The organism is Janthinobacterium sp. 344, assembly GCF_900112025.1.
Lineage (GTDB): Bacteria > Pseudomonadota > Gammaproteobacteria > Burkholderiales > Burkholderiaceae_D > Janthinobacterium.
On record NZ_FOKL01000001.1, the window covers coordinates 1,135,568 to 1,193,238 of the forward strand.

At 65.3% G+C, this 57,671-nt stretch carries 48 protein-coding genes, 1 other RNA gene and 1 pseudogene (2 of these 50 running past the window's edge); 25 read left to right on the top strand and 25 right to left on the bottom strand.

The features are described 5' to 3' along the window. The 3 genes from lpdA to aceE all read right to left on the bottom strand — a co-directional run. A protein-coding gene (gene lpdA, locus BM193_RS05105) for a dihydrolipoyl dehydrogenase (RefSeq protein ID WP_092795888.1) crosses the window boundary here: on the bottom strand, positions 1 to 1,047 show its 5' portion. It extends 741 nt beyond the left edge of the window; 1,047 of the gene's 1,788 nt are visible here — the first part of the coding sequence; it begins with the start codon at positions 1,045 to 1,047; its stop codon lies off the left edge, out of view. A gap of 10 nt (positions 1,048 to 1,057) precedes the next feature. Then, entirely contained in the window at positions 1,058 to 2,737 is a 1,680-nt protein-coding gene (aceF, locus tag BM193_RS05110) for a dihydrolipoyllysine-residue acetyltransferase (protein ID WP_092795890.1), read from the bottom strand. 93 nt (positions 2,738 to 2,830) lie between these two features. After that, positions 2,831 to 5,527: a pyruvate dehydrogenase (acetyl-transferring), homodimeric type gene (gene aceE / locus BM193_RS05115; protein WP_092795891.1), complete on the bottom strand. Its 2,697-nt coding sequence runs from the start codon at positions 5,525 to 5,527 to the stop codon at positions 2,831 to 2,833. A 591-nt stretch (positions 5,528 to 6,118) separates the two neighbouring features. Here aceE and folD point away from each other — a divergent pair. The 5 genes from folD to BM193_RS05140 all read left to right on the top strand — a co-directional run bounded on the left by folD (position 6,119) and on the right by BM193_RS05140 (position 11,513). Further along, positions 6,119 to 6,964 carry a bifunctional methylenetetrahydrofolate dehydrogenase/methenyltetrahydrofolate cyclohydrolase FolD gene (gene folD / locus BM193_RS05120; protein ID WP_092795893.1) on the top strand — a complete coding sequence of 282 codons (846 nt, stop codon included), beginning with the start codon at positions 6,119 to 6,121 and terminating at the stop codon, positions 6,962 to 6,964. A gap of 135 nt (positions 6,965 to 7,099) precedes the next feature. Next, the gene (locus BM193_RS05125) at positions 7,100 to 9,169 is read left to right on the top strand and encodes a M3 family metallopeptidase (RefSeq protein ID WP_092797075.1); all 2,070 of its coding nucleotides are present in this window, start codon (positions 7,100 to 7,102) and stop codon (positions 9,167 to 9,169) included. A gap of 8 nt (positions 9,170 to 9,177) precedes the next feature. Next, positions 9,178 to 9,603 (top strand): DNA polymerase III subunit chi, encoded by a 426-nt coding sequence (locus BM193_RS05130; RefSeq protein ID WP_092795895.1) that lies wholly within the window; start codon positions 9,178 to 9,180, stop codon positions 9,601 to 9,603. Beyond that, positions 9,600 to 9,980: a hypothetical protein gene (locus BM193_RS05135; RefSeq protein WP_092795897.1), complete on the top strand. Its 381-nt coding sequence runs from the start codon at positions 9,600 to 9,602 to the stop codon at positions 9,978 to 9,980. Before BM193_RS05130 ends, BM193_RS05135 begins: the two co-directional genes overlap by 4 nt. A gap of 390 nt (positions 9,981 to 10,370) precedes the next feature. Beyond that, positions 10,371 to 11,513 (top strand): branched-chain amino acid ABC transporter substrate-binding protein, encoded by a 1,143-nt coding sequence (locus tag BM193_RS05140; RefSeq protein WP_092795899.1) that lies wholly within the window; start codon positions 10,371 to 10,373, stop codon positions 11,511 to 11,513. Between the two features lie 91 nt (positions 11,514 to 11,604). Here BM193_RS05140 and BM193_RS05145 read toward each other — a convergent pair whose 3' ends face one another. Beyond that, on the bottom strand, positions 11,605 to 12,507 hold the full coding sequence (locus BM193_RS05145) for a LysR family transcriptional regulator (protein WP_092795901.1): 903 nt from the start codon (positions 12,505 to 12,507) through the stop codon (positions 11,605 to 11,607). Positions 12,508 to 12,598: 91 nt separating this feature from the next. On the opposite strand from BM193_RS05145, the gene BM193_RS05150 reads away from it, so the two are divergent. Next, the gene (locus BM193_RS05150; RefSeq protein WP_092795903.1) at positions 12,599 to 13,615 is read left to right on the top strand and encodes an NAD-dependent epimerase/dehydratase family protein; all 1,017 of its coding nucleotides are present in this window, start codon (positions 12,599 to 12,601) and stop codon (positions 13,613 to 13,615) included. Positions 13,616 to 13,636: 21 nt separating this feature from the next. Here BM193_RS05150 and BM193_RS05155 read toward each other — a convergent pair whose 3' ends face one another. After that, entirely contained in the window at positions 13,637 to 13,936 is a 300-nt protein-coding gene (locus BM193_RS05155) for a c-type cytochrome (protein ID WP_254785890.1), read from the bottom strand. Between the two features lie 227 nt (positions 13,937 to 14,163). Then, entirely contained in the window at positions 14,164 to 16,029 is a 1,866-nt protein-coding gene (gene ilvD, locus BM193_RS05160; protein WP_092795908.1) for a dihydroxy-acid dehydratase, read from the bottom strand. A 174-nt stretch (positions 16,030 to 16,203) separates the two neighbouring features. On the opposite strand from ilvD, the gene BM193_RS05165 reads away from it, so the two are divergent. Both BM193_RS05165 and lgt read left to right on the top strand, forming a co-directional pair. After that, positions 16,204 to 17,115: a LysR family transcriptional regulator gene (locus BM193_RS05165; RefSeq protein WP_092797077.1), complete on the top strand. Its 912-nt coding sequence runs from the start codon at positions 16,204 to 16,206 to the stop codon at positions 17,113 to 17,115. Positions 17,116 to 17,193: 78 nt separating this feature from the next. Next, complete coding sequence (lgt, locus tag BM193_RS05170) at positions 17,194 to 18,018, top strand: prolipoprotein diacylglyceryl transferase (RefSeq protein WP_092795910.1); 825 nt, start codon at positions 17,194 to 17,196, stop codon at positions 18,016 to 18,018. Between the two features lie 8 nt (positions 18,019 to 18,026). On the opposite strand, the gene BM193_RS05175 is transcribed toward lgt, so the two are convergent. From BM193_RS05175 to BM193_RS05195, 5 genes are all read right to left on the bottom strand, one after another. Further along, positions 18,027 to 18,491 (bottom strand): EVE domain-containing protein, encoded by a 465-nt coding sequence (locus BM193_RS05175; RefSeq protein WP_092795913.1) that lies wholly within the window; start codon positions 18,489 to 18,491, stop codon positions 18,027 to 18,029. A gap of 86 nt (positions 18,492 to 18,577) precedes the next feature. Then, positions 18,578 to 18,755: non-coding RNA, 6S RNA (gene ssrS / locus BM193_RS05180), on the bottom strand. Positions 18,756 to 18,956: 201 nt separating this feature from the next. Then, entirely contained in the window at positions 18,957 to 19,268 is a 312-nt protein-coding gene (locus BM193_RS05185; RefSeq protein WP_034747344.1) for a cell division protein ZapA, read from the bottom strand. Beyond that, positions 19,268 to 19,531, bottom strand: a complete 264-nt coding sequence (locus tag BM193_RS05190; RefSeq protein WP_092795915.1) for a DUF904 domain-containing protein — start codon at positions 19,529 to 19,531, stop codon at positions 19,268 to 19,270. The genes BM193_RS05185 and BM193_RS05190 overlap by 1 nt, the downstream gene beginning before the upstream one ends. 156 nt (positions 19,532 to 19,687) lie before the next feature. Next, complete coding sequence (locus tag BM193_RS05195) at positions 19,688 to 20,434, bottom strand: hypothetical protein (RefSeq protein ID WP_092795916.1); 747 nt, start codon at positions 20,432 to 20,434, stop codon at positions 19,688 to 19,690. Between the two features lie 525 nt (positions 20,435 to 20,959). Here BM193_RS05195 and groES point away from each other — a divergent pair. The 3 genes from groES to BM193_RS05210 all read left to right on the top strand — a co-directional run bounded on the left by groES (position 20,960) and on the right by BM193_RS05210 (position 23,652). Next, positions 20,960 to 21,250: a co-chaperone GroES gene (gene groES, locus BM193_RS05200; protein WP_010400979.1), complete on the top strand. Its 291-nt coding sequence runs from the start codon at positions 20,960 to 20,962 to the stop codon at positions 21,248 to 21,250. Between the two features lie 50 nt (positions 21,251 to 21,300). Next, a complete protein-coding gene (groL, locus tag BM193_RS05205; RefSeq protein WP_092795918.1) occupies positions 21,301 to 22,950 on the top strand; it encodes a chaperonin GroEL in 1,650 nt (549 codons plus the stop codon). Between the two features lie 225 nt (positions 22,951 to 23,175). Further along, positions 23,176 to 23,652 (top strand): hypothetical protein, encoded by a 477-nt coding sequence (locus tag BM193_RS05210; protein WP_254785841.1) that lies wholly within the window; start codon positions 23,176 to 23,178, stop codon positions 23,650 to 23,652. A gap of 6 nt (positions 23,653 to 23,658) precedes the next feature. On the opposite strand, the gene BM193_RS05215 is transcribed toward BM193_RS05210, so the two are convergent. Beyond that, entirely contained in the window at positions 23,659 to 24,918 is a 1,260-nt protein-coding gene (locus BM193_RS05215; protein ID WP_092795920.1) for an MFS transporter, read from the bottom strand. A gap of 74 nt (positions 24,919 to 24,992) precedes the next feature. On the opposite strand from BM193_RS05215, the gene BM193_RS05220 reads away from it, so the two are divergent. Next, a complete protein-coding gene (locus BM193_RS05220) occupies positions 24,993 to 25,550 on the top strand; it encodes a GNAT family N-acetyltransferase (protein WP_092795921.1) in 558 nt (185 codons plus the stop codon). 117 nt (positions 25,551 to 25,667) lie between these two features. Beyond that, complete coding sequence (locus BM193_RS05225; protein ID WP_217638410.1) at positions 25,668 to 27,206, top strand: POT-type proton-dependent oligopeptide transporter; 1,539 nt, start codon at positions 25,668 to 25,670, stop codon at positions 27,204 to 27,206. 53 nt (positions 27,207 to 27,259) lie between these two features. On the opposite strand, the gene BM193_RS05230 is transcribed toward BM193_RS05225, so the two are convergent. Beyond that, complete coding sequence (locus BM193_RS05230) at positions 27,260 to 28,891, bottom strand: alpha-D-glucose phosphate-specific phosphoglucomutase (protein ID WP_092795924.1); 1,632 nt, start codon at positions 28,889 to 28,891, stop codon at positions 27,260 to 27,262. A 182-nt stretch (positions 28,892 to 29,073) separates the two neighbouring features. Here BM193_RS05230 and BM193_RS05235 point away from each other — a divergent pair, with 182 nt between their 5' ends. The 11 genes from BM193_RS05235 to BM193_RS05285 all read left to right on the top strand — a co-directional run bounded on the left by BM193_RS05235 (position 29,074) and on the right by BM193_RS05285 (position 43,047). Further along, entirely contained in the window at positions 29,074 to 29,592 is a 519-nt protein-coding gene (locus tag BM193_RS05235; protein ID WP_175533147.1) for an RNA polymerase sigma factor, read from the top strand. A gap of 8 nt (positions 29,593 to 29,600) precedes the next feature. Then, entirely contained in the window at positions 29,601 to 30,686 is a 1,086-nt protein-coding gene (locus tag BM193_RS05240; RefSeq protein ID WP_217638411.1) for a FecR family protein, read from the top strand. 91 nt (positions 30,687 to 30,777) lie between these two features. Next, positions 30,778 to 33,201 carry a TonB-dependent siderophore receptor gene (locus BM193_RS05245; RefSeq protein WP_092795930.1) on the top strand — a complete coding sequence of 808 codons (2,424 nt, stop codon included), beginning with the start codon at positions 30,778 to 30,780 and terminating at the stop codon, positions 33,199 to 33,201. A 280-nt stretch (positions 33,202 to 33,481) separates the two neighbouring features. Next, a complete protein-coding gene (locus tag BM193_RS05250; RefSeq protein WP_139176022.1) occupies positions 33,482 to 35,743 on the top strand; it encodes a TonB-dependent siderophore receptor in 2,262 nt (753 codons plus the stop codon). Positions 35,744 to 35,824: 81 nt separating this feature from the next. Beyond that, the gene (locus BM193_RS05255; RefSeq protein WP_092795934.1) at positions 35,825 to 36,571 is read left to right on the top strand and encodes a DUF4198 domain-containing protein; all 747 of its coding nucleotides are present in this window, start codon (positions 35,825 to 35,827) and stop codon (positions 36,569 to 36,571) included. Positions 36,572 to 36,573: 2 nt separating this feature from the next. After that, positions 36,574 to 36,930 (top strand): DUF3649 domain-containing protein, encoded by a 357-nt coding sequence (locus BM193_RS05260; RefSeq protein ID WP_092795936.1) that lies wholly within the window; start codon positions 36,574 to 36,576, stop codon positions 36,928 to 36,930. Next, positions 36,927 to 38,549 carry a PepSY-associated TM helix domain-containing protein gene (locus BM193_RS05265; protein WP_092795938.1) on the top strand — a complete coding sequence of 541 codons (1,623 nt, stop codon included), beginning with the start codon at positions 36,927 to 36,929 and terminating at the stop codon, positions 38,547 to 38,549. The genes BM193_RS05260 and BM193_RS05265 overlap by 4 nt, the downstream gene beginning before the upstream one ends. Further along, positions 38,549 to 38,902, top strand: a complete 354-nt coding sequence (locus BM193_RS05270; RefSeq protein WP_092795940.1) for a DUF3325 domain-containing protein — start codon at positions 38,549 to 38,551, stop codon at positions 38,900 to 38,902. The genes BM193_RS05265 and BM193_RS05270 overlap by 1 nt, the downstream gene beginning before the upstream one ends. Positions 38,903 to 39,024: 122 nt before the next feature. After that, positions 39,025 to 39,567 carry a sigma-70 family RNA polymerase sigma factor gene (locus BM193_RS05275; protein ID WP_092795942.1) on the top strand — a complete coding sequence of 181 codons (543 nt, stop codon included), beginning with the start codon at positions 39,025 to 39,027 and terminating at the stop codon, positions 39,565 to 39,567. Next, complete coding sequence (locus BM193_RS05280; RefSeq protein ID WP_092795944.1) at positions 39,564 to 40,517, top strand: FecR domain-containing protein; 954 nt, start codon at positions 39,564 to 39,566, stop codon at positions 40,515 to 40,517. Before BM193_RS05275 ends, BM193_RS05280 begins: the two co-directional genes overlap by 4 nt. Positions 40,518 to 40,596: 79 nt before the next feature. Then, the gene (locus BM193_RS05285) at positions 40,597 to 43,047 is read left to right on the top strand and encodes a TonB-dependent siderophore receptor (protein ID WP_092795946.1); all 2,451 of its coding nucleotides are present in this window, start codon (positions 40,597 to 40,599) and stop codon (positions 43,045 to 43,047) included. 12 nt (positions 43,048 to 43,059) lie between these two features. Here BM193_RS05285 and BM193_RS05290 read toward each other — a convergent pair whose 3' ends face one another. The 12 genes and pseudogenes from BM193_RS05290 to BM193_RS05345 form a co-directional block, all read right to left on the bottom strand. Continuing rightward, positions 43,060 to 44,871: a putative bifunctional diguanylate cyclase/phosphodiesterase gene (locus BM193_RS05290; RefSeq protein WP_092795947.1), complete on the bottom strand. Its 1,812-nt coding sequence runs from the start codon at positions 44,869 to 44,871 to the stop codon at positions 43,060 to 43,062. A 166-nt stretch (positions 44,872 to 45,037) separates the two neighbouring features. Next, positions 45,038 to 46,675 carry a methyl-accepting chemotaxis protein gene (locus BM193_RS05295; protein ID WP_092795949.1) on the bottom strand — a complete coding sequence of 546 codons (1,638 nt, stop codon included), beginning with the start codon at positions 46,673 to 46,675 and terminating at the stop codon, positions 45,038 to 45,040. A gap of 226 nt (positions 46,676 to 46,901) precedes the next feature. Next, positions 46,902 to 48,377, bottom strand: coding sequence for a xylulokinase (gene xylB, locus BM193_RS05300; RefSeq protein WP_092795951.1), 1,476 nt, complete (start codon positions 48,375 to 48,377; stop codon positions 46,902 to 46,904). A 34-nt stretch (positions 48,378 to 48,411) separates the two neighbouring features. Then, positions 48,412 to 49,290, bottom strand: coding sequence for an AraC family transcriptional regulator (locus BM193_RS05305; protein WP_092832233.1), 879 nt, complete (start codon positions 49,288 to 49,290; stop codon positions 48,412 to 48,414). 63 nt (positions 49,291 to 49,353) lie between these two features. Then, positions 49,354 to 50,454 (bottom strand): annotated as a pseudogene (locus tag BM193_RS05310) (ABC transporter ATP-binding protein); the annotation flags it as partial. A 2-nt stretch (positions 50,455 to 50,456) separates the two neighbouring features. Beyond that, positions 50,457 to 51,497, bottom strand: a complete 1,041-nt coding sequence (locus tag BM193_RS05315; protein ID WP_092795955.1) for an NAD(P)-dependent alcohol dehydrogenase — start codon at positions 51,495 to 51,497, stop codon at positions 50,457 to 50,459. 12 nt (positions 51,498 to 51,509) lie between these two features. Further along, a complete protein-coding gene (locus BM193_RS05320; protein WP_092795957.1) occupies positions 51,510 to 52,337 on the bottom strand; it encodes a carbohydrate ABC transporter permease in 828 nt (275 codons plus the stop codon). Further along, positions 52,325 to 53,221, bottom strand: coding sequence for a carbohydrate ABC transporter permease (locus BM193_RS05325; protein ID WP_217638412.1), 897 nt, complete (start codon positions 53,219 to 53,221; stop codon positions 52,325 to 52,327). Before BM193_RS05325 ends, BM193_RS05320 begins: the two co-directional genes overlap by 13 nt. A 114-nt stretch (positions 53,222 to 53,335) precedes the next feature. Beyond that, complete coding sequence (locus BM193_RS05330; RefSeq protein ID WP_254785843.1) at positions 53,336 to 54,571, bottom strand: ABC transporter substrate-binding protein; 1,236 nt, start codon at positions 54,569 to 54,571, stop codon at positions 53,336 to 53,338. 172 nt (positions 54,572 to 54,743) lie between these two features. Then, positions 54,744 to 55,274, bottom strand: coding sequence for a GNAT family N-acetyltransferase (locus BM193_RS05335; RefSeq protein WP_254785844.1), 531 nt, complete (start codon positions 55,272 to 55,274; stop codon positions 54,744 to 54,746). Next, positions 55,271 to 55,789: a GNAT family N-acetyltransferase gene (locus BM193_RS05340; RefSeq protein WP_092795960.1), complete on the bottom strand. Its 519-nt coding sequence runs from the start codon at positions 55,787 to 55,789 to the stop codon at positions 55,271 to 55,273. Before BM193_RS05340 ends, BM193_RS05335 begins: the two co-directional genes overlap by 4 nt. Before the next feature lie 86 nt (positions 55,790 to 55,875). Further along, a complete protein-coding gene (locus BM193_RS05345) occupies positions 55,876 to 57,150 on the bottom strand; it encodes an amidohydrolase family protein (protein WP_092795962.1) in 1,275 nt (424 codons plus the stop codon). A 382-nt stretch (positions 57,151 to 57,532) separates the two neighbouring features. Here BM193_RS05345 and phaP point away from each other — a divergent pair, with 382 nt between their 5' ends. Beyond that, positions 57,533 to 57,671: the start of a TIGR01841 family phasin gene (gene phaP, locus BM193_RS29265; protein WP_092795963.1), read on the top strand. Its footprint extends 764 nt past the window's final position; only the first 139 of its 903 coding nucleotides appear in the window; its start codon is at positions 57,533 to 57,535; its stop codon lies off the right edge, out of view.

Consider the following 57,671-nt stretch of genomic DNA (forward strand, 5'->3'; position numbering starts at 1 on the left):
GAAGCGCTTTTCATTGAACTTCTGCCACACCTTGACGGCGTCGCGGTCCGCGCCCTGCATCAGGCCATCCATCATTTCGACCACGTCGATGCGCGCGCCGAAGGTGGAGTAGACCGTCGCCATTTCCAGGCCGATGATGCCGCCGCCGATGACCAGCATGCGCTTCGGGATCTGGCGCAATTCCAGCGCGCCCGTCGAATCGACGATGCGCGGGTCTTCCGGCACGAAGGGCAGCTTCACCACGGACGAACCGGCGGCGATGATGGCCTGCTTGAACTGCACGACCTTTTTCGAGCCGTCGCCTGCCGTCACTTCGATGTGGTTCGCGGAGAGGAACTGGCCCACGCCCGTCACCACTTGCGTCTTGCGCGCCTTGGCCATGCCGGCCAGACCGCCCGTCATGTTCGAGATGACGCCTTCCTTGTACTTGCGTACCTGGTCGATGTCGATGCTCGGCTTGGCGAACGTCACGCCCGTATTCGACATGTGCGCCGTTTCGTCGATGACGGATGCCACGTGCAGCAGCGCCTTCGACGGGATGCAGCCCACGTTCAGGCACACGCCGCCCAGGGTGGCGTAGCGCTCGACGATGACGGTGCTCAGCCCCAGGTCGGCCGCGCGGAACGCCGCCGAGTAGCCGCCAGGACCGCCGCCCAGCACCATCATGTCGACATCGATGTCGACCTGGCCGCTGTAACTGCCGGCCGGAATGGCGGCAACGGCCGCAGGGGCCGGTGCTGCTGCGGCCGGAGCGGCTGCCGCTGGCGCAGGCGCGGCCGCTGGCGCAGCTGCGGGAGCGGCGGCACCTTCCGACGCTTCCACCACCAGCAGCGCGCTGCCTTCGGCGATCTTGTCGCCGACCTTGACCTTGACTTCCTTGACGACGCCGGCGTGGGTCGAAGGGATCTCCATGCTGGCCTTGTCCGATTCGACCGTGATCAGCGACTGGTCCACCTTGATGGTGTCGCCCACCTTGACCATCAGTTCGATGACTTCGACTTCCTTGAAGTCGCCGATATTCGGTACTTTTACCTCTACTGTGCTCATCAATCGCTCCTTACAGCAGAATTTTGCGCATGTCGGCCAGGACTTCGCCGAGGTACACGGAGAATCGCGCGCCCATCGCGCCATCGACCACGCGGTGGTCGTAGGACAGCGAGGTGCCCATCATCAAACGCGGCTGGAAGGCCTTGCCATCCCATACCGGCTTGATCGAGGCTTTCGACAGACCCAGGATCGCCACTTCCGGCGCATTCACGATCGGCGTGAAGTGCGTGCCGCCGATGCCGCCCAGGGACGAAATCGTGAAGCTGGCGCCCTGCATGTCGGCCGGTTTCAGCTTGCCTTCGCGCGCCTGCAGCGACAGTTCCGTCATTTCGCGGGCGATCTGCGAGACCGACTTCTGGTCCGCGCCCTTGATCACGGGCACCACCAGGCCGTTCGGCGTGTCGGCCGCGAAGCCGATGTTGTAGTACTGCTTGAGGATCAGGTTTTCGCCCTTGGCATCCAGGGACGCGTTAAACGCGGGGAATTTCTTCAGCGCGGCGACGGAGGCCTTGATGACGAATGCCAGCATGGTCAGCTTGGCCGCATCCTTGTTCTTCGCATTGGCCGCGTTGGTATCGACGCGGAATGCTTCCAGGTCAGTCACGTCCGCTTCGTCGAACTGCGTGACGTGCGGGATCATGACCCAGTTGCGGTGCAAATTCGGACCCGAGATTTTCTTGATGCGCGACAGCGGCAGCAATTCGGTCGCGCCGAACTTGGCAAAGTCCAGCGACGGCCATGGCAGCAGGTCCAGGCCCACGCCCGAACCGCCTTTGGCGACCGGGGCACTGGCAGCGCCTGGCGAGGCGACGGCGCCCGACATCACGCCCTTGACGAAATTCTGCACGTCTTCCTGGGTGATGCGGCCCTTCGGACCGGAACCGCCGACCAGCGCCAGTTCCACGCCCAGTTCGCGCGCGAACTTGCGGATCGACGGCGACGCGTGCGCCAGCTTGCCGTTAACGGCAGGCGCGGCGGCAGTTGCCGGGGCAGCAGCAGGCGCGGCGACCGGTGCCGCAGCGACGGCGGCCGCTGGTGCGGCGGCAGCTTGCGCGGCCGGCGCAGGCGCGGCGGCAGGGGCTACGGCAGGGGCGGCGCCACCCGTCGTTTCCACCACCAACACCAGGCTACCCTTGGCGACCTTGTCGCCGACCTTGACCTTCAATTCCTTGACGACACCGGCGTGGCTCGATGGGATTTCCATGCTGGCCTTGTCCGATTCGACCGTCAGCAGCGACTGGTCGACCTTGATCGTGTCGCCCACCTTGACCATCAGTTCGATGACTTCGACTTCCTTGAAGTCGCCGATATCGGGCACGGTCACGTCCACCAGGGCCGGCGCGCCGGCAGGGGCGGCAGGCGCTGGCGCGGCCGCAGGAGCGGCGGCGGGGGCGGCTTCGGCGGCAGGTGCCGGGGCGGCAGCGGCGGCTGGCGCAGGGGCCGAGGCGTCGTCCGCCACTTCCAGCAGCAGGACCAGCGAACCTTCGGCGATCTTGTCGCCCACGTTGACTTTCAATTCCTTGACGACACCGGCGTGGCTCGATGGGATTTCCATGCTGGCCTTGTCCGATTCGACGGTGATGAGGGACTGGTCGACCTTGACCGTATCGCCTGGCTTGACCATCAGTTCAATGATCTCGACTTCCTTGAAATCGCCGATATCCGGGACTTTGACTTCCACAATGCTCATAGCTTGCTCCGTTATTTTATTTGTCAGATGGACCCGCGCACACGCCAGGGCGGCGCTTGCGCACTGCCCTGGCGTGATCGGATCACTTAACGATTACTGGGTCACCGGATTCGGTTTGTTCGCGTCGATGCCGTACTTGGCGATCGCCTGCTCCACCACCGACACGTCGATCTTGCCTTCGTCGGCCAGCGATTTGAGCGCGGCCACGGTGACATAATAACGGTTCACTTCGAAGAACTCGCGCAGTTTGGCGCGGCTGTCCGAGCGGCCAAAGCCATCGGTGCCCAGCACTTTGTAGGTGCGGCCCTTCGGCATGAAGGCGCGGATCTGTTCTGCAAACGCGCGCATGTAGTCGGTCGTGGCGACGATCGGGCCGTCCGTGTCCTGCATCAGCGACGTCACGTATGGCACGCGCTGCTCTTTCGACGGGTTGACCATGTTCCAGCGTTCCGCATCCTGGCCATCGCGGGCCACCAGGGTCAGCGACGGTGCCGACCACACGTCGGCGGCCACGCCCCAGTCGTTTTCCAGCAATTCGGCGGCGAAGATCGATTCGCGCAGGATGGTGCCGCAACCGATCAGCTGTACGCGCAGCTTGGCGTCAGCCTTGCCTTCCTGCAGCTTGTACATGCCTTTCAGGATGCCTTCTTCCTGGCCCGGCTTGATGCCTGGCTGGGCGTAGTTCTCGTTCATGATCGTGATGTAGTAGAACACATCTTCCTGGTTGGCGATCATGCGGCGCAGGCCGTCCTGGATGATGACGGCGACTTCATGGCTGAAGGTCGGATCGTACGGCATGCAGGTCGGGATGGTGGCGGCGAAGATATGGCTGTGGCCATCTTCGTGCTGCAAGCCTTCGCCGTTCAGCGTCGTGCGGCCAGCCGTGCCGCCCATCAGGAAGCCACGGGCGCGCATGTCGGCCGACGCCCACACCTGGTCGCCGATGCGCTGGAAGCCGAACATCGAGTAGAAGGTGTAGAACGGGATCATGATGCGGTCGTTGGTCGAGTACGACGTCGCCGCGGCGATCCACGAGCTCATGCCGCCCGCTTCGTTGATGCCCTCCTGCAGGATCTGGCCAGCCTTGTCCTCGCGGTAGTACATGACCTGGTCCTTGTCGACCGGCTCGTACAACTGGCCTTTCGGATTGTAGATGCCGATCTGGCGGAACAGGCCTTCCATGCCGAAGGTACGCGATTCGTCGACCAGGATAGGCACCACGCGCTGGCCCAGGTTCGGGTCTTTCAGCAGGGTCGAAATGACGCGCACGAACGCTTGCGTGGTGGAGATTTCACGGCCTTCTGGCGTGGCGTCCAGCACGTTTTTAAAGGCATCCAGGCCAGGCACGGGCAGCGTTTCTTCCGCTTTCTGGCGGCGCTGCGGCAGGTAGCCGCCCAGGGCCTTGCGGCGCTCGTGCAGGTAGACCATTTCCGGCGCGTCGTCGGCAGGCTTGAAGAACGGGATGTCGGCCAGCTTGTCGTCCGGGATCGGCAGCGAGAAGCGGTCGCGCATTTCGCGGATGGCTTCGTCGTCGAGTTTTTTCGTCTGGTGCGCCGTGTTGCGCGCTTCGCCCGACTTGCCCATGCCGTAGCCCTTGATGGTTTTCACCAGCAGGACGGTCGGCTGGCCCTTGTGTTCCTGGGCGATCTTGAAGGCCGCGTAGATCTTGTGCGGATCGTGGCCGCCACGGGTCAGGCGCCAGATGTCGTCGTCCGTCATGTTGGCAACCATTTCCAGCAGCTTCGGGTGCTTGCCGAAGAAGTGCTTGCGCACGTAGGCGCCATCTTTCGCCTTGTAGTTCTGGTATTCCCCGTCGACGGTTTCCATCATCACGCGCTGCAGGATGCCTTCCTTGTCCTGCGCCAGCAGGGCGTCCCAGCCCGGACCCCAGATGACCTTGACGACGTTCCAGCCGGCGCCACGGAATTCGCCTTCCAGTTCCTGGATGATCTTGGTATTGCCGCGCACCGGGCCGTCCAGGCGCTGCAGGTTGCAGTTGACCACGATGACCAGGTTGTCGAGCATGTCGCGCGCGGCCAGGCCGATCGCGCCCAGCGATTCCGGCTCGTCCATCTCGCCATCGCCGCAGAAGGCCCAGACCTTGCGGTTGTCGGTCTTGGCGATGCCGCGTGCGTGCAGGTATTTCAGGAAGCGCGCCTGGTAGATCGCCATGTGCGGGCCCAGGCCCATCGACACGGTCGGGAACTGCCAGAAATCAGGCATCAGTTTCGGATGCGGGTACGAGGACAGGCCCTTGCCGTCGACTTCCTTGCGGAAGTTCAGCATTTGCTCTTCCGTCAAACGGCCTTCGAGGAAGGCGCGCGCGTAGACGCCGGGCGAGGAGTGGCCCTGGATGTACAGCAGGTCGCCGCCATGGTCGGCCGTCGGCGCATGCCAGAAGTGGTTGAAGCCGATGCCCAGCATGTTCGCCAGCGAGGCGAACGAGGACAGGTGGCCGCCCAGGTCGCCGTCGGCGCGGTTGGCCTTGACCACCATGGCCATGGCGTTCCAGCGCATCCACGAGCGCAGGCGCTCTTCGTATTCCAGGTTGCCGGGGCAGTGTGCTTCTTGTTTGGTGGGGATGGTATTGACGTAGGCGGTGGTGCTGGAGAACGGGATCTGGGCGCCACGGCGGCGGGCCAGGTCCACCAGGCGCTCCATCAGGTAGTGGGCGCGTTCCGGACCTTCGTTTTCCAGTACGGCTTCGAGCGCGTCCAGCCACTCCTTGGTTTCCTGCATATCCGGGTCGGTGCCGATCTGTGTCGTTACCTGGTTCAGTTGAGCTGACATCTGTTGAGTCTCCTTTGTGAACGCCCCACCCCGATTTTCCGGATCGCTGTCGGACGGTATTTCGCTGATTATTTACTATTAAGTCGGTTTAGTGTGGGGATTCTAACAGCGTATTTAGTATTTTTCAAATTACGATATAGCATTTCATATCATGAAATCACCCTATGAAATTTATGCTGCACTGCCGCAAATTCTGTCTGGAAATTAGGGTGAGCAGAGTGGCAAATAGCGGCGCCAACACCAGCATGCCGTGAAGCTGGCGCGCGCCTCTCCTTGAAAGGCAATCTCGGGACGGGTACGGTCCACGAGCACACCAGCAAAAGGATTGAACACCCCAGTCGTCCGCACAGGCTCCCCGGGCCAAGCGGGCCTGAAAAATGTCGAGGGCAAGGCGCGGCGACGCAGACAGTACGCCAGTACGGCAAGGAGCTGCAACGCCGCCATCGGCATTTTCTCAGGCCCGCGTCTCCGGCCCGCCGTTGTTACGCCTTGCGCTTATAAATGCATAGCACTGCTTAACGCCAAAACCGCCCCTTTGCGCCGCCCGGCTTTATAATCTGTCTTTTCCCTCCACAGCCCCCAGCCCCTACCATGCCAGCACAACTGATCGACGGAATCGCCCTCTCCCAAAAACTGCGCAGCGAGATCGCCTCGCGCGCCGCCGCCCTCACCGCCAAGGGCACCCAGCCCGGCCTGGCCGTGATCCTCGTCGGCGAAGACCCGGCCAGCCAGGTCTACGTCCGCAACAAAGTCAAGGCCTGCGGCGACGTCGGTTTCCACTCCGTGCTGGAAAAATATGAAGCGGACCTGTCCGAAGCGGACCTGCTGGCACGCATCGCCAGCCTGAACGCCGATCCCGCCATCCACGGCATCCTCGTGCAAATGCCCTTGCCCAAGCACATCAATCCGCACAAGGTCATCGAAGCGATCGCCACGACGAAAGACGTGGACGGCTATTCCGTCCTGAGCGCCGGCGAACTGATGACGGGCTTGCCCGGCTTCCGCCCCTGCACGCCGTACGGCTGCATGAAACTGATCGAAAGCACGGGCGTGGACCTGCGCGGCAAGCACGCCGTCGTCATCGGCCGCAGCAACACCGTCGGCAAGCCGATGGCCCTGCTGCTCTTGCAAGCGAACGCTACCGTCACCATCTGCCATAGTGCGACCCCGGACCTGGGACTGTACACGCGCCAGGCGGACGTGGTCGTGGCCGCCGTCGGCCGCCGCAACACCCTGACGGCCGACATGGTCAAACCGGGCGCCATCGTCATCGACGTGGGCATGAACCGCGACGATGACGGCAAGCTGTGCGGTGACGTGGATTTTGCCGGCGTGAAAGAAGTCGCGTCGCACATCACCCCGGTACCGGGTGGCGTGGGTCCGATGACGATCACCATGTTGCTGATGAATACCGTCGAGGCCGCCGAGCGCATCTAAGAGGAGCACCTGAGAAAACGTCCATGGCTGCGTTGCAGTGCCTTGCCGTACTATTCGTACTGCCTTCGGCACCGCGCCTTGCCCTGAACGTTTTTCAGGCGCTCCATATATGAAGACAGAATGGACGAACTGACGATGAATACCAATCCCCTGCTTGATTTTTCCGGCCTGCCACGCTTCGACGCGATCACGCACGAGCATGTCACGCCCGCCATCGATACCCTCCTGGCCCAGGCGCGCGCCACGGTGGCGCAGCTGAAAGCGCCCATGGAAGAAGTGAGCTGGGACAATTTCGTCGCGCCGCAGGACCAGATCGCCGAAACCCTGGGCCGCGCCTGGAGCATCGTCAACCATTTGAATAGCGTGATCGATACGCCGGAACTGCGCGCCGCCTACAATGCGAACCTGCCCAAGGTGACGGAGTTCTTGACCGAGCTGGGCCAGAACGAAATCCTCTTCGGCAAATACAAGCAATTGCAGGCCCGCGCCGATTTCGCCAGCCTGTCGCCGGCGCGCCGGCGCATCGTCGAGAATGCCGTGCGCGACTTCCGCCTGGGCGGCGCCGAATTGCCCGAGGACAAGAAAGAGCGCTTTGGCGCCATCCAGGAAGAACATGCGGCCGTCGGTACGCGTTTTTCCGAAAACGTGCTCGACGCCACGAATGACTACAAGTTGCTGGTCGACAATGAAGCCGAGCTGGCCGGCCTGCCCGACGACGTGAAGGCCGCCGCGCGCGCCGCCGCCGAGAAGGCCGGAAAGGCGGGCTACGAATTCTCGCTGCACTTCCCGTCGTATTACCCGATCCTGCAGTTTGCCGACAAGCGCGCATTGCGCGAAACCATCTACCACGCCAACGCCACCAAGGCATCGGACCAGGGCGACGTCTTCAGCAAGAAAGAAGACTGGGACAACACGCAGAACATCGTCACCCTGTTGCGCCTGCGCGACGAAGAGGCAAAACTGCTGGGTTACGCCAATTTCGCCGAAGTCTCGCTCGTCTCGAAGATGGCCACCTCGCCCGCGCAAGTCATCGCCTTCCTGGAAGACCTGGCCAAGCGCGCGCGTCCGTACGCCGAGAAGGACCTGGCCGAACTGAAACAGTTCGCCCGCGAAGAACTGGGCATCGCCGAGCTGCAGGCGTGGGACGTGCCCTATGCCTCCGAAAAGCTGCAGGAACGCCGCTATGCGTTCTCGGCCCAGGAAGTCAAACAGTATTTCCCTGAACACAAGGTGATCGACGGCCTGTTCCGCCAGATCCAGAATCTGTTCAACGTCGAGATCAAACTGGATACGGCGCCCGTCTGGCACCCGGACGTGCGTTTCTACCGCATCGAGCGCGACGGCAAGCTGGTGGGCCAGTTCTACCTGGACCTGTATGCGCGCGCGGGAAAAAGCGGCGGCGCCTGGATGGACGACGCACGCGGCCGCCGCGCCGATGCGCAGCACGTGCAAACGCCGATCGCCTATCTCACCTGCAACTTCACGCAGCCAGCCGTCGTCGATGGCCAGGCCCGGCCGGCGTTGTTCACCCACGATGAAGTGATCACCCTGTTCCACGAATTCGGCCACGGCTTGCACCACATGCTGACGGCGGTCGACGAGCTGGGCGTGTCGGGCATCGCCGGCGTCGAATGGGATGCCGTGGAACTGCCGTCGCAATTCATGGAGAACTTCTGCTGGGAATGGGAAGTGCTGGAACACATGACGGCGCACGCCGTCACGGGCGCACCATTGCCGCGCGCGCTGTTCGACAAGATGCTGGCGGCAAAGAATTTTCAGTCCGGCCTGCAGACCCTGCGCCAGGTGGAATTTTCCTTGCTCGACATGCATCTGCACTACGACTACGACCCGGCCACGGGCCAGAGCGTGCAGCAGCTGATCGACGGCGTGCGCGCCCAGTTCGCGCTGCTCATCCCGCCTGCCTTCAACCGCTTCCAGAATGCCTTCGGGCATATCTTCGCCGGCGGCTACGCGGCCGGCTACTACAGCTACAAATGGGCCGAGGTACTGTCCGCCGACGCCTATGCGGCCTTCGAGGAAGCCCGCGCGCTGGGACCGGCCGCCACCACGGCGGCAGGCAAGCGCTACCTGGAAGAAATCCTGTCCGTCGGCGGCTCGCGCCCCGCGCTGGAGTCGTTCACGGCCTTCCGCGGCCGCGAACCGTCGATCGACGCCCTGCTGCGCCACAGCGGCATGGCAGCTTGAATCCCGCCATGAGCCGCGTCGATTTTCACAGCAACGTGCCGGACAAGCTGGCCTACGCCTGCCGCCTGGCGCGCAAGGCCTACATGGCCGGCAACAAGGTGGTCGTGCTGGCGCAAGATGGCGCCCAGCTCGACGCCCTGAACCGCGCCATGTGGACGTTTTCCGCCACGGATTTCCTGCCGCACGTGCTGGCCGGCGATCCGCTGGCCGTGCAGACGCCCATCATCCTGACCGATGACGCGGCGGCGGAGGTGCCGCACCACGACATCCTCGTCAACCTGTCGCAGCTGCCGCCGGCCAACTATGCGCAATTCCAGCGCGTCTTCGAGATCGTTTCCATGGATGAACAGGATGCGCAGGCGGGCCGCCAGCGCTTCCTGCACTACCGCCAGCAGAACGTGCAGCCGACCCACTTCGTGGCAGGCAAGACATGAACCAGCCGCCGTTTGACCAGGGCATTCCCCTGCTGACGGAGGTGCTGCTGGGACCGGAGGTGCCGGAGGCGGCGCCCGTCGCGCCAGTTGCCGCCCCGGCTGCCGTCGAGGAAGCACCGGCGTTGCCGCCGGGCGTGGTGCAACCGGACTGGGACGCCATCGAAGCACGCCTGACCCAGCGCATCCTGCACCAGGTGCAGGGCAAGATCGACCACCTGCTGGAAGAGCGCATCGCCCACGTCCTGCAGACGGCCCTGCAAAACGCCCTGATCGGCATGCGCGGCGCCCTGCGCGAAGACTTGCAGCAATCACTGGAACAGATCGTGGCGCATGCGGTGAGCCATGAGCTGGGGCATTTGCATCCGCCAGCTCAGTAAGCACACACCTGTCGTTGCGACCATTTCACCACCGACAAAAATCCGGGGGTCAGACCCGACGGGTCTGACCCCGGCATTCCCTCACTTCCTCCCCCAAACAGCGAACGGCTGGGGTCAGACCCTCAGGGTCTGACCCCGGATGTCGTTTTGGGGTAGAAGAACGCAGATTTTCTTACACCCTTCCCCCTCCCAACGCCATTCTTTGGTGCGCTCGCACCCGAGAAATCGGTGCATCGCGCCTCACTTTGGTGATTGTTGCGACAAAATGCAAAAAGCCCGAAATGCGGCTTTGCGCGGCCTGTTTTTTGTTGTACCTTTCTTCACACGCACCGCCCCTCGAAGCGGTTTTTCACGAGACGCCGCCGTATCTTTATCCATTGGAGAATGTTTATGCTGCTCAAGACCAAAGTCCTTCCTCTCGCCCTCGCCCTCGCCTTTGCCGGCCATGCGGGCGCGCAGGAAATCATCAAGATCGGCCATGTCGCCCCGGTCTCTGGCGCCAGCTCCCACCTGGGCAAGGATAATGAAAACGCGGCCAAGATGGCCATCGAGGACTTGAACGCCAAGGGCTTCAAGATCGACGGCAAGGTCGTGAAATTCGTGCTGGTGCCGGAAGACGACGCGGCCGATCCGAAGCAGGGCACGGCCGTGGCGCAAAAGCTGGTCGACGCCAAGGTCAACGGCGTCGTCGGCCACCTGAATTCGGGCACGACGATTCCCGCCTCGCGCATTTATTTCAATGCGGGCATTCCGCAGATTTCGCCGGCCGCCACCAACCCCACCTACACGCAGCAAAAATTCAACACGGCCTTCCGCGTGGTGGCCAATGACAACAAGCTGGGCGGCACCCTGGGCGCCTACGCCGTGGACAAGCTGCAGGCGAAGAAAATCGCCGTCATCGATGACCGCACGGCCTACGGGCAGGGCGTGGCGGAACAGTTCGTCAAGGGGGCGAAAAAGGCCGCGCCGGGCGTGCAAATCGTCGGCAAGGAATTTACGAACGCCAACGCGACGGACTTCAATGCCATCCTCACCAGCATCAAATCGAAGAATCCCGACCTGATCTTCTTCGGCGGCATGGATTCCGTGGGCGGCCCCATGCTGCGCCAGATGAAGGCGCTGGGCATCAAGGCCAAGTTCATGGGCGGCGACGGCCTGTGCACGGAACCGCTGGGCAAGCTGGCGGGCGACGCCATCGGTGAAAACGTCGTCACGTGCGCGGAAGCGGGCGGCGTCACGGGCGCGCAGCAAAAAGGCATGGACGATTTCCGCGCCCGCTACAAGCAGAAATACAATATGGAAGTGCAGCTGTACGCGCCCTACGTGTACGACGCCGTGATGACCATGGCCACCGCCATGGCCGATGCCAAATCGTCGAAGCCGTCCGTCTACCTGCCGTTCCTGGCCAAGGTACATTACCAGGGCGTGACTGGGCCGATCTCGTTCGATGCCAACGGCGACATCAAGGATGGCGCGCTGACCCTGTTCACTTACCGCGATGGCAAGAAGACCAAGATGGAAGTGGTCAAATAATAGAACCTACTGCGCGGCGCGATTTGCGGCCTGCGATGCTCACTGTGCATTCGCACAGCTCCGCTTCTCAGCCACAACTCACATCCGCTCGCTACGGTTCTTGCTGTCCGGCCACGTAAGCCAGTAACCCTTCGGCCAGCGCGTCGAAGGTGGCGCGGCAGCGCAGGCTGCCGCGCAAATCCTCATGCATGGTGATCCAGGTTTCCATCGGCAGTGAAAACGCCTGCCCCAGCACGCGCCGCAAGGCCGGATTGCGCGCCGCCAGCCCCGTCTGGCATACGCCGATGCCGGCGCCCGCGCGGATCAGCGCCAGGTGCGCCAGGTCGCTGTCGCAGCGCCAGGCAAACTGTTCCCGCGTCAATCCCTGGAAGGCCGCGCCCGCGCTGCGCACGAAGGGGCTCGCCTCGTCGTAGCCGATGACAGCATGCCGGGCCAGGTCCGCCCATGCCTGCGGCATGCCGTGGCGCGCCAGGTAATCCTCGTGCGCATGCAGGCCCAGTTCGATATTGCCCACCTTGCGCGCCACCAGCTGTTCCTGGCGCGGACGCAGCATGCGCACGGCGATGTCCGCCTCGCGCCGCAGCAAATCCTGCACCTTGTTGCTCAACACCAGTTCGATGACCAGGCCCGGATGGCGCTCGCGCAGCCGCGTCAGGATGGGCGGCAGCACTTCCACGCCCACCGCTTCGCTGGCCGCGATGCGCACGGCGCCCACCACGCCTTGGCCCTGGCTGCTGGCGGCGCGCTGCATCAGCGCGGCCGTGTGCTCCATCGTTTCCGCGTGCGGACGCAGGGCCAGGGCGATTTCCGTCGGCAGCAGGCCCAGCTGCGAGCGCGTAAACAGGGTCACGCCCAGCTCCTGCTCCAGCGCGGCGATGTGCCGGCCCACTGTCGGCTGGGTGATGCCCAGCGCGCGGGCGGCGCCGGACAGCGAGCCGTGCTTCAGTACGGCCAGCAGGGAGCGGTAGTATTCCCAGGCAATCGAGGTAGTCATACATAAATGTATAGCCTGTGCACGATGTTCGTCAATTCCCAAATAGCCATGCGCGGCAGATACTGGCGCCATCAACCACAGGGAGGTCACGATGGACACGCAGAAAACGGTATTGGTATTGGGCGCCACGGGCGGCATCGGCGGCGAGATGGTGCGCCAGCTGCTGGCGGCGGGCTGGCAGGTACGCGCCCTGAAGCGGGGAGAGATCCAGCCGGCGCGCGGCGACGGTATCGCGTGGCTGCGCGGCGATGCGCTGTCGCGCACGGACGTGATGGCCGCCGCCAAAGGCTGCGCGGTGATCGTGCATGCCGTCAACCCGCCCGGCTACCGGCAGTGGGGCCAGCTGGTGCTGCCCATGCTCGACAATACCATCGCCGCGGCCATCGCCGAAGGCGCCACCATCGTGCTGCCGGGCACGGTGTACAACTTTGGCCCCGACGCCTTCCCTGCACCGGGGCAGTCACTGGCGGAAGACGCGCCACAGCGCCCACTGACGCGCAAGGGCGCCATCCGCGTGGAGCTGGAGGCGCGCCTGGAGCGGGCCGCCACGCAGGGCGCCAGGGTGATCATCGTGCGGGCGGGCGACTTCTTCGGCCCCCGCGCCGGCAATAACTGGTTTTCGCAAGGTCTGGTGAAGCCGGGCCAGCCCGTGCGCAGTGTCCTGTCGCCGGGCGCGCCCGGCATCGGCCACCAGTGGTCCTACCTGCCCGACGTGGCGCGCACGATGCTGCAATTGCTGGCCTTGCGCGCCACCCTGCCGGCGTTTGCGCGCTTTCACATGGCGGGACACTGGGACCACGACGGCCGGCAAATGACGGGGGCGATTGTGCGCGTGGTGGAACAGGCGACGGGCGCGCGGCCTGCCCTCAAATACTTTCCCTGGTGGCTGGTGAGCCTGGCGTCGCCGTTCGTGGCGACGATGCGCGAGCTGCGCGAGATGCGCTATCTGTGGCAAACGCCGCTATCGATGGAGAATGCGCGGCTGCTGGCCGTGCTGGGGCAGGAGCCGCACACGCCGCTCGACGAGGCGGTCAGGGCGACGCTGGCGGGCATGGGCAACCTGCAGACGACGGGCAAAAAAAATGCGCCGGGATGGCCGGCGCATTGATGAGGGTTGCCACGGCACAGATTATTTCTGTGCCAGCACCCATTTGATCAGGGTGTGGGCTTCCGCATCGCTCACTTGCGGGTTGGCTGGCATCGGGATCGCGCCCCAGGTGCCGGAACCGCCCTTCATGACTTTCGCCACGAGCTTGTTCTCCGCGTCTTTTTGACCGGCGTACTTGGCGGCCACGTCCTTGAACGCAGGACCCACCAGCTTCGTGCTTACCGCGTGGCACGCCATGCAATTCTTGGCTTTCGCCAGGTCCGGATTGGCCATCGCCACTTGCGAGCTCAATGCCGACACAGCCAATACACCTACCAACATCATGGAACGTTTCATTGTCTTTTCTCCAGAGTAACTTCCTGCCGGCATTCTACCGTGTTTCGGCAGGTTCACCACGAGCCAAGATCAAGCGTTTCAAACACATAAACACTCAAGGCAAGGCTATTTTGCCCCAAGCGCGCGCCAATTCCCATGTTGTTTGTAAGGCGATGTAACGCCCGCCGCCCCGCCCCGCGCAGCAGCGGCGCGGTGCGGCGTTTTTACAACGCTCAGCGCTTCTTCAGCTGCGACAGGTCGCGCACGGCGCCGCGGTCGGCCGACGTCGTCAAGGCCGCATATGCCTGCAGCGCCTGCGACACGTAGCGCTCGCGGTTGACGGGCAGCCAGGCCGCATCGCCCTTCGCTTCCATGGCGGCGCGGCGCGCGGCCAGCTGCGCATCGGTCACGCGCAGGTTGATGGTGCGCTCGGGGATGTCGATGTCGATGAAGTCGCCCTCTTCCACCAGGCCGATGGCGCCGCCTTCGGCCGCTTCCGGCGAGGCGTGGCCGATCACCAGGCCCGAGGAGCCGCCCGAGAAGCGCCCGTCCGTGAACAGCGCGCACGCCTTGCCCAGGCCCTTGGACTTGATGTACGAGGTCGGATACAGCATTTCCTGCATGCCGGGGCCGCCTTTCGGGCCTTCGTAGCGGATGATGACGACGTCGCCTTCATGCACGGTATCGGCCAAAATCGCTGCAACAGCGGAATCCTGGCTTTCGAACACGCGCGCCTTGCCCGAGAATTTCAAGATGCTTTCATCCACGCCGGCCGTCTTGACGATGCAGCCCTTTTCCGCCAGGTTGCCGTACAAGACAGCCAGGCCGCCATCCTGCGAATACGCGTGGGCCTTGTCGCGGATGCAGCCCGTGGCGCGGTCCGTATCGACGGCCGCGAAGCGCTCGGACTGCGAGAACGCCGTCTGCGTCGGCACGCCGCCCGGCGCGGCGCGGAACAGTTCATGCACGGCCGGATCGTCCGTGCACTTGATGTCGTTTTGCGCGATGGCGTCGGCCAGGGTCGGCGCGTGGATCGTCGGCAGGGTCGTGTTGAGCAGGCCGGCGCGCGCCAGTTCGCCCAGGATGCCCACGATGCCGCCCGCGCGGTGCACGTCTTCGATATGGTATTTGTCCGTCATCGGCGCCACCTTGCACAGGCAAGGCACCTTGCGCGAGATGCGGTCGATGTCGGCCATGGAAAATTCCACTTCCGCCTCGTGCGCGGCGGCCAGCAGGTGCAGCACGGTATTCGTCGAGCCGCCCATGGAGACGTCGAGCGCCATGGCGTTTTCAAAGGCCGCCTTGGTGGCGATGGAACGGGGCAGCACGGAGTAATCGTCCTGCTCGTAGTGGCGCTTGGCCAGTTCCACGATCAGACGGCCCGCGCGCAGGAACAGCTGCTGGCGGTCCGAGTGCGTGGCCAGAATCGTGCCGTTGCCGGGCAGGGCCAGGCCCAGCGCCTCGGTCAGGCAATTCATCGAGTTGGCCGTAAACATGCCGGAGCAGGAACCGCAGGTGGGGCAGGCCGAGCGTTCGATTTCCGCCACGTCGGCGTCGGACACGGTGCTGTCGCCCGCCTTGATCATGGCGTCGACCAGGTCCAGCTTGATGATCTTTTGCGCGCCGTTGACCACCTTGACGACCTTGCCCGCTTCCATCGGCCCGCCGGAAATGAACACGACGGGGATATTGATGCGCATGGCGGCCATCAGCATGCCCGGCGTGATCTTGTCGCAGTTCGAGATGCAGACCATGGCGTCGGCGCAATGGGCATTGACCATGTATTCGACGGAGTCGGCGATCAGGTCGCGCGAAGGCAGCGAATACAGCATGCCGCCGTGGCCCATGGCGATGCCGTCATCGACGGCGATGGTGTTGAATTCCTTGGCCACGCCGCCGGCCTTTTCGATTTCGCGCGCCACCATCTGTCCCAGGTCCTTCAGATGCACGTGGCCGGGCACGAACTGGGTAAACGAGTTGACGACGGCGATGATCGGCTTGTCGAAGTCGCCGTCCTTCATGCCGGTGGCGCGCCACAGGGCGCGGGCGCCAGCCATGTTGCGGCCGTGGGTGGTGGTGCGGGAGCGGTATTGCGGCATGATGGGGGTCCTTCCAAGGATGATTGATGCCTGACTGCGCGGATTTGCAACAAAACCCTGCGTGCAGTGGGGGTACGCCAGATTGCCTTGCGCGCGCGCCACTGTCAAATATATGATGCACGTGTCTGTGAGTCGTTTTACATATCACAGCAATCAATCTGCATGGAAACGCATATGAACCTTGAGCTGCGCCAGCTGCGCTACTTTGTCACCGTCGCCGAGGAATTGCATTTCGGCCGCGCCGCCGCGCGCCTGCACATGACGCAGCCGCCCCTGTCGCAAACCATCATGACCCTGGAAGAATTGCTGGGCGCGCCCCTGTTCGTGCGCACGCGCCGCGAGGTGCAGCTGACGCCGGCCGGCACGGCCCTGCTGCCCGAGGCGCGCCGCCTGCTGGCCCAGGCGCAGGACTTGCCCGCGCTGGTGCGGCGGGCCGCGCAGGGCGAGGCGGGGCGATTGAGCCTGGCGTTTGTCTCCTCGGCCGACTACAGCGTGCTGCCGCCATTGCTGCGCGCGTATCAGACTGCCTATCCGCAGGTGCGGATCGCGCTGCAGGAAGCCACCTCGGACCTGCAGCTCGAGGAATTGCTGGCGGGGCGCACGGATGCGGGCCTGCTGATCCCGCCCCTGCCCGAGAAAGCGAAGGGGGAACTCGACTACCTGCCCGTGCTGGCCGAGCCGCTGGTGCTGGCGGCGCCGTCGGGACTCGACCTGTTGAAGACGCCAGGCCCCGTGCGCCTGCGCGACCTGCCGCCGCTACCGCTCATCATCTTCCCGCGCGCCATCTCGCCCGCCCTGCACGACGCGATCCTTGGCGTGTTCCGCGCGGCCGGCATCACGCCGCAGATCGGCCAGGAAGCGATCCAGATGCAAACCATCGTCAGCCTCGTCTCGGCTGGCATGGGCATCGCGCTTGTGCCACAATCGGTATCGAATCTGATGCGCCCCGGCGTAGAATACAGGCCGCTGCAGGACGCCACGCCGCTGGTGGAAACGGGCCTGGCCTGGCGCCGCGACAATCCGTCGGCCGTGCTGCAAGGCTTCCTGGCGCTGCTGCGCAAGCAGATCAGCGCTGCCGCCGATTAAATTAAGTGGCCGCTAAGGAAAAAAGCCGCCGGCACCCCCATACTACGCAACCTTGGCTTTAAACAAAGAAAGAACTCCATGCTGATACACCCGATGCCCAATCCGATAGCCATCCAGATCGGCCCGCTCGCCGTGCACTGGTACGGCCTGATGTATGTGCTGGCCTTCGCCCTGTTCATTATCCTGGGCCGCGTGCGCATCAAGCAGCCGCATATCGCCAGGCTGGGCTGGAAGAAGGAAGATCTCGACGACATGCTGTTCTACGGCATGCTGGGCGTGGTGATCGGCGGACGCCTGGGCGAAGTGCTGTTCTACCGTCCCGAATACTTCCTGCACAATCCGCTCGAGATCTTCATGGTCTGGCATGGCGGCATGTCCTTCCATGGCGGCTTCCTCGGCGTGATCCTGGCCATGTACCTGTGGAGCCGCAAGGCGGGCCGCAACCTGTTCGACGTGCTCGACTTCATCGCCCCGCTGGTGCCGCTCGGCTACGCGGCCGGCCGCCTGGGCAACTTCATCAATGCCGAACTGCCGGGCCGCATCGCCCCGGACACCTTGCCGTGGGCCATGCAATGGCCGGGCATTCCGTATCCCGTGCACCCGTCGCCGATCTACCAGATGCTGGTCGACGGCATCCTGGTCTTCATCATCCTGTGGCTGTATGCGCGCAAGCAGCGTCCGCGCATGGCCGTGGGCGCCATGTTCACCCTGCTGTACGGCTGTGCGCGCTTCTTCACGGAATACTTCCGCACGCCGGACTGGGAAGTCGTGTGGCTGGGCGTGCCGATCACCTCGGGCCAGATGCTGTCCCTGCCGATGATCGTCGGCGCCATCGTGCTGCTGGTGTGGGCATATAAAAGCCAGGTGATGGGCACGCCGCCCACCAAGGCGCGCCCGGCCTGATGAACGGCTTAAGCCTGTAACCTGCTGGTAATCACTTTCCATTGCGCCGGCGTCACCGGCGTGATGGACAGCCGGCTGCCCTTCTTCAGCAGCAGCATGTCTTCCAGCTCCGGCATCTGGCGCATCTCCGACAAGGGCAGCAGCGCCGTCTTCTTCACGCCGCGCACGTCGACGCTGATCCAGCGCGGCTGCTCCGGCGTGGCCTTCGGATCGAAATACTTTCCTCCCTCTTCAAACTGGCTGTGATCGGGATACGCCGTGCTGGCCACTTCGGCCACGCCCGCCACGCCCGGCTGCGGGCAGCTGGAATGGTAGAACAGCACGCCATCGCCCACCCGCATGCCATCGCGCATGAAGTTGCGCGCCTGGTAGTTGCGCACGCCAAACCAGGGCAAGGTGTGCCCGGGCGCGGCCATCAGGTCGTCGATGCTCACCTCGTCGGGTTCGGACTTCATCAGCCAGTACTGTGTCATTGCATTCCCCAGGTCAAATAGTCAAAGCGACAGGCGTAAAAAAACGGCTGCGCATGCTGATGCTGCAACCGTTTTTGTACTGCAAATTGGGCCCCGCCTGTGCCGCTATGCCGGCATCCCGAACCAAACGGTTCAAGGTGGTCACGTTAGTTCAATTTCGGGTTCGTCGAACGAGCGACGCTCACTCCCATCAAACAAAATTCGCAACCGATGCGCATAAATGGTTCAAGGAATATATGGCAATCGCGAACACCGCAGGGTAGACGCAAGTTTACTCCTTTGATCGCGCATCGCAAAGACAAATCGTACCGTGCCCGCTTAAAATCCCATTAATAACACCGAACAAAGCCTTAGCGAGCGGCGATGAATTGTGGCCAAGAAGCGCAGCCGTGCTTGCACGGGGCCGCCGAGGCAGCGAGCATCGCGGGCCGCAAGTGGCGACGCGCAGCAGGTTTGGTCCGGTGTTTAAAACAGGTTTTCCTGGGGCGTCAATGCGCTGTCCAGGACGGTGTGCATGGCCGAGATTTTCTGCTTCACTTCCAGGATGGTCAATTCCGACAGCGGTCCTTGCGGCGACTTCACGGAGAGGAATTCGGCGGCCACGCCCAGCGCGGCCAGCACGGCGATGCGGTCATTGCCCTTGACCTTGCCCGCGTCGCGGATGGCCTTCATCTTGCTGTCCAGGTAGATCGCCGCTTCGCGCAAGGCGCGCTCTTCGCCATCGCGGCACACCATGCTGTAGGACTGGCCCATGATATTCACATCGACACGCGGCATTACGCTTCCTTCTCGTTCTCGGCACTGTAGGCACCGGCTTCCGAGGCGGCTTGCTCCAGGCCAGCCTGCACCAGTTCCGGGATTTTTTCCAGCAAGGCTTCCACGCGCTCCTGCGCCTCGCGCATGCGCTGCGCATACTGCGCATTGTCGGCGGACAGGGCGGCATTGTCCTTGCGCAGTTGCGCGTTTTCACGACGCAGCGCATGGGTCATTTCGGCCAGCAGGCCTATTTTGTCGGATAATTCGTTGAATTCGGAAATCATCCCGCCACTATAGGGCGGACGCTCCATGGGCGTCAATCGAATCACGCCGCTGTCACACATATTTACATCAATGCAGGGCAGTTGGCGGACAATACACACTTTTTCCGGCGCTTTTCGCCAAGTGCGCGCATCCGCCAACGCCGCGATGGCAGCGTTTTACTCGTCGACGTAATCGGGTTCGATATCGAGTCCGCCATAGCGGTTTTCGCAAGAGCGGCGCGTCAGCGTCTGCTGTCCCCCCTTGCCGTCAAGCACCATCGTCAAGTCGCGGCAAGTCTGGCGGTAGCTGCCAGGTTTGGCGTCCGTCCCCGAGGGCGTCAGGCGCACTGCCAGCGGCACCGCATTGCCCAAGCCTTTGTTGCTCCACTGGCGCGTCTTGCCATCCTCCTCATCTTTCAAGGTACGCACGGCGGCCGTCAGCAAGGATTTCTGTTCCTTCGCATTCAGCTTGGCGATGGTGACGTCGGACAGGAAGGGCGCATACGCGACGGGCGCCGGATCCTTGCCCTGCACGTCCCAGTTGCCGCTGTTCTGCGAACAGGTGCGGCGGCTCAGGTCCTGCGACTTGCCGCCTGCCGTGACGACGAATTTCAGGTCGCGGCAGAGGTGCGCCTTGAAACTGTGTTCCGTCATGCCGGAGTTGCTGAAGTGATACGTGACCTTCACCAGCACGCCGCTATCGCCGCCGTTGTTCCACACGTGCGCTTCCTGGTCGTCGTCGTCCTTGTTCAAGTCGTTGAACAGGTCGTTGAGCAGCATTTCCTTTTCCAGCGGCGTCAGGGTGGCCACGGTGATCTCGTCGAGAATCGTGGCAGGCTGCGCGGCGGCATGGCCCAGGCAGGCGAAACCGATGACGGTGGCGCCGATCAGGCGCAGGGCGGGACGGGGCAGCGTGAATGGCATGGCGGGCTTTCTGGCGCAAGTGGTGATATTGATATGCAATTCCAATCATCTTATCAAAGTCCATAGCAAAACTCTGTTTCTTGCGCGTACAGGAACGCCCCCTCTCCGGACGGCATGCTAGAGTCGCTGCTGTTGCTGACGCCCGGGAACGAGGCTTGCGCCAGCGCAAACCCAGTGCAGATGCAGGCTCTGCTCTGCATCTATCTATATGTTCCCTTTGAATAAGCCCTTGAAGTTGACCCTTAGCGTCCCTATAATTAGCACTCGTTAGTAGAGAGTGCTAACAAACTCTTTCGTAGCAATCCTCAGGAAATGATGGTGCTTGCCAGACCACTGCAGGGAACGCTACGCGGCGGGCGACGCCGCGATGCACCACTGCCGGATACAGGCAAGGACAGGATGACATGAGGTTTGCTTGAACGTTGCGGGCTGCTTTCAACGGCGGTCACTGAAGGCAGGTCTGGCGCTGTGCCAGGCATGGTTTCATTCAGCAACACTTATCCATTGAACTTTAAGGAGTTTTGTATGAATCTGCGCCCATTGAACGATCGCGTCATCGTCAAACGCCTCGACCAGGAAACCAAGACTGCGTCCGGCCTCATCATTCCTGATGCAGCTGCTGAAAAACCGGATCAAGGCGAAGTCCTTGCCGTAGGCAATGGCAAGATTCTCGACGACGGCAAAGTCCGTCCTCTGGATGTCAAAGTGGGCGACCGCGTCCTGTTCGGCAAGTACGCCGGCCAAACCGTCAAAGTTGACGGCGATGAGCTGCTGGTCATGCGCGAAGAAGACATCATGGCGATCGTCGTCAAGTAATTGTTTCCACGTTTTAGATAACTCATTCCGCAATTTCTGGAGAATTGAACATGGCAGCTAAAGAAGTAGTATTCGGCGACGCAGCGCGCGCCAAGATGGTCGAAGGCGTCAATATCCTCGCCAACGCAGTCAAAGTGACCCTGGGCCCGAAAGGCCGCAACGTGGTCCTGGAGCGTTCGTTCGGCGCCCCTACCGTCACCAAGGATGGTGTGTCGGTAGCGAAAGAAGTTGAACTCAAAGACAAGCTCATGAACATGGGCGCGCAAATGGTCAAGGAAGTCGCTTCCCGCACCAGCGACAACGCCGGCGACGGCACCACCACCGCCACCGTGCTGGCACAAGCCATCGTGCGCGAAGGCATGAAGTTCGTTGCCGCCGGCATGAACCCGATGGACCTGAAGCGCGGTATCGACAAAGCCGTTGCAGCGACCGTCGAAGAACTGGCGAAAATCGCCCGTCCTTGCACCACGACCAAGGAAATCGCCCAGGTTGGCGCGATCTCGGCCAACTCGGACTACTCGATCGGCGAGCGTATCGCTGAAGCGATGGAAAAAGTCGGCAAGGAAGGCGTCATCACGGTAGAAGACGGCAAGTCGCTGAACGACGAGCTGGACATCGTTGAAGGCATGCAGTTCGACCGCGGCTACCTGTCGCCCTACTTCATCAACAACCCGGAAAAGCAAGTTGCCGTCCTGGACAATCCATTCGTCCTGCTGTGCGACAAGAAAATCTCGAACATCCGTGACCTGCTGCCGGTACTGGAACAAGTCGCGAAAGCTGGCCGTCCACTGCTGATCATCGCCGAAGACATCGAAGGCGAAGCGCTGGCGACCCTGGTGGTGAACAACATCCGCGGCATCCTGAAAACCTGCGCAGTGAAAGCACCAGGCTTCGGCGACCGCCGCAAAGCCATGCTGGAAGACATCGCTGTCCTGACCGGCGGCCAGGTGATCGCTGAAGAAGTCGGCCTGACCCTGGAAAAGGTCACGCTGGAAGAGCTGGGCCAAGCCAAGCGCATCGAAGTGGGCAAGGAAAACACCATCGTCATCGATGGCGCCGGCGAAGCTGCCTCGATCGAAGCACGCGTGAAACAAGTACGCGTACAGATCGAAGAAGCAACCTCGGACTACGACCGTGAAAAACTGCAAGAGCGCGTCGCCAAACTGGCTGGCGGCGTTGCCGTGATCAAGGTTGGCGCAGCCACCGAAGTCGAAATGAAAGAAAAGAAAGCCCGCGTGGAAGATGCACTGCACGCGACCCGCGCTGCCGTGGAAGAAGGCATCGTGCCAGGCGGCGGCGTAGCCCTGCTGCGCGCACGCGCCAACATCACGGTCAAGGGCGACAATCCTGACCAGGACGCCGGTATCAAGATCGTCCTGCGCGCAATGGAAGAGCCACTGCGCATGATCGTGCAAAACGCTGGCGAAGAAGCATCGGTCGTCGTGGCAGCCGTACTGGCTGGCACGGGCAACTACGGCTACAACGCGGCCAACGGCACGTATGGCGACATGGTGGAAATGGGCGTTCTGGACCCAGCCAAAGTGACCCGTTCGGCGCTGCAAAACGCCGCTTCGATCGCTTCGCTGATGCTGACGACCGACTGCATGGTCTGCGAAATCGCTGACGACAAGGCAGCTGGCGGCATGGGCGGCGGCATGGGTGGCATGGGCGGCATGGGCGGCATGGACGGCATGATGTAATGTCCGGCGCTCGCGCGCGCAGGCGACGGCGCGCGCGAGTGCCTGCGCCGGACCGGGCTGGCAGGCCAAAAGCTGCCAGCACCTGACGGCGCCCCCCCGCAAGCCACCTTCTACGGAAGGTGGCTTTTTTTTATCTTTCTTTTTGACAATTCCAACGATTGCCCGCCTGCCCGTTTTGCTTTAGCATGGCCGCCATCGTCCACCCTTCCGACACCTTCATACACCATGCCGCCACGCGCCTCTTCTTCCAAAACCGCCATCATCGCCGGCATCCTGGCCGGCTTGCTGGCCGCCGGACTCGGCGCTTTTTACTTGCAGCAGCAGTCCGTGCCGCAGGACGGCAAGGCGCCGCCCGCAAGCAGCCGGACGGCCGGCGCAGAACAACATGCGCGCGCCGTCGATGCGCTGCTGGCTTTGCCGGAGATCAAGGCCTGGTCGGCGCACATCGAAAAGGCCTCGGGCGGACGCGCGCATGGCGCCGTGATGGAGACGACGCCGGAAACGCGCCTCGTCGATGGCGCCGCCTATTACCAGCTGAGCTTTTTTGAAAGCACGCCGGAGGCGGCCCACCGCTGGGAAAGCTTCGTCGTCTCGCCCGACGGCAAGCGCATCCTCGTCGACGACGTCGTCAGCGGCGACTTGCTGAGTCTTGAACAGTGGCGCCAGGACAGCGCGCCCATGCAGCGCATCGCCACGCAGTAATTCCCCCTACGCCGGCGCCCCCTGCGGCGCCGCGCCGCGCACGCGCGCCACCCACCACACCGTCAGCAGGGACAAGCCCGCCGCCAGCCAGCCGTTGATGCCGAAGCCGCTGATGTGGCCAGCCGCGTCCGTTTGCAGGGTCAGTCCGCCCAGCCAGGCGCCCAGGCCGTTGCCCAGGCTTTGCAGGGCCGAATTGGCGCTGAGGAAAGCGCCCCGCTTGCGCGGCTCCGGTATCGTCGTCAGCAGCGCCTGCAGCGGAATCGTGCGGCCCGAGACCAGTACCATAAACAGGGGAAACACCAGCATCAGCGCCCACAGCGGCAGCCGGGGCAAGTGCGTGATCAGCAGCATGGGCACGATGGAGGCCAGGGCCACCCAGCGGTACACCCGCTGCTTGCCGGCACGGTCCGCCCAGCGTCCGATGCGCCTTGCCGTCAACAGCGTGGCGCAGCCGCCCGCCAGGTAGACCCAGGTGACGTCGGCCGGCGCCAGGCCCATATTGCCCACCAGTACGGGCGAAATGAAGGGAATCAGCAGCATGCCCGCCGTCATGTTCACCACCGACAAGAGAAACGCTTGCAGGTGGCGCCGCTCGCGGAACAGCGCCAGCAGGTTCGGCAGCACCTGGCGCAGCGGCGCGGCCGCGCCCATGTGCGCCGTCAGCGAGGGCAGCACGCGCGCCGCGCCGAACCAGATCAGGAACGACAGCAGCACCAGCAGGTAGAACGGCGACGCCCAGCCGAAATGCGCGGCCATCACCACGCCGATGGGCACGCCGCCCACGGCCGCCATGGCAAACGAGGTCATGACGATGCCGGTGGCCGCGCCGCGCCGCTCGGCGGGAATCACGTCGCCGATGATGGCCATGACGATGGCGCCCAGCACGCCGCCCGTCAGTCCGGCAAAGGCGCGCGACCACAGCAGCACATGGAAGTTCGGCGCCAGCGCGCACGCCAGGTTCGACAAGGTGAACAGGCAGAACATGGTCAAGAGCAGCTTCTTGCGGTCGAAACGGTCGACATACGTGGCCGCCAGCAGGCCGGACAAGCCCGCGCACCAGGCATAGGCAGAGACGGCGCCCGACACGGCGGCCGGGCCGATGTGAAACGCCTGCATCAGCTGCGGCGCCAGCGGCATCATCACCATGAAGTCCATGATGACGGTAAATTGCGTCAGCGCCAGCAGCCACAGCATCGCGCGTTCGCGCGCCGGCGTCAGGGCCGCGCCGGCAGCACTGTCTGGGGAGGGGTTCGGTACGGGTCGCATGCGGCAGATCTTAAGGAGGGCGACGCTGGACGGCAAGGTTTACTTTCCCGCGTGCTGGCCCGATACTCGCCAGCATGCCCTCTTTTTCCATCCGCCCCCTGACGCCCGGCGACGCCGCCGCCTACCGCGCCCTGCGCCTGGCCGGCATCGCCGAGCTGCCGGCCAGCTTCTGCACCACGCTGGCGGCGGAAAGCGCCGTGCCCCTGGCACAGATGGCCCAGCGCCTGCACGCCACCGCGCACCAAATAATGTTTGGCACTTTCGCGGATGCGCAACTGACCGGTATTGCCGGCCTGCGCCGCGAACCGATCGCCGTGGTGCATGACAAGGCCAGCCTGTGGGGCGTGTACGTGGCGCCGGCCGCGCGCGGCCACGGCGCCGGACGGCAACTCGTGCAAGCGGCCCTCGCGCACGCCTGCGGCATCCCCGAGCTGGCCCGCGTGCGCCTCGCCGTGGCGCAGGACAACCACGCGGCCCTCACCCTGTACCTGGGCTGCGGTTTCGTGCTGGCGGACGCATCGGCATCGGATGGCATGCTGCAAATGCAATGCGTCCTGCCGCGCCCCGCCATCGCAACTACGCCAAATAATGTCTTTCTGAAAATCAATACCTTACAATTCCTTGCGAAATAGACCAGGGGCCGTTTTTTCTGTTGCAAGCAAGCGCAACAGGCCTTAGCATCGCGGCTTACAAAAAATACTTGGGGAGAGCCAATGTCATCGGCCGAGACACACACCGCCACGGGTAAAATGCCCCGGCAAATACCGTACATCATCGCCAACGAAGGCTGCGAACGCTTCAGCTTTTATGGCATGCGCAACATCCTGACGCCATTCCTCATCAGCACCCTGCTGCTGATGATCCCGATCGACCAGCGCACGGGCGAAGCCAAGCACGTCTTCCATACCTTCGTCATCGGCGTGTATTTCTTCCCGCTGCTGGGCGGCTGGCTGGCCGACCGCTTCTTTGGCAAGTACAACACCATCTTCTGGCTCAGCCTCGTGTATTGCGCCGGCCATGCCTGCCTGGCCATCTTTGAAAACAGCGTCAACGGCTTCTATTTCGGCCTGTTCCTGATCGCCTTCGGTTCCGGCGGCATCAAGCCCCTGGTCGCCTCGTTCGTCGGCGACCAGTTCGACCAGACCAACAAGCACAAGGCCAAGCTGGTGTTCGACCTGTTCTACTGGATCATCAACTTCGGCTCCTTCTTCGCCTCGCTGCTGATGCCGATGTTCCTGCGCGACTACGGTCCGTCGATCGCCTTCGGCATCCCCGGCGTCATGATGCTGGCCGCCACCATCGTCTTCTGGATGGGCGCGAAGAAATACGTGCACGTGCCGCCGGCGCCGCCGAATCCCGATTCGTTCACCCGCGTGGCGCGCACCGCCCTGCTGGCCCGCGTCGACGGCGGCTCGCGTCCCGGCCTGTACGTGGCGTATGTCGGCGTGATCGGCGCCCTGTATGCGTTCTACAGCATTCCCGAATGGGGCTTCGTGATTTCCGCGTGTACGGCGCTGGTCCTGCTGCTGGCCTTCGGCAGCATCGGCACGGCCATGCAGCTGGAGCGCGCGCGCGGCATCCACCCGGACGAAGCCGTCGAAGGCGTGCGCGCCGTGCTGCGCATCCTCGTCATCTTCGCCCTCGTCACGCCGTTCTTCTCGCTGTTCGACCAGAAGGCCTCGACGTGGATCGTGCAGGCCAACACCATGGAAAAACCGAGCTGGTTCCTGCCGGCGCAGATGCAGGCGCTGAACCCGATGCTGGTGATGCTGTTGATCCCGTTTAATAACCTGGTGCTGTACCCGATGCTCAACCGCTTCGGCCTGGAAGCGACGGCCCTGCGCCGCATGACGGCCGGCATCGGCTTTTCCTCGCTGGCGTGGATCGTCATTGGCCTCTTGCAGCTGGCGCTCGACAGCGGCAATGCCGTCTCCATCATGTGGCAGATCCTGCCGTATGCCCTGCTGACGTTCGGCGAGGTGCTGGTCTCGGCCACGGGCCTGGAGTTCGCGTACAGCCAGGCGCCCGTCTCGATGAAGGGCGCCATCATGAGCTTCTGGAACCTGTCGACCACGGTCGGCAACCTGTGGGTGCTGATCGTCAACCGCAGCGTCATGAACGAGGGCGTGATCGGCAAGATCGCCGAGAGCGGCATCAGCGTGACGGCCTTCCAGATGTTCTTCTTCGCCGCCTTCGCCGCCGTCGCCATGCTGGCCTTCGGCCTGTACGCGAAGCGCTACAAGATGGTCGACAACTACCGCCAGGCGGCCATCCCGGCAAAAGCATGATGCCGGCTTGACCTGTCGCAATGCAGAAGGGCGCCCTCGGGCGCCCTTTTTTATTACGTCGTCACCGTCGGCGCATCGCGCCCCGTGCGTGCGCGTATCTGCGCCACCTGCTCCGCCACGCCGATCAGTCCGGCCAGCGCTTGCTGGGTCGGGATGGCGTGCTGCGCGGGATCGGCCTCATAGCGCTCCAGGTACAGGCGCAGGGTGGCGCCTTGCGTGCCCGTGCCGGACAGGCGCAGCACGATGCGCGCGCCATCCGTCATGATGATGCGGATGCCCTGCTGCGTCGCCACGGCGCCGTCGACGGGATCCGTGTAGCTGAAATCGTCGGCCAGCGCCACCGTGTAAGCGTCGAGGCACTGCCCCGGCAGGGCCGCCAGCTGGGCGCGCACGGCGTCCATCAGCTGGTGCGCGCCGGCGCTGTCGATGTCTTCGTAATCGTGGCGCGAATAGTAATGGCGGCCATACGTGGCCCAGTGGGCGCGCACGATGGCTTCCACCGATTGCTTTTTCTCCGCCAGCAGGTTAAGCCAGAACAGCACGGCCCACAGGCCATCTTTTTCGCGCACGTGGTTCGAGCCCGTGCCGTAGCTTTCCTCGCCGCACAGGGTGGCCATGTCCGCGTCGAGCAGGTTGCCGAAGAACTTCCAGCCCGTCGGCGTTTCGTAGCACGGGATGCCCAGCGCGCTGGCGACCCGGTCGGCCGCGCCCGAGGTGGGCATGGAGCGGGCGATGCCTTTCAAGCCGGCGCGGTAGCCGGGCGCCACGGTGGCATTCGCGGCCAGGATCGCCAGGCTGTCCGACGGCGTGACGTCGAAGCGCCGGCCGACGATCATGTTGCGGTCGCCGTCGCCGTCCGAGGCGGCGCCGAAATCGGGAGCATCCTCGGCCGCCATGATGGCGATCAGCTCGTGCGCGTTGGCGGGGTTCGGGTCGGGATGGCCGCCGCCGAAGTCTTCCAGCGGCACGCCGTTGATGACGCTGCCCTTGGGCGCGCCCAGCATGCCTTCCAGGATGGCCGTCGCATACGGGCCGGAGACGGCGTGCATGCCGTCAAAGCAGAGGCGCAGGCCGCCCGCGAACAGGGTGCGGATGGCGTCGAAGTCGAACAGCTGCTGCATCAGTTCCGCGTAATCAAGCACCGGATCGATCACTTCGACCGCCATCTGCTCGATGCGCACGGTGCCCAGGGTATCGAGGTCGATGTCGGCGGCGTCGCTGATGCGGTATTCGGTGATGGCCTGCGTGCGCGCATACATGGCCTCGGTGATCTTCTCGGGCGCCGGGCCGCCATTGGCGATGTTGTACTTGATGCCGAAATCGCCATCGGGACCGCCAGGATTATGGCTGGCCGAGAGGATGATGCCGCCGCTGGCGCCATGCTTGCGGATCACGCAGCTGACGGCCGGCGTCGACAGGATGCCGCCCTGCCCCAGCAGCACGCGCGCATAGCCGTGCGCGGCCGCCATGCGCAGCACCGTCTGGATCGCCGCGCGGTTGTAATAGCGGCCGTCGCCGCCCAGCACCAGGGTCTGGCCGCGGCAGTCGCCCAGCGTGTCAAAGACGCTCTGCACGAAATTTTCCAGGTACTGCGGCTCGCTGAACACGCCCACCTTCTTGCGCAGGCCCGACGTGCCGGGCCGCTGGCCGGCCATCGGCGCCGAATTGATTACTTGAATAGCCATGTTGTCTCCATATTAACTTCATATGTTAGCGCATGCTGGCCCCGCGGCAAAGCGTTGTACGCCTGCCACGGTGCGGCAGCGCACCTGGCGCGGCATCGCCAAATGCCATGGCATGCCATATAATGAGAATCATTCTCATATGCGCCACACCCGGCTGCAGATTCACCAACCCATCGGACGCCGTGGTCGCACGCTACTACCAAGAACTGCTCAATTTTTGCTGGCGCGGCCTGCGCAACCGCGAGGCGGCGCTGGACCTGGTGCAGGAAAGCTACGTGCGCGTGCTGGGCGTGCAGGACAGTTCAGCGCCGGGCGCGCCAGCCGTGCGCGAACCGCGCGCGCTGCTGTATCACACGGCACGCAACCTGATGATCGACCAGCACCGCCGGGCCGTCCTGCGCCAGCACGATGCGCTCGACGCCTTGCCGGAGGCGGCGCATCCGGCCGCGCCGCCGCACCTGCAGCCGGAACAGGCGCTGGAAAACAGCCAGGACTGGCAAGCCTGCGTGGCCGCCATCGACGCCCTGCCGCCGCGCTGCCGCGACGCCTTCGTGCTGCACCTGTTCGAGGAATTGCCGCACGCGCAGATCGCCGCGCGCATGGGCATTTCCGTGAGCATGGTGGAAAAACACATCGCGCGCGGCATGCTCAGTTGCCAGGCGCAGTTGCTGCGGTTGCATTCTTTGCGGGAAGCCACATAATGGCGCCCATGACCGCCCGCCCGCCCCGCCACGATTTCGGCCCCTCCGCCCAGGAGCAGGCGGACTTGCGCGAGTACGCCGACTTTGCCGCCACGCAAGATCACGTGGCGCTGGCGGCGGCAAGCTGGTTCAGCCGGCGCGACAACCTCGATGCGCAAGGCCAGGCCGCATTTGCCGCCTGGCAGGCGGCCGACCCGGCCCACGCGCGCGCGTATGCGCAACTGCAGGACGCGCACGGCGCGGCGCGCAGGATTCCCCCGCACGTGGCCGCGCGCTGGGCCGTGCCGCCCGCCGCGCCAGCGCAATCCCACCGCCGCCCGCTTCTGCGCGCCCTGCCGTATGCGGCCGCCGCCATGTTGCTGCTCGGCGTGGGCGCGGGCGGCTACCAGTGGTGGCAGCAACCCGTGTTCAGCCAGGCGTATGCCACGCAGCGGGGCCAGCGGCTGGCTGTCGCGCTGCCCGACGGCAGCAAGGTGCAGCTCGACACGTCCACGCAATTGCACGTCACCCTGTACCGCCAGCGCCGCGAAGTGCGCCTGGCGCAAGGCGAAGCGCTGTTCCAGGTGCAATCGAAGCAGGGCCAGCCCTTCGACGTGCTGAGCGGCCCCCTGACGGTGACGGTGGTGGGCACGCAATTTGCCGTGCGCAACACCCTGGCGCACGACGGCCAGTTGCGCGTGGCCGTGCAGCATGGCCATGTGCGCGTGGCCGGTGCGCGGCAGGAGCTGGTCGACCTGCGCGCCGGCCAGGGCGTCAGCAGCGATGCCAGCGGCCACCTGTCCGCCATCGCCAGCCTGGCTCCAGGCAGCGTGGCGCCGTGGCGCGAAGGCCGGATCACCTTCGACAACGTGCCGCTGGGCGCGGCGCTGGCCGAGTTCGAGCGCTATGGCGATACGGGCTTCGTCGTGCGCGACGCGGCCGTCGCCCGCCTGCGCATCGGCGGCAGCTTCAGCCTGACCCAGCTGGACCGCTTCGCCGCCGCCCTGCCCCAGCTGCTGCCCGTGCGGATCACGCGCAGCGGCACCACCAGCACCATCAGCCTGGCGCCGCAAGCCCCCGCGCAGGCGCCGGCCATGCAGCTGCAGCAACAATAAATAAAAATAAGTCGCATTCGCAGGTGAGGATTTGCCCGCTTGCCGCGTCTACCAGGTGAATCGATAACAAATTAACCTGGAGAAATGCAACATGTGGTCCCCCCGCTTCAAGCTGACACCCGCTCCCCTCGCCCTGGCCGCCATGCTGGCCATGGCTTCGTACTCCGTGGCGCAGGCGCAAGCGCTGCCGCCCGTCAAACTGGCCATCGCCGCCCAGCCGCTGGGGCAGGCGCTGAACGAACTGGCGCGCCAGGCCGGCCTGCAACTGCTGTTTCCCCCCGACCTCGTGGCCGGCAAGACGGCGCCCGCCGTCAGCGGCACCCTGAGCGTGCGCGATGGGCTGGAGCGCCTGCTGGCCGGCAGCGGCCTGCAAGCGTCGATCGACGGCAATGCCGTCATCATCAAGGCGGCGCCCAAGGCCACGGGCGAGACGGCCACCCTGTCGGAAATCACGGTGACGGCCAATGGCGAGCGCACGGCCACCAGCGATGGCACGGGCGCCTACACGACGCGCGCCGTGACCCTGGCGGGCGCGGAACGCTCGCTGCGCGAGACGCCGCAATCGGTGTCCGTCGTCACGCGCCAGCAGATGGATGACAAGAATCTGTTCACCTTGGACCAGGTGCTGGAGCAAAGCACGGGCCTGACGCGCATGAACCGCAGCTTCGGCTCGCACGAATTCCTGGCGCGCGGCAATGCCCTGTCCTACCTGGTCGACGGCATGCCCGGCGTGGCCGACAATGCCACGGGCTGGCTGATCCCCGACATGGCCGTGTATGACCGCGTGGAAATCCTGCGCGGCTCGGCCGGCCTGATCGTCGGCGCCGGCACGCCCGGCGGCGTCGCCAACCTGGTGCGCAAGCGCCCGCGCGCCGAGGCCCATGCCGATGTCACCGCCACCGTGGGCAGCTGGAACCAGCGCCGCGTGGCGCTCGATGCGGGCACGCCGCTGAATGCGGCCGGCACCGTGCGCGGCCGCGCGCTGGTGGCCTACGAAGACCGCGATTTCTTTTATGATGCGGCGCACAGCCGCATGCCCCTGTTCTACGGCATCGTCGAAGCGGACCTCGACGCGGCCACCACCGTGCGCGCGGGCGCGCGCCGCCAGCACACGGTGACGGATGGCTACTGGCTGTTCGGCCTGCCCCGCTACAGCAATGGCGCCACCCTGCCGATCCGCCGTTCGACCTCGCTGGCGCAGGACTGGAACCGCCACGACGCCACCATCGGCGAACTGTTCGCCGACCTGGAGCACCGCTTCGGCGGCGACTGGAAGGCCAAGCTGGCCATCAACCGCACCTATGGGGCCTTCGACCAGCAGGCGGCCATCGTGCGCGGCAGCATCGATCCCGTCACGCAAACGGGCGCGCGCCTGTACAGCATCAATTACCGCAAGCAGGATATCGTCACCACGGGCCTGGACGCCAACGTGGGCGGCGGCTTCCAGGCCTGGGGCGGCAGGCATGAGGTGCTGCTGGGCCTGAACGCCTCGCGCGCCATCACCGACGACCATGCGGCTTCGACCTCGCCAGGCTTGCCCTTCGATGTCTTCCACCCCAACAATTCCCTGCTGGCGCAGCCCGCGCATCCGGCCTGGGACACGCTGCCGCACCTGAACGAACAGCATTACGGCGCCTACGCCAGCACGCGCTGGGAACTCAATCCGGCGCTGCACCTGCTGCTGGGCGGCCGCCTGAGCTGGTTCGACAAGCAGACCACGGGCCGGCTCGATACCGACCCCGTCAGCCGCTACAAGGAGAGCCGCGAATTCACGCCGTATGCGGGCCTGGTGCAGGACCTGGGCCCGCGCTGGTCCGTGTACGGCAGCTACGCCAGCATCTTCCAGCCGCAGAGCCTGTACTACACCCTGGGCGGACAGCCGCTGAAACCGGTGGTCGGCGACACCTATGAGGCGGGCGTGAAGGGCGAGCTGTACGACGGCCGCCTGAACGTGGCGCTGGCCGCCTTCCGCATCAACAAGCGCGACACGGCCATCTACGACGAGGCCAGCAACGACGATTGCCTGAAGTGGGACCTGACGGGCAGCTGCTACCGCAATGGCCGGCCGATCCGCAGCACCGGCATCGACGCGGACGCCAGCGGCGAAGTGCTGCCCGGCTGGCAGCTGTCGTCCGGCTACACCTACAACATCGCGCGCGGCGACGCGGGCGAAACGCCGCCCACCGTCACGCCCAAGCACATGCTGCGCGTGTCGACCAGCTACCGCCTGCCCGGCGCCTGGAACCACTGGACCATCGGCGGCGGCGTCTCGGCGCAAAGCGGCTACCTGTACCAGGCGGACGACAATCCCGACGTGGCCTTTCGCAATGGCGGACGCACCGTCTGGGATGCGCGCGCTTCCTACATCTTCAACCGCCACTGGAGCGCCAACCTCAGCATCGCCAACCTGACGGACAAGACCTACTGGGCCGCCACGGGCGAACTGCGGCGCGGCAATTACTTCGGCGAACCGCGCAACATCATCCTCACCGTGCGCTACACGCCGTCGCTGTAAGCGCCTCGCCGCCAGCATCGCGCGCCACGGCCGCCGCCAGCAATGGGGCGGCCGTGCGCGTTTACAACATCGCACTCTTGCATGTCTCACAACCTCGCACTATAATAAGAATAGTTCTCATTCACATTTAGACTCTCCACCGAGTCTGCACGCAGCCGCCTGGCCGATGCGCAGCTGAATGACACGCTGCGCCAGCCAGGCATCCCCGCCAAGCAAGCCCCCCATACCAATCAACCAAGCGTGCCGCACGGCGGCAGGCTCACGAGAAGAAGGATGCTTCATGGCACGAACACGTTCGCTGGCCGGCACCGTTGCCGCCACGATTTCCCCCAGCCTCCCGGCGGGGCGCATGCGCCCGTTGGCCGCCGCCGTCCGCTCGGCCCTGCTGGCGGCAACGCTGGGCGCCGGCGCGGCCCTGGCTGCCGACGCCCCGGCCGACTCCGAGGAAGCGACCCTGAGCGAGATCAAGGTGCTGGGCCAGCAAGACAAGGCAGCGACGGAGAACACGGGTTCGTATACGACAAAACAGATGGGCACGGCCACGCGCATGGGCCTGTCGATGCGCGAAACGCCGCAATCGATCTCGGTGGTGACGCGCCAGCGCATGGACGACATGGGCCTGAATAGCCTGGCCGAGGTGCTGGTACAGTCGACGGGGGTGACGGTGCAGGAAAACGACAGCGAGCGCACGACCTTTTCAGCGCGCGGCTTTTCCATCGGCAATTACCAGATCGACGGCGTGGCCGTCAATTCGGGCAGCAATGCGCTGTTCGACACGGCCCTGTATGACCGCATCGAGATCGTGCGCGGCGCCACGGGCCTGGTCAGCGGCAATGGCGACCCGTCCGCCACCATCAACATGCTGCACAAGCGCCCCGGCAAGGAATTTTCTGCCTCGGCCGGCCTGACCGTCGGTTCGTGGAGCAAGGTCCGGCTGGACGGCGACATCAGCGCGCCGCTGAATGCGGATGGCAGCATCCGCGGGCGCGTCGTGGTGGCCGGCCAGAACCGCCATTCCTACATGGACCTGTACCAGGAACGCAAGCGGGTGGGCGCCGTCATCGTCGAGGCGGACCTGACGCCGGCCACCTTGCTGACGGCCGGCATCGACTACCAGAAAAACACGCCGAAAGGCACGAGCTGGGGCACCACGCCCCTGTTCTTCTCGGATGGCACGCCGGCCAACATGCCCCGCTCGTTCAACATGGCGGCCAAGTGGAGCAGCTGGGAACGCGCATTCGAGAACAAATACGTCTACCTCGAACACCGCTTCGCCAACGACTGGAAGGTCAAGGCCGCCTATGGCCGCCTGGACAGCTCGTCGAACGGCAAGCTGTTCTACGGCGGCAGCGGCTACCCGAACCGCGACGGCTCGGGCCTGTCCGTGTGGAGCAGCGCCTTCCCCTACGATGAAAAACAGGATAACTTCGACGTGTCGGCCAACGGCACCTTCCCCCTGCTCGGCCGCCAGCACGACCTGGTGCTGGGCGTGAACGGCTGGAAGCGCGTCGGCACGACGAATGAAACGCAGTTCGAGGACCCGCTGCCCTTCGCCACCACCATCCCCGACTTCCGCCACTGGACGGGCGATGTGCCGGAGCCGGCCATGCTGCGCACGGGCGCGCGCGACGTCGCGACGACGAAACAGTCGGGCGCCTTTGTCGCCACGCGCATCCACCTCATGGACAATCTGAAGGTGCTGGCCGGCGCGCGCATCTCCAAGTGGGAAACCTATAACGACCGCTATGACACCCAGGGGCGTTTTGTGAAGCGCAGCTCGGCCTACAAGACGGACGATGTCGTCACGCCCTATGCGGGCGTGGTGCTCGACGTGAGCAGGAGCACCTCGCTGTACGCCAGCTACACGGACCTGTTCAAGCCGCAAAACCTGAAGGACAAGCACAACGCCTTCCTCGATCCGATCACGGGCAGCAACGTGGAAGCGGGCGTGAAAAGCGAATTCTTCGACGGCGCCGTCAACGCCTCGTTCGCCGTCTACCAGGCCAGGCAGGACAACCTGGGCGAGGAGGATATGTCCGTGCCGCCGGCGTTCCTGCTGCCGGACGGCAGCCGTCCGTATGTCTCGACGGGCAAGGGCACGAAAAGCCGCGGCTACGAAATGGAAGTGTCGGGCAGCCCGCTGGCAGGCTGGCAGCTGTTCGGCGGGTTTACGCACGGCACCTCGAAGACGGGCAAGGGCGTGCTGACCAACACCATCCAGCCGGCCAGCATGCTGCGCGCCTCGACCACCTACCGCCTGCCGGGCGCACTGCAACACCTCACCATCGGCGGCGGCGTGAACTGGCAGAACGAAATCTGGACGACGGCCACCTTGCCGGACAAGACCAGGACGCGGGTCAGCCAGGGCAGCTACGCGCTGGCCAACCTGATGGCGCGCTACCAGATCAGTCCCAAGCTGGCCGCCACCCTGAACGTCAACAACCTGTTCGACAAGACGTATTTCCGCCGCGTGGGTTTCTATAACGGCGGCTATTACGGCGAACCGCGCAACGTGGCGCTGAACCTGCGTTACCAGTACTGATCTGATGCACCGTGCCGGCCGCCTTCTTCGGGAACGCGGCCGTTTTGACTGTTTCACATAAAAAAATACAAGGGATACACCATGCACATCACTTCCATCGCGCGCCGCGGCGCCCTCGCCACCGCCTTGCTGGCGGGCTTCCTTGCCGCTGGCACGGCCAGCGCGCACCAGATCTGGCTGCAGCAGGACGGCAAGGCGGCCAGCGTGTATTTCGGCGAATTCGGCGACAACCTGCGCGAAGCGTCGCCGGGCCTGCTGGACAAATTCCGCTTCCAGAGCGTGACGTGGATTGCGCCCTCCGGCAGCAAGCTCCTGCAGGCGAGCAAGACGGCCGGTGCGTTTATCCTGAACGGCAAGGTGGCGGCCGGCGAAAGCATCATCGTCGAGGAAAACGCCTACCCGTCGTGGGAAGAGAAAAAGGAGGGCAAGGCCACGCGCACCGTGTGGGTGCCGGCCGCGCGCCTGATCGCCGACGCCAAGGCGCAGGCGCCCGCGCTGACCCTGGACCTCGTGCCGACGGGCAAGCCGGGCCAGTTCCAGGTCAGCTACCGTGGCAAGCCGCTGGCGCAGGCCAAGGTCAACGCCGTGGTGCAGTCGGGCTGGGGCAAGGAAGCGTGGAGCGATGCGCAGGGCCTGGTCAGCTTCCCGCTGCCGTGGAAGGGCACGTATGTGCTGGAAGTGCAGCACACGGACCAGACGGCCGGCCAGCGCGGTGACGAGCATTACGACAAGGCCATGTACGTGACCAGCCTGAGCCTGGTGCAGCCGCAGGGCGTGGCCCCGCTGCCGGCCGGTCCGGCCCTGCCACCGAGCCAGGACCACGACTGACCATGCAAGCACCCGCCCATACCGCATCGACTGACGCCGTTGAAAAAATCGCGCGCCGGCGCCTGTCCGCCGGCGCGCTCTACCGCCTCGGCGTGGCCTCGCGCAGCGTGGCCGCCATCGTTGGCGGCTACGTGCTGGCGGCGCTGCTCACCATGCTGCTGTCGGTGAGCCTGCCCATGGCACGCTCCGAAGCCGTCATGACGGCCACGCTGCTGTCGTTTGCCATCTACACCTGCGTGGTGATGTGGGTCTTCGCCACCCGCAGCGCCCTGCGCGCCTGGCTGGGTCTGCTGATCCCGGCCGCCCTCATCGCCGCCATCCTGCAGGCGATGGACGCCTTATCCTGGAGTCTCGCATGAAAGAAGGTTTCCGCCAGTCGATGGCATGGCTGCACACCTGGTCCGGCCTGCTCGTCTGCTGGATTTTATTGCTGGTGTTTTGCGCCGGCACGGCCAGCTACTATCGCGATGAAATCACCTTGTGGATGCAGCCCGAGTTGCACGGCGCCGCCGCCAGCCAGGTGAGCACCGAGGAAGCGGCCAAGGTCGCGCAACAGGCCATGGAAGAGCGGGCCGGCGGCGCCACGCGCTGGTTCATCAGCCTGCCCGGCGAGCGCCATCCCGCCACGCAGCTGGGCTGGAGCAAGCCGGCAAAGCCCGGTGAAAAGAAACGCGGACGGCGCGGCAATTTCCACAGCGAGGCGGCCGACCCGGCCACGGGCGAAGTGCTGTCCAAGCCGCGCGACACGCGGGGCGGCGAATTCCTCTACCGCCTGCACTTCGACCTGCACTACATGTCCGCCATCTGGGGCCGCTGGATCGTCGGTTTCTGCGCCATGTTCATGTTCGTCTCCATCATCAGCGGCATCGTCACGCACAAGCGCATCTTCAAGGACCTGTTTACCTTCCGGCCGAAAAAGGGCCAGCGCTCGTGGCTCGACGCGCACAACGTGACGGCCGTGCTGGCCCTGCCCTACCACATGATGATCACCTACACGGGCCTGGTCACGCTGATGTTCCTGTACATGCCGTCCGGCGCCACGGCCGCCTACAAGGGCGACCAGGACGCCTTCTTTGCCGAGGCCTTCCCGGGCCGCTCGGACGAGCGCAAGGCGGCCGGCGTGGCCGCGCCCCTGACGCCGCTGGCGCCGCTCGTGCGCCAGGCGGAGCAGCACTGGGGCGGCGGCAAGGTCGAGCGCATCTCCGTGAACCACCCGGGCGACGCCAACGCCACCATCTCGCTGTCGCGCGCGGCCGGGCGCGACATCTCGTCGAAGCAGCCGTCGATGGAATTCGATGGCGTTTCCGGCAAGCTGCTGGCCACCGATGGCGAAGCGCTGCCCGGCGCCGCCGCCACGCACGGCGTGATGTATGGCCTGCACATCGCCCGCTTCGGCGGCCCCCTGCTGCGCGCGCTGTTCTTCCTGTCCGGCCTGGCCGGCTGCGCCATGGTCGCCACGGGCGCCCTGCTGTGGGCCGTCAAGACGCGCCAGAAACAGGCCAAGGCGCTGGCCGCCGGCAAGCGTCCCAGCTTCGGCCTGCGCCTGGTGGAGGCGCTCAATATCGGCGCCATCGCCGGCATCCCCATCGCCTTCGGCGCCTACTTCTGGTCCAACCGCCTGCTGTCGGTGACGATGGAAGACCGGCCGAAGGAGGAAATCGCCTGCTTCTTCGGCGCCTGGGCCCTGGCCGCCATCGTCGCCCAGCTGCGTCCCTCGCGCGCCATGTGGCGCATGCAGCTGGCAGTCGGCGCCTTCCTGCTGGCATCGCTGCCCGTGCTGAACGTCTTCACCAGCGGATCGCACCTGGGCGTGACCCTGTTCCTGGGCCGCGGCCCCGTGGCGGTGGCCGCCTTCGACCTGGTGGTGCTGGTGCTGGGCCTGGGCCTGGCGTATGCGGCGTTCAAATTGAAACCGCTGCCCGTGAAAGGGGCCAAGGCGGCGCCGGTGAAACCAGCGCAGACGATGGAGGCCGCGTGATGGAACCAGTCGCGAACTTCCTCGTGTTTGCCCTGTGCTATGCGGGCCTGTCGTCGCTGTGCCTGGCCATGGATCGCCACTACGCCGACTTGCACGGACGCGGCGCCGAACCGCCCGCGCCCCTGCGCCGCCGCCTGCGGTGGACGGGGTGGGTGGCACTGGCGGCCGGCCTGGCCTGGGCCATGCACATCGCCGGCGCCGGCTATGGCCTCGTCTACTGGGTCGGCAGCCTGACGGGCTGCGGCTTGCTGCTGATCTGGCTGCTGCCCTACGCGCCGCACCAGGCCATGCGCCTGGCGCGCTGCATCGGCGGCGCGGCCGTGCTGGCCGCCATCGCGCTGGCCGTGCTGTAGCGGGCCTGGCTGGCCCGCCACGCGCCAGTCAATGCGTGGTGGGCCAGCAACAGCGCATTGCGCCGCCAAGGCCACCGCGCTAAAATGAGAATAATTCTTATTTGCATTAAGGCCTTACCACCATGCCAGGCAGTCCGTTCGCGCCCACTCCCCTGCTGCCGACGCAGCTCGACAGCCATTACCGCGCGCACCACGGCTGGCTGGCGCACTGGCTGCAGCGGCGCCTGGGCAATGCCGCCGAGGCGGCGGACCTGATGCAGGACACCTTCGCGCGCCTGCTGGCCGGCGCGCCCGCGCAGCCGCACACGCCGGCCCTGCGCGCGCCCAAGGCTTACCTGGCTACCGTCGCCAAGCACCTGCTGATCAACCATCTGCGGCGCCAGTCGCTGGAGCGGGCCTGGGCCGAGGCATTGGCCGCCCTGCCGCAGCAGCACCAGCCGTCCGCCGAACAGCACGCCGAGCTCCTGCAGGCACTGCAAGCCGTCGACGCCATGCTCGACGGCCTGAAGCCGAAGGTGCGCGCCGTCTTCATCCTGGCGCAGATCGAAGGCCACGCCTACGCGGATATCGCCGCGCAGCTGGGCATCGGCGAGCGCTCCGTGAAGCGCTACATGGCCGAGGCGCTGACGCAATGCGTGCTGCTGGCACCGGAGCTGCCGGCATGAGCGCCGCCGCTCCGCCATCCCCTCCGCTGTCGCGCAAGGTGGCGCGCCAGGCCGTCGAATGGTATCTGCTGGAGCAGTCGGGCCAGGCCACGCCGGACGACCTGGCCGCCAGCGCGCAATGGCGCGCGCGCGACCCGGAACACGCGCGCGCCTGGAGCCGGGTGCAGCAGGTGAGCCAGACGGCCGGCCTGCTGCCGCCCGCCCTGGCCGCGCCCGTGTTGCGCCGGCCGCAGCGCCGCATCGCCATGCAGGCGCTGCTGGCGCTGATGGCGGCACCGGCCGCCTGGCTGCTGGTGCGCCATGAATTGCTGGCCGACTACCGCAGCGGCGTGGGCCAGCGGCGCGACATTGTCCTTCCCGATGGCGGCGCGCTGGTCCTCAATACCGACAGCGCCGTCGACCTGGCGTATGGCGCCGACGAACGCCTGCTGACCCTGCGCCGCGGCGAAGTGCTGGTGCAGACGCGCCCCGACCATGCGGGCAGCCGCCCCTTCATCGTCGCCACCTGCCATGGCCGCATCCGCGCGCTGGGCACGCGCTTCACCGTGCGGATCGACGACGATGGCTGCCGCGTGACGGTGCTGGAACACGCGGTGGAAATCACGCCGCGCGCGCCCTCGGCCACGGTGCGCACCGTCGCGGCAGGCCAGCAAAGCCGCTTCGACGCCAGCCACGCCAGCCTGCCGACACCGGCGCCGCTGCAAGCCGATGCGTGGGCGCGCGGCGTGCTGGCGGCGCAGGACATGCGCCTCGACGCCTTCGCCTCCGAGCTGTCGCGCTACCGTCCCGGCCTGCTGCGCGTGCAACCGCAAGTGGCGGGCTTGCGCCTGTCGGGCGCCTTCCAGCTCGACGACACGGACGCCGTGCTGGCAAATCTCGCGCGCATGCTGCCCGTCGACGTGCTGTACCGCACCCCGTACTGGGTCACCATCGCGGCCCGCCAAAAATAATTGGCACAAGTTGGCCCCTTTTTCCAGCATGGCCTGTCCTGTGGGTATGACAACGACACTCCACCGGAAAGGCAAGACCATGCATACCCCCCGTTTGACTCCCCTCGCGCGCGCCGTCGGCGGCGCCGTATTCCTGATGCTGCTGGCGCAGGCGCCGGCCATGGCTGCCGATGCCGCCGCCGCGCCAGCCGCCGTGCCAGTGCATGTCAGCGTGCCGCCGGGCGATCTGTCGGCCGCCATCGCCAGCTTTGCCATCGAGGCGAAAGTGAGCGTGGGCGCGGCGGCCGAACTGCTGCAGGGCATGCGCACGCCGGGCCTGAGCGGCAGCTACACGGTGCCGCAGGCGCTGGCCCGCCTGCTGGCCGGCACGGGCCTGGAAGCGCTGCCCGGCGGCGAACGCAGCTACGTGCTGCGCAAGGCGGCTGCGGCATCCGGCGGCGCGCCGATCGCCGCCACCCTGGGCGAAGTGGCCGTCAGTTCCAGCGCCCTGCGCGACGGCACCACGGAAGGCAGGCGCGGCTACGCTGGCCTGACCAGCGCCACGCGCCTGAACCTGTCGCTGCGCGAAACGCCGCAGGCCGTCAGCGTCATCACGCGCCAGCAGATCGAGGACCAGGGCTTGCGCACCTTGCAGGACGTGCTGGTGCAGGCGCCCGGCATCACGGTCGACCATTCATCGAGCACGCGCGAATACGACCAGGTGTTTTCGCGCGGCTTCGAAGTGACGTCGTACATGTTCGACGGCATCCCGACCAGCAAGAACCTGGAAGCGCGCACCTTTGACATGGCCATCTACGACCGCGTCGAGATCATCCGCGGCGCGACGGGCCTGATCAGCGGCACGGGCAGCCCGTCGGCCGCCATCAACCTGGTGCGCAAGCGCCCGGGCCGCGCCTTTGCCGCCACGGCCGGCGCGCAAGCGGGCTCGTGGGACCGCTACCGCATCGAGGGCGATGTCTCCACGCCCTTGACGGCGGACGGCAAGGTGCGCGCGCGCCTCGTCGCCGCGCATGAAGACCAGCGCTCGTTCATCGACCGCTACCGGCAGAAAAAAGACGTGCTGTACGCCATCGTCGAAGCGGACCTGGCGCCGTCGACGGTGCTCAGCGCCGGCGTCAACTATCAGAAGGAAAAGCTGAAGGGCGCGGGACGCGACTTCCCCATGTTCTATGCCGACGGCACGCAGACGCATTTCCCCCGCTCGATGAATGGCACGGCCGCATGGAGCACGTATGACCGCGAACAGAGCATGCTGTTCGCCACGCTCGACCATTATTTCGACAATGACTGGATCGCCAAGGTGGCCGTCAGCCGCAGCAGCAACCGCTACGATGCCTTGCAGGGCTTTTCCGGCAATGGCTACCCGGACCGCGTGACGGGCGGCGGCATGCAGCTGTGGCTGGCCAACTGGCACAGCAAGCCGCAGCAGACCGCGCTCGACGCCTACGTCAGCGGCCCGTTCCAGGCCTTCGGCCGCCAGCATGAACTGGTGCTGGGCGCAAGCGCCTCGGAACTGCGGACGAATGGCCCCATCTATCCGGGCTGGCGCCTGGACGGCTACGACTACACGGTGCCGGATATCCACGCCTGGCATGGCGCCATGCCGGTGCCCGACTACAGCGGCACGCGGCAGGGCACCTCCTACGACAAGGAACGGGAAAGCGGCCTGTATTCCACGCTGCGCCTGCGCCCCACGGAAGCGCTGTCGGTGATTTTAGGTGCGCGCCTGTCGTACTGGAAGCGCGACATCCGCAGCGATTATGTCAACGACACGGACCTGTACGACGCCATGCGCGAAAACGGCAAGATCACGCCGTATGCGGGCCTGGTCTACGACCTGGGCCGGCACTGGTCGGCCTACGCCAGCTACACCAGCATCTTCACGCCGCAAAGCCAGCGCGACGCCAGCAGCCGCTTCCTGGCGCCGCTGGAAGGCAAAAACTACGAAGTGGGCGCCAAGGGCGAATTCTTCGGCGGCAAGCTCACCACCAGCGCCGCCGTGTTCCATCTGCGCCAGGAAAACCTGGCCGAAGCCGATCCGGGCAACGTCTGGATCATCGGCACGGGCGGCGGCTCCTACGCCTATCACACGGTGAAGGGCGCCACCACGCGCGGCGTCGAGGCGGAAGTATCGGGCCAGCTGCGTCCCGACTGGCAACTGACGGCCAGCTATGCCTACAGCCGCATCCGCAACGCGGCCGGCGAGCGCATCCAGACCAACCAGCCTCAGAACATGGCCAAGCTGTGGACCACCTGGCGCCTGGCGCAGGGCGTGCCGGGCCTGCTGCTGGGGGGCGGCGTGAACTGGCAGAGCACTATCTATATGGATGAGCGCGGCCCGAACGGCGAACGCTTCACGCAAAAGGCCTATGCCGTGGCGGGACTGATGGCGCAGTACCAGCTCAACCCGCAACTGGTGGCGACCCTGAACGTCAACAATGTCTTCGACAAGCGCTACTACTCGACGGGCATGGGCGGCTACTACGGCGATCCGCGCAACGCCATGCTGTCGCTGCGCTACAAGTTCTAGGCGTGTGGCACGCTACACGGCGGCGCCGCTCCTGAGCAGCGCCTCGACGCCGTCGGGCGCCATGGCGCGGCCGAGGAAATAGCCGAACGCCTCGTCGCAGCCCATCTCGGCCAGCAGTTCCAGCTGCTGGCCATTTTCCACGCCGCCGGCGATAGTGCGCAGCTGCAGCGTGTGCGCCATGGCCACGATGGCGCGCACCATGGCGCCGTCGCCGCCGGGCGTGCCCAGGTCATCGACGAAACACTTTTCGATCTTCACGGCGTCCGTGGGAAAGCGCTTCAGGTAATTGAGCGAAGAGTCGCCCGTGCCGAAATCGCTGATGGCGATCGCGATGCCCAGCTGGCGGAACTGGCGCAGGATCAGCTCGCAATTCTGGTTGCTGTCGATCAGGATGGCGGCGGCGATTTCCAGTTCGATGCAGTGCCCGGGCACGCCGGCCGCCTCCAGCGCGGCGGCGAAATTGCGCACGATGTCGCGCTGGTAGAACTGGCGCGCCGACAGGCTGACGGAGACCGTCAGCGGCTGGCCTTGCGCGATCCAGCTGCGCGCCTGTTCCACGGCGGTGGCCAGCACCCAGGCGCCGACGGGCAGGATCAAGGCGCTTTCCTCCAGCACGTGCAGGAAATCGAGCGGCATCATCAGCCCCAGCTCCGGATGCTTCCAGCGCAGCAGCGCCTTCACGCCCGTGATGCTGCGCGTCTTCAGGTTCATGCGCGGCTGGTAGTACAGCACGAACTCGTTGCGCTCAAGCGCATGGCGCAGCGCCGTCTCGAGGATGGTGCGCGAATACGACTGCGTCTGCATGCGCGCCGCATAGCGCTGGCAGGTGCCGGGCGCGTGGCGCTTGGCCGCATACATGGCCAGGTCGGCTTTCTCGATCAGCGCGTTGACGTCGTCATCGTCGTCCGGATACAGGGCCACGCCCACGCTGGCCGCCACCGTCAGGCTGTATTCGCCGATGACGAAGGGCGCGCCGATGGCGCCAACGATTTTCTCGGCCACGCGCTCGGCATCCTGCGCCGTGCGCAGTTCCGTCAGCAGGATGATGAATTCATCGCCGCCCTGGCGCGCCACCGTGTCGACCTTGCGCACGCACTGCTGCACCCGCCGCGCGAACTCCGTCAGCACCTGGTCGCCCACGTCGTGTCCCAGGCTGTCGTTGATGGATTTGAAGCGGTCGATGTCGACGAACAGCACCGCCAGCAAGCCCTGGTGGCGGCGCGCGTAGGCGATGCCGTGCTCGAAGCGGATCTGGAAATGCAGGCGGTTCGGCAAGCCCGTCAGGCCATCGTGGTGGGCGATGAATTCCAGCTGCTGCTCGGCGCGCCGGCGCGCCGACACGTCGTGCAGCAGCAGCACCGCGCCGCCGTGCGACAGCGGCGCGCAGCTGTATTGCACGTCGATGCGTTTGCCGTCGAGATGGCGCAGCAGCACGGCGCCGCGCGCCACTTCCAGCACCTCCTGCTGCGCCACGCAATCGCGCACCTGGCGCGCCGCATCGACGGGCGTGCCATCATGGAACAGCGGCAGCAGCTGCGTCACGGGCTGGCCCAGGCCATCGTCGCCCAGCAGGCCGCCCATGGCGCTGGCGCGCGGATTCAGGTAGCGCACCACCCCATCGTGGTCCGTGCCGATGACGGCCGCCGGCAGCGCGTGCAGCAGGGCCAGCGCGTCCGCCATGCGCCGCGCCTGCGCCGCCTGCAGCAGCAGGCCGGCCGCATGGCGCAGGCGCCACGTGCGCGCCGCCTGCCACTGGCAGGCCAGCAGCACGCTGAGCACCACGGCCAGGCACAGGCACAGCAGCGCCAGCAGCGGCGCCGTCATGCGTCACCCGGCAGGCGGAAAGAACGGAACATGGTTTTCCTTTGCAACGCGCGCCATGCGGCCGGGCGCAGATACATGCGGAAAGGAAATAGTATAAGAATTCGGGCAACATAATTGACTGATGCGACGCCGCTTGACAGGTGTCAAGCGGCACGCCCGGCCGGCGTCAGGCCAGCGAAAGGCGCCGGCGAGGAGCACCATGGGCGGCGCCCGCCAGCGCGGCACCGGCGGGCGCCGCGTGCAGCTTGAAGATGCTGACGGCATCGGCCAAGCCGGCCGCCTGCTGCTGCAAGGCGTCGGCCGCGGCCGCGGCCTGTTCCACCAGGGCCGCGTTCTGCTGCGTCACGCCATCCATCTGGCTGATGGCGATGCTGATCTGTTCGATGCCGTCGCGCTGCTCCACGCTGGCCACGGCGATCTCGCCGATGATGGCGTTCACGCGCTGCACGCTGCCCACCACTTCCTCCATCGTGCGCCCCGCCTGGCCGGCCAGCACGCTGCCCTCTTCCACCGTGCGCACGGATTCGCCGATCAGCTGCTTGATTTCCATGGCCGCCGCGGCCGAGCGCTGCGCCAGGTTGCGCACCTCGCTGGCGACGACGGCGAAGCCGCGTCCCTGTTCGCCCGCGCGCGCCGCTTCCACGGCCGCGTTCAGGGCCAGGATATTCGTCTGGAAGGCGATGCCGTCGATGACGGCGATGATGTCGACGATGCGTTTCGACGAGGCATTGATATGCACCATCGTCCGCACGACCTGCGCCACGGCTTCGCCGCCGCGCTGCGCCACCTCGGCGGCGCCGCCGGCCAGCTGGCGCGCCTGGTCCGCGTTGTCGTTATTCTGCCGCACGGTGGAGGTCAGCTCGATCATCGAGGCGGCCGTCTCTTCCAGCGAACTGGCCTGCTCCTCCGTGCGCGACGACAGGTCCATGTTGCCGCTGGCGATTTCCGCCGACGCCGTGGCGATGGCGTCCGTGCCGGTGCGCACCCGGCCCACGATGGCGGCCAGGTTGCCGCTCATGGCTTTCAGGGCGCGCAGCAGTTCGCCGATTTCATCGCGGCCGCTGTCGGCCACCACGGCGCGCAAGTCGCCCGCCGCCACTTGCTGGGCGATGCCGACGGCGGCACCCAGGGGCCGCGTGATGCTGCGGATCAGCCACCAGACGGTGACGCTGCCGATGATCAATGTCACCAGCACGGTGGCCAGCATGGCGATGCTGGCACTGCGGTGCGCGGCCGCGTCCTCTTCCTTCATCTGCGCCATCAGGCTGTGCGACTGCTTGCCGATGGTGGCGACGATGGCGTCGATCTGGCGCGTCGGTTCGCGGTCCATGCCCTTGACCAGCGCATCGACGGCTTGCGCGCTGTCGGCGCGCGCGCCATCATATTTTTGCAGCGCCGCCAGGTAGCTCACGCCCAGCGCGTCGTGCGTCTGCATGGCTCGCGCCACGGGCGCCGTATCGAGCTGCAAGGCGGCCATCATGACTTGCAGGCTGGCCAGCTCCTTGCGCGTCTGCGCGCCGCTGGCGACAAACGCCTCGCGGTAGCGCTGGAAGGCGGCCGCATCGCCGCCGCGCAGCAGGATATTTTTCCACTCCTGCACCTGGATCTTGAATTCCACCTGCGCGCTGCGCGCCGCGTCGACCGCTTCCGTCAGGGCGACGGAACGCTGCATGGCCTCGCTGCCGCGCGCGCTGGCCGCGTCGAGGGCGCTCCAGCCGCGCACGCCGACGAACAGCAGCGCAAGAAAGAAGAAGGCGCCCAGCAGACCCAGGCGGACGGAGATTTTCAGATTCGCGAGTTGCATGTATTTCTCCCGGCGGCAAGAACAGGATGGCAACAAAGACGCCGCCCAATCTATCCAATTCTCACCGAATACAGAAATCATGCGGCGCGCCCCGTGAAAAACCAAGCGGCGCTTTCGCTAGAGAAACACTTTCAACATAGAAACAACAAATTACACGGAAAGGTTAACTGGTTGGCCATATTCCCATCGGCGCAGCATGGCCGCACCGGCAATCTTGCCGGCCCCGTCAGCGCGCTGCCGCAGCCGCTCCCGCGAACTCCGCGCGCAACAGCGGATACAAACGCCGGTAGCGCGCCAGGCGCTCGTCCAGCATGCCGGACGCCTGCGGCGCCACCGTTTCCAGCACGGCCGGGCGCGTGCACACCTGCGCGGGCGGCAAGCCCGTCACCGCCATCTGCGCCAGGCGCGCCGCGCCCAGGGTGCCGCCGGCCACGCCATGGTCGTGGCGCAGCACCTGCAAGCCCGAGGCATCCGCGCACAGCTGGGCCCAGAAGCGGCTGCGCGAGCCGCCGCCGACGAACGACGCTTCGCGCAGCTGCGTGCCGGCGCTGCGCAAGGCCGCATTGCCGTCGGCCATGGCAAAGGCCACGCCTTCCATCACGCTGTAGGCCAGTTCCGCGCGCCCGTGTTCCGTCGACAGGCCGAAGAACACGCCGCGCGCCGTGGCGTCGTTGTGCGGCGTGCGCTCGCCGCTCAGGTACGGCAGGAAGATCGGCGCCGTGCGCGCCTCGACGTTTTCCGCCAGGCGGACCAGTTCACCGATGTCGGACGACTGCGTCAGCCGCGCCACCCAACTGAGGCTGGACGCCGCGCTGAGGATCACGCTCATCTGGTGCCAGCGCTCGGGCAGGCAATGGCAGAACGCGTGCACGCCCTGGCCCGGATTCGGCGCGAAGCCGTCGCTGCCGGCGAACAGCACGCCGGACGTCCCCAGCGACAGCAGGCCGGCGCCCGGCTCCACCACGCCCAGGCCCACGGCGGCGGCCGCGTTGTCGCCCGCGCCACCGGCCAGCAGCACCGGATGCGCGATGCCCCATTCCTGGCACAGGGACGCTCGCACCTGCGCGGCGGCGGCGCTGCCTTCGACCAGGCGCGGCATGTGCTCGCGCGCGAGGCCCGTGGCCGCCAGCATGCGCTCGGACCAGTCGCGCCTGGCCACGTCCAGCCACAGCGTGCCGGAAGCGTCGGACATGTCGGACACATACTCGCCCGTCAGGCGCAGGGCCACGTAATCCTTGGGCAGCAGGACCTTGGCCGTGGCGCGGAACAGCGACGGCTCGTACTTTTGCAGCCACAGCAGCTTGGGCGCCGTGAAACCGGGCATGGCCTGGTTGCCCGTGATGGCGCGCGACTCGGGCACCAGGGCTTCCAGTTCCACGCATTCGGCAAAGGCGCGCGTGTCGTTCCACAACATCGCCGCGCGCAGCACATGCTGCTGCTTGTCGAGCAGGGTGGCGCCATGCATCTGGCCGGACAGGGCGATGCCGCGCAGGCCGGAAAACGCCAGCGGCTGGGCGGCGCGGATGGCGGCGATGACGTCCAGCGTGGCGTGCCACCAGTCTTCGGGATTCTGTTCCGACCAGCCGGGATGGGGGCTCGACACGCGCAGGGTCACGCCGGCGCTGGCGAGGATGGCTTGCGCGTCATCGGTGAGGATGGCCTTGACTTCGGAGGTGCCGATATCGATACCGAGATATGTCACGATGGTTCCATAAAGAAAAGTGAAAAACGGGCCGTCACGAAAACGACTCCGGCATGTTCGCCTGCAGGCAGGAGCGGAACTTCGATGGCGACATCTGCTTGTGGGCCAGGAACTGGCGGTTGAAATTGGACAGATTGTTAAAGCCGGGGCGGTAGCAGATATCGGTGACCTTCATGTCCGTGTTCATCAGCAGCTCGCAGGCCAGCGCGATGCGTTCCTGGTTGACGTAATGGATGAAGGAAGTGCCCGTGTGCTTGCGGAAGAAGCGCGTGAATTTCAGCGTGTTCATCTCCGCCACGTCGGCCACGTCCTGCTCGCAAAAATCCAGGGTGATGTTCTGCTTGATGTAGGCCAGCACCAGGTTGATGGTCGAGGACATGTAGCGGCCCGCCTGCGCCAGGTAGGTGACGCTGGCCAGCGGACGCCGCTCGCGGCAGTCGCACAGGTCGCCGAACAGGCGCGCAAACAGTTCCACCCGGCGCGGCCCCTGCGCCGTCGTCAGCTCGCGCAGCAGCGGCGCCAGGCGCAGGCCCAGGTCATCGGGAAACTGCAAGCCCCTGCCCGCCTCGCCCAGCAGGGTTTTCAACGGCGCCATTTCCGGGAACAGCAGCGCGCAGCGCTCGACGAAGTCGCTGGAAAACTGCAGCACCAGGTCGCGCGCGGGCAGCTGCACCCCTTCGGCCAGTTCGCTGACCCAGTTGTGCGGCAAGTTCGGTCCCGTCAGCACCAGGTTGCCGGGCGCATAACTGCCGATATGGTCGCCGACGAAGAACTTCCCCGTCGACGTGGTGATGATGTGCAGCTCGTACTCGGGATGAAAATGCCATTTCGCCACCGCGTGCGGATAGCCGTGCGCCCACGCGCGAAACGATTCGTGGATCGGTTTGTGGATCAGTTCCAGGTCAGGCGTCACGGCAGTTCCCTTGCACGGTCTCGATCACCTATTCTAACGACTTCAGGCCGCGGCCACTGCCAGCCCGCTGTCGGCGTCGAACAAGTGCATGTGTTCCTCGTCGAAGGCCAGCGCCAGCATCTGCCCCACCTGCGCCGCGCTGTTGGCCGCGTTCGCCGGCAGCAGGGCAGACAGGCTCAAGGCCCCGCACTGGAAGCTGATCAACGCCTCCGCGCCCAGCAGCTCGACCAGGTCGACCACGCACGCCAGGCCATGGCTGCCCGCCTGCGGCTCGCGCTGCGCGTGCGGCGTGGCGGCGCGCAAATGGTTGGGGCGCAGGCCGAAGACCACGCGCGCGCCTGCCGGCAAGCCCGCAAAGCGGGGCGAGACCAGGGGCCAGCGGTAGCCGGCGCACGCGAGCACCGTTTGCCCGCCCTCCTTTTCGATGACGCCGTCGATGAAGTTCATGGCAGGGGTGCCGATGAATCCTGCCGCGAACAGGGTGCGCGGGTGGTTGTACAGCTGCGCCGGCGTGCCGATCTGCTCGATATGCCCGCCCTTCATCAGCACCACCCGGTCGGCCAGGGTCATCGCTTCGAGCTGGTCGTGCGTGACGTACAGGGTGGTGGTGCGCAGGCGGCGGTGCAGGCGCTTGATGTCGGCGCGCAGCTGCGCGCGCAGCTTGGCGTCCAGGTTCGACAGCGGTTCGTCGAACAGGAACACCTGCGGCGTCTTGATCATGGCGCGGGCGATGGCAGTGCGCTGCTGCTGGCCGCCCGACATGGCGCGCGGCTTGCGCTCCAGCAGGGTATCCAGGCTGAGGATGGCCGCCACCTCGCGCACGCGGCGCTCGATTTCGTCATTCGGCACCTTCAGGCGGCGCAGGCCGAAGGCGATATTGTCGTACACCGTCATGTGCGGATACAGCGCGTAGTTCTGGAACACCATCGCCACGTTGCGCGCGCGCGGCGGCAGGTCGTTGACGATGGCGCCGCCGATATGCAGCTCGCCGCCGCTGATGTCTTCCAGTCCCGCGATCATGCGCAGCAGGGTCGATTTGCCGCAGCCCGATGGCCCCAGCAGGACGATGAATTCGCCGTCATCGATCTCCAGGTCGAACGGCTGCAGCACGGCCGTCTTCTGGTCATAGGTCTTGTGCAGCTGCCTGCAGGCGATGTTTGCCATGATTAGTCTCCTGTCAGTGCGATCTGGATCTTGACGTCGTGCGGATGGCCCTTGGCCGCTTCCTCGAACGCCTGCACGCCATCGGCAAAGCCGAAGGTGCGCGAAATGAAGGGCTGCACATCGATCTTGCCGGAGGCGAGCAAGGCGATCGCGCGGGGGAAGATGTTCGCGTAGCGGAACACGGACTCGATGCGCACCTCCTTGGCCTGGATGGCGACGATATCGAAGGGGACGTGCCCGGGCGGCATGCCGACCAGCACCAGGCAGCCATTCGGGCACAGCAAGTCGACGATGTTGTCATAGGCGCGCATGCTGCCGCTGGCTTCAAAAACGATGTCGGCGCCCCAGCCATCGGTGGCCTCGCGCACCGTGTCGGCCAGGCTGGCCTGGCGCACGTCGACCGTGGTGACGGCGGGATTGCCGGCGAAGAGGGCCAGTTTTTCCGGCACCAGGTCGGCCAGGATCACGTGCGAGCAGCCGCCCGCCAGCGCCGCCAGGGCGGTCATCGCGCCGATGGTGCCGGCGCCGATCACCACCGCCACGTCGCCGGGCTTGATGGCCGCCTTCTTGGCCGCCTGCAGGCCGATGGCCAGCGGTTCGACGATGGCGCCTTCGCCGAAGCTGACGTTATCGGGCAGCTTGAAGGTAAACGCGGCCGGATGCACGACATACGGCGTAAGGCAGCCGTGGATCGGCGGCGTGGCCCAGAAGCGCACGGCCGGGTCGAGGTTGTACAGGCCGCGCATGGTGGCCGGCGAGTCGAACTGCGGCACGCCCGGCTCCATGCAGACCCGGTCGCCCACTTGCAAATGCGTCACCTCATTCCCCACTTCCGCCACCACGCCGGAGGCCTCGTGACCGAGCACCATCGGCGCTTCGACGGCAAAGGGGCCGATCTTGCCATGTTTGAAGTAATGCACGTCGCTGCCGCAGATGCCGACAGTATGAATCTTGATCTTCACGTCGCGCGGGCCGACGACGAGCGGCACGTCGATGTCGCGCAAGGTGATTTTTTCCGCCTGTTCCAAAACGAGTGCTTGCATGATGAATTCCTTTTATTTGTGTTTGAGCATGGAGTTGAGCAGCCGTCCCAGGATGCCGACGAACAGCAGCGGCGGCAGCGCCAGCAGCACGGTGGAAGCGTTCACCACGCCCCACGGCACTTCCTGGCCCATCGAGGTAAACGCCGACGCCACCACGGGCAGGGTCATGCTTTTCGACGAGGTGAGCGCCAGCGCGATCATCAGTTCATTCCAGACCAGCACGAAGCTGAAGACGATGCCGCCCATCAGGGTCTTCGACGCCACCGGCAGGGCCACGTGCCAGAACACCTGGTACGGGCCGTAGCCGTCCAGCGCGGCCGCTTCCTCGATCTCTTTCGGGATGCGGGCAAAGGCGGGAATCGACAGCCAGATGATGGTCGACAAAGTGACCAGCAAATACGTCACCACCATCGACAGGCGCGAGTCGTACAGGCCCAGGTCGATCCAGATCGAGATCAGCGGAATGGCGACGGCCACGGGCGGCAGGAAGCGCAGCGAGAGCAGGAAGAACTGGATATCCTTCTTGGCCGGGATCGGATAGCGGGCGATCGCATACGCGGCCGGCACGCCCAGCACGGCGCCCAGCAACACGGCCACGCCGACGATGGCCACGCTGTTGCCCAGTCCCGTGAGTACCTCGGGGCTGGCCAGCACCTGCTGGTAGTTGGCCAGGGTCGGGCTGAAGAAAAAGCGCGGCACGGGCGTGACGATGTCCATCAGCTCCTTGAAGGAATTGAGCACGGCCCACAGGATGGGAAACAGCGCCACCAGGATAATCACGGTGGTGATGGCGGTGGTGGCGACGGCACCAAAACCGCGAGAGAGCGTCAGTTTTCCCATTTGGCGACCCGTTTCCAGAGAAGAGTGAAGATGACGGTGGTGGCCAGCATCATCAGCACGGCCATGCTCGATGCGTACGAGACCTTGCCCATCAGGCCGATGCCTTGCGCATACGCGTACATGTCCAGCGTTTCGGTGGAGATGCCGGGGCCGCCCTTGGTCATCACGTAGATCAGGTCGAACGAACGCAGCGACTCGACCATCTTGATGAACACGAGGCTCATGATGGGCACCTTCAGCATCGGCAGCGCAATGTAGGCATACACCTGCAGCGTGCTGGCGTAATCGAGGCGCGCCGCTTCCAGCGGTTCGGCGGGCAGGGTTTCCAGCAGCTTCAGGATGACGGCGCCGAAGAACAGGCCCCACTGCCAGATGTCGACCAGCGCCACCGCGTACAGGGCCGTGGCGGGGTCCGACAGCAGCGCCGTGCCGCCCAGGCCCACGCATTCGAGCAGCCAGTTCAAAATGCCCATCAGCGGCGAATACATGAACTTCCAGATGAAGGCGGCCGAGACGCGCGGCAGCAGCACGGGCACGATCAGGAGCAGCGCGATGACATCGCGCGTGCGGCCCTTGACCTTCTCGAACAGGAACACGGCCAGCAGCACGCCGACGAGCAGCGAGCCGGCCACGGTGACCACCTCCCAGATGGCCGACACCTGCACGGCATTGAGGAAGCGGCGGTCGCCGAACAGGCGGATAAAATTGGCCAGGCCCACATACTCGCTGTCGCTGTAGCGCAGCACGCGGTTTTGCAGGGCCAGGTTGATGGCGGCGATGCTGGGCACCAGGCCCAGGATCAGCAGGACCAGCAGCGGCAGCGTCAGAAAGACGGCCGGCAGCCAGGTGTGGCGTTTCTTGCGGATGGTATGCGGCATGGTCATGGCTTTCAAACGAGAACGGACAAGCGCTGGCGTTACCCCAAAAGCAAGAGCTGGGGTCAGACCCGTCGGGTCTGACCCCTGGTTTTAGCTGGTGGAGTCGTTGGCGATATGGGCTTATTTACGCTTGCTGGCCCGCTGCATCACTTCCGTGGCGTACTCGTTGGCTTCATCGAGCGCGCTCTGCACATCGCCGCGCGTGCCCGTAAACACCTCTTCCAGCACCACGCCCAGGTTGTCGCCGATGTCCGGCCACTCGGGGCTGGGCCAGATGGTGACGCGCGAGACGGGCGTGGTGTCCGTCAGGCCCGCCTGGATCTGCGGCTTGACGTGCTTGCGGAAGTAGTCGCTGTTGACGGTGCTGGTGCGGTTGTAGTCGCTGAAGACGTTGTCCTTCAGGCGCGCCTGTTCCTGCTCCTTGCCCGTGGCAAAGGCGATGAACTTGCCGGCAGCCTGGCGCGTGCATTCATCCCTGGCGCCCGTGGCGGAGATGGCCAGGCCATGGCCGTAGGCGGCCGACGCCAGCGGCGCCGGCGGACGCGCATAGCCGACCTTGTCGACCACCGAGGATTTCTTCGGGTCTTCCATCCAGTCGGCGAACGGCGTGGACTCGATCATGAAGGCCACCTTGCCCGACCTGAAGGCTTCGAGCGCATTGCTCCAGTCGTAGGTGGCGCCGCCCGGCGGCGAATACTTGAACAGGTCGCGGTACAGGGTGGTGGCCTTGACGGCCTGCGGCGAATTGAAGGTGGGCACGCCGTCCTTTTCCCACTTGCCGCCGGCGGCCAGCATGAACGGCGACCAGCGCCATACATTCATGCCCGAGCCGCGCTGGCCCCGCGCCGCCCAGCCGTACACATTCGGCGGGCTATTGAGTTTCTTGACGGCGGCGACCAGTTCGTCGAGCGTCTTCGGCACGGCGATGCCGGCTTTTTCCAGCAGGTCGCGGCGGTAGAACAGGAAATCGCTGCCGCCGATCAGGGGCGCGAAATACGCCACGCCCTTGTACGAGGCGACGGCGCGACGGCCCGGCAGGAAGTCGTCGTAGTCGGCTTCCTTGGGCAGGTATTTGAGCAGCGGGACGACCCAGCCGGCCGTGGCAAATTCGGCCACGTTGGCTTCGTCGATGTAATAGACCTGGTAGGAGCCGGCCTTGGTGGAGGCATCGAGGCGGGCTTTCGAGCGGCGATCGTTCTCGCCGAAATAGCTGATCTGCACCTTGGTGCCGCTTTTCTTTTCATACTCGGCGAGGGTCTTTTCCATCACCGTCAGGCCCAGGCTTTTTTGCGCCAGCACCTTGATTACGGGAACCGAGCAGCTTTGCGCCGCGGCGTCGGCCAAACCGGCGGACATGAGGGCGCCCCATGCAACAGCAGTCATGATTTTCATAACACGTCTCCATTTTTATAGTCCGGCGGTTTTCCACCGGTATGCCAACTATAAAAACAAAGACGGCGCGCCACCACTACAAAAGGCGCGGCTTTCTAAATACTTTTTTTCACTTCGCTGGTACGCATTTGCCGCGTCAATCCAGGCGAAAATCCCTGCGGTAGATATTCGTCTCCTTGCCGTCGGGCGGCAGGCGCGAGAAACGCTCGTAGCGCAGCCCCAGCTTGTTGAGCAGGTTGATCGACGCCTGGTTCTGCTGCGAGGTGATGCCGTACAGGGTGGGCAGGCGCAGCACGTGCTGCGCGTGCCGCACGATGGCGGCCGCCGCCTCCCAGGCATAGCCCTGGCCCCAGTGGGCGGGCCGCACGGCATAGCCGATATCGGGGCCGGGCAGGCTGTCGCGGCGCACCAGGCCGGCCATGCCGACGGGCGTGCCATCGCTGCGGCGTTCGATGATGTACAGGGAGTAGCCATGGGTGCGGAACTGCGCCATGGGCCCCGCTTCCAGCGCCGCGCGCGCCGCTTCCACGGTATGCAGATTGCGCTGCCCGATGTTGGCGATCCACGACGGGTCGTTCACCAGTTCCAGGTAGAAGGCCGCATCGTCCGGCGTCACGGTGCGCAGGCGCAGGCGCGGCGTCTCGCAGATGGTGATGGCGGCGCTCATGCGGGCCACTGCATCGGATCGGTCAGCAGCTGGTACATGACATAGGCGTCGACATAGCCCAGTTGCGCGTGTCGGTAAGCCAGCGGCAGCGTGCCGATGACGGTAAAACCCAGCTTCTTCCACAGGGTGACGGCAGCCAGGTTGGTGCTGACGACGAAGTTGAACTGCATCGCCAGGTAGCCCGCGCGGCGCGCTTCCTCCATGCAGTGCACGCCCAGCATGCGGCCCACGCCCACGCCCTGCGCGGCCGGGTCGACCATGAACGAGGCATTGGCCACGTGCGATCCATGGCCCGGCTGGTTCGCCACCAGCTTGTACATGCCCAGCAGGCGCTCCGTGCCCATCATGGCGACGTAGCTTTGCACGCCGGGACCGAACCAGTAGGCGTGGCATTCTTCGCGCGTGGTATCGGCGGGGAAGGGATACGTGTCGCCGCCGGCGACCAGGGTCTGGAAAATCGGCCACATGGCGTCGAAGTCGGATTCCAGGGCGGGACGGATGTCAATTTCTTTCAAGGTGAAGCTCCGGCAAACAAGTTAGGCTGATTGTCAGTGATTTGGGCAGGGCCGTCCAGCCGCACACGCGCGCCTGCGTCCGGACCTCAACGCCCGAGGCGGAAGTCCACGCTGCCGGGGCGTCCGGGCAAGTGCAGGCGCGATTGCGCGCGCGGCGCCTCGCTGACGATTTTCCCGCGCCGCAGCACCAGGCGCCGCGCCGCGCGCAGGCGCAGCGCTTCCACGGTACTGCCGCAATCGAGGATCAGCAAGTCCGCATGGCAGCCGGGCGCGATGCCATAGCCGTCCAGGCCCAGGATGGCCGCCGGCGTCTGCGTCACGGCCAGGAAGCAGTCGTGCATGGCTTGCTGGCCCGTCATCTGCGCCACGTGCAGTCCCATATGCGCCACTTCCAGCATGTCGCCCGAGCCCAGGCTGTACCATGGGTCCATCACGCAGTCGTGGCCAAAGGCGACGGGAATGCCGGCGGCCAGCATCTCGGGCACGCGCGTCATGCCGCGGCGCTTCGGATACGTGTCGTGCCGGCCCTGCAGGGTGATGTTGATGAGCGGATTGGCAATGGCCGCCACGCCCGCCTCGCGGATCAGCGGCAGCAGCTTGCTCACATAATAATTGTCCATCGAATGCATGGACGTCAGGTGCGATCCCGTCACCCTGCCCTGCATGCCAAGGCGCTGGCTGTGGAAGGCCAGGGTTTCGATGTGGCGCGACAGCGGGTCGTCCGATTCGTCGCAATGCATGTCCACCATCAAGCCCCGCTCGCAGGCGAATTCGCACAGCAGGCGCACGGATTCGGCGCCGTCAGACATGGTGCGCTCGAAATGCGGGATGCCGCCCACCACGTCGACGCCCATGGCGATCGCGCGTTTTAAATTATCGAAGGCGCCGGGACTGCGCAGGATGCCGTCCTGCGGGAAGGCCACCAGCTGCAGGTCGAGGTACGGCGCCACCTGGCGCTTCACGTCGAGCAGCGCTTCGACGGCCAGCAGGCGCGGGTCGCAGATATCTACGTGCGAGCGGATGGCCAGCAAGCCGCGCGCCACGGCCCAGTCGCAATACTGCAAGGCGCGTTCGATCAGCGCGTCCTGCGTCAGCTGCGGTTTCAGCTCGCCCCACAGCGCGATGCCTTCGAGCAGGGTGCCCGAGGCGTTGACGCGCGGCAGGCCGTAGCTGAGCGTGGCGTCCATGTGGAAGTGGGCGTCGACGAACGGCGGCGTGACCAGGTCGCCGGCCGCGTCGATTTCCTGCGCGCCCGTCACGGGCAAGGCGGGGCCCACGGCGGCGATGCGGCCGCCCGCGATGGCGATATCGATGGCGCGGCGCCCGTCGGGCAGGCTGGCATTGCGGATGACTAGGTCCATGCGGACACTCCTTCGGTTGGCGACTGTGTCTGGCGTTTCAGTTAATTGTTATTTTATATATTTCCCACGGATGTTGCAGTGCAAGAAACCAGCCACTGGCAAAAGCGTAGCCATAGATTCCTTGGCAACGCTTTGCGCGTGCGCAAACTTTCCGCAAATGCTGCCAGGCGCATGAATGCGGCAAGCACCCGTCGCGCCACCTGAAGAAAATAACTTTCAACTAACTCGAATCACCGCTAGAATATTCATATTGCGTTGCATCATAAAAAGTCCGTGATCAGCTATTTAGCACGCTACCCACTTTACAAAACGCGGCCAACTCTGGTTTTCGGGATTTTGCACAGCGTTTTGCCAGCATTTTAATCCGTACAAAGGAGTAAATATGTTTCCGCTTCCAGAACACATTTCCAGCGCCGCCAAGTCGCAACTGGAAAACCAGCTGCAAATCTTCAGCCTCCTGACCAGCAAAGTCTTTGAAAGCGCCGAGAAAATCATCGCCCTGAACCTGAACGCCGGCAAGG

Coding starts and splice junctions, on each gene's coding strand:
- aceF (WP_092795890.1), bottom strand. CDS start 2,737: ATGAGCATTGTGGAAGTCAAAGTCCCGGATATCGGCGATTTCAAGGAA.
- aceE (WP_092795891.1), bottom strand. CDS start 5,527: ATGTCAGCTCAACTGAACCAGGTAACGACACAGATCGGCACCGACCCG.
- folD (WP_092795893.1), top strand. CDS start 6,119: ATGCCAGCACAACTGATCGACGGAATCGCCCTCTCCCAAAAACTGCGC.
- BM193_RS05125 (WP_092797075.1), top strand. CDS start 7,100: ATGAATACCAATCCCCTGCTTGATTTTTCCGGCCTGCCACGCTTCGAC.
- BM193_RS05130 (WP_092795895.1), top strand. CDS start 9,178: ATGAGCCGCGTCGATTTTCACAGCAACGTGCCGGACAAGCTGGCCTAC.
- BM193_RS05135 (WP_092795897.1), top strand. CDS start 9,600: ATGAACCAGCCGCCGTTTGACCAGGGCATTCCCCTGCTGACGGAGGTG.
- BM193_RS05140 (WP_092795899.1), top strand. CDS start 10,371: ATGCTGCTCAAGACCAAAGTCCTTCCTCTCGCCCTCGCCCTCGCCTTT.
- BM193_RS05145 (WP_092795901.1), bottom strand. CDS start 12,507: ATGACTACCTCGATTGCCTGGGAATACTACCGCTCCCTGCTGGCCGTA.
- BM193_RS05150 (WP_092795903.1), top strand. CDS start 12,599: ATGGACACGCAGAAAACGGTATTGGTATTGGGCGCCACGGGCGGCATC.
- BM193_RS05155 (WP_254785890.1), bottom strand. CDS start 13,936: ATGTTGGTAGGTGTATTGGCTGTGTCGGCATTGAGCTCGCAAGTGGCG.
- ilvD (WP_092795908.1), bottom strand. CDS start 16,029: ATGCCGCAATACCGCTCCCGCACCACCACCCACGGCCGCAACATGGCT.
- BM193_RS05165 (WP_092797077.1), top strand. CDS start 16,204: ATGAACCTTGAGCTGCGCCAGCTGCGCTACTTTGTCACCGTCGCCGAG.
- lgt (WP_092795910.1), top strand. CDS start 17,194: ATGCTGATACACCCGATGCCCAATCCGATAGCCATCCAGATCGGCCCG.
- BM193_RS05175 (WP_092795913.1), bottom strand. CDS start 18,491: ATGACACAGTACTGGCTGATGAAGTCCGAACCCGACGAGGTGAGCATC.
- BM193_RS05185 (WP_034747344.1), bottom strand. CDS start 19,268: ATGCCGCGTGTCGATGTGAATATCATGGGCCAGTCCTACAGCATGGTG.
- BM193_RS05190 (WP_092795915.1), bottom strand. CDS start 19,531: ATGATTTCCGAATTCAACGAATTATCCGACAAAATAGGCCTGCTGGCC.
- BM193_RS05195 (WP_092795916.1), bottom strand. CDS start 20,434: ATGCCATTCACGCTGCCCCGTCCCGCCCTGCGCCTGATCGGCGCCACC.
- groES (WP_010400979.1), top strand. CDS start 20,960: ATGAATCTGCGCCCATTGAACGATCGCGTCATCGTCAAACGCCTCGAC.
- groL (WP_092795918.1), top strand. CDS start 21,301: ATGGCAGCTAAAGAAGTAGTATTCGGCGACGCAGCGCGCGCCAAGATG.
- BM193_RS05210 (WP_254785841.1), top strand. CDS start 23,176: ATGCCGCCACGCGCCTCTTCTTCCAAAACCGCCATCATCGCCGGCATC.
- BM193_RS05215 (WP_092795920.1), bottom strand. CDS start 24,918: ATGCGACCCGTACCGAACCCCTCCCCAGACAGTGCTGCCGGCGCGGCC.
- BM193_RS05220 (WP_092795921.1), top strand. CDS start 24,993: ATGCCCTCTTTTTCCATCCGCCCCCTGACGCCCGGCGACGCCGCCGCC.
- BM193_RS05225 (WP_217638410.1), top strand. CDS start 25,668: ATGCCCCGGCAAATACCGTACATCATCGCCAACGAAGGCTGCGAACGC.
- BM193_RS05230 (WP_092795924.1), bottom strand. CDS start 28,891: ATGGCTATTCAAGTAATCAATTCGGCGCCGATGGCCGGCCAGCGGCCC.
- BM193_RS05240 (WP_217638411.1), top strand. CDS start 29,601: ATGACCGCCCGCCCGCCCCGCCACGATTTCGGCCCCTCCGCCCAGGAG.
- BM193_RS05245 (WP_092795930.1), top strand. CDS start 30,778: ATGTGGTCCCCCCGCTTCAAGCTGACACCCGCTCCCCTCGCCCTGGCC.
- BM193_RS05250 (WP_139176022.1), top strand. CDS start 33,482: ATGGCACGAACACGTTCGCTGGCCGGCACCGTTGCCGCCACGATTTCC.
- BM193_RS05255 (WP_092795934.1), top strand. CDS start 35,825: ATGCACATCACTTCCATCGCGCGCCGCGGCGCCCTCGCCACCGCCTTG.
- BM193_RS05260 (WP_092795936.1), top strand. CDS start 36,574: ATGCAAGCACCCGCCCATACCGCATCGACTGACGCCGTTGAAAAAATC.
- BM193_RS05265 (WP_092795938.1), top strand. CDS start 36,927: ATGAAAGAAGGTTTCCGCCAGTCGATGGCATGGCTGCACACCTGGTCC.
- BM193_RS05270 (WP_092795940.1), top strand. CDS start 38,549: ATGGAACCAGTCGCGAACTTCCTCGTGTTTGCCCTGTGCTATGCGGGC.
- BM193_RS05275 (WP_092795942.1), top strand. CDS start 39,025: ATGCCAGGCAGTCCGTTCGCGCCCACTCCCCTGCTGCCGACGCAGCTC.
- BM193_RS05280 (WP_092795944.1), top strand. CDS start 39,564: ATGAGCGCCGCCGCTCCGCCATCCCCTCCGCTGTCGCGCAAGGTGGCG.
- BM193_RS05285 (WP_092795946.1), top strand. CDS start 40,597: ATGCATACCCCCCGTTTGACTCCCCTCGCGCGCGCCGTCGGCGGCGCC.
- BM193_RS05290 (WP_092795947.1), bottom strand. CDS start 44,871: ATGACGGCGCCGCTGCTGGCGCTGCTGTGCCTGTGCCTGGCCGTGGTG.
- BM193_RS05295 (WP_092795949.1), bottom strand. CDS start 46,675: ATGCAACTCGCGAATCTGAAAATCTCCGTCCGCCTGGGTCTGCTGGGC.
- BM193_RS05315 (WP_092795955.1), bottom strand. CDS start 51,497: ATGCAAGCACTCGTTTTGGAACAGGCGGAAAAAATCACCTTGCGCGAC.
- BM193_RS05320 (WP_092795957.1), bottom strand. CDS start 52,337: ATGGGAAAACTGACGCTCTCTCGCGGTTTTGGTGCCGTCGCCACCACC.
- BM193_RS05325 (WP_217638412.1), bottom strand. CDS start 53,221: ATGACCATGCCGCATACCATCCGCAAGAAACGCCACACCTGGCTGCCG.
- BM193_RS05330 (WP_254785843.1), bottom strand. CDS start 54,571: ATGTCCGCCGGTTTGGCCGACGCCGCGGCGCAAAGCTGCTCGGTTCCC.
- BM193_RS05335 (WP_254785844.1), bottom strand. CDS start 55,274: ATGAGCGCCGCCATCACCATCTGCGAGACGCCGCGCCTGCGCCTGCGC.
- BM193_RS05345 (WP_092795962.1), bottom strand. CDS start 57,150: ATGGACCTAGTCATCCGCAATGCCAGCCTGCCCGACGGGCGCCGCGCC.